Raw genomic sequence first — 56,834 nt, forward strand, 5'->3', positions numbered from 1 at the left:
TTCCGAAAGTAGTGGCGAGCGAAATCGGAGGAGCCTTCTAGTGATAGCGCGACTGTTAGCAAAGCGGCATGGAAAGGCCGGCCATAGTGGGTGATAGCCCCGTATGCGAAAACAGACGTGTGGTACTGGGCTAGAGAAAAGTAGGGCGGGGCACGAGAAACCCTGTCTGAACATGGGGGGACCATCCTCCAAGGCTAAATACTCATCATCGACCGATAGTGAACCAGTACCGTGAGGGAAAGGCGAAAAGAACCCCGGGAGGGGAGTGAAATAGATCCTGAAACCGCATGCTTACAAAAAGTCGGAGCCCTTAGGGGTGACGGCGTACCTTTTGTATAATGGGTCAGCGACTTACATTCAGTGGCGAGCTTAACCGAATAGGGGAGGCGTAGAGAAATCGAGTCCGAACAGGGCGTTCAGTCGCTGGGTGTAGACCCGAAACCAAGTGATCTATCCATGGCCAGGATGAAGGTGCCGTAACAGGTACTGGAGGTCCGAACCGACTAGTGTTGCAAAACTAGCGGATGAGCTGTGGATAGGGGTGAAAGGCTAAACAAACTTGGAAATAGCTGGTTCTCTCCGAAAACTATTTAGGTAGTGCCTCAAGTATTACCTGCGGGGGTAGAGCACTGTTTTGGCTAGGGGGTCATGGCGACTTACCAAACCAAGGCAAACTCCGAATACTGCAGAGTACAGCTTGGGAGACAGAGCACCGGGTGCTAACGTCCGGACTCAAGAGGGAAACAACCCAGACCGCCAGCTAAGGTCCCTAAAATTGGCTAAGTGGGAAACGAAGTGGGAAGGCTAAAACAGTCAGGATGTTGGCTTAGAAGCAGCCATCATTTAAAGAAAGCGTAATAGCTCACTGATCGAGTCGTCCTGCGCGGAAGATGTAACGGGGCTAAGCCAGTTACCGAAGCTGCGGATGTGCAATTTATTGCACGTGGTAGGAGAGCGTTCTGTAAGCCTGTGAAGGTGTCTGGTAACGGATGCTGGAGGTATCAGAAGTGCGAATGCTGACATGAGTAGCGTTAAAGCGGGTGAAAAGCCCGCTCGCCGTAAGCGCAAGGTTTCCTACGCAACGTTCATCGGCGTAGGGTGAGTCGGCCCCTAAGGCGAGGCAGAGATGCGTAGCTGATGGGAAACAGGTCAATATTCCTGTACCGATCAATAGTGCGATGTGGGGACGGAGAAGGTTAGCTCAGCCAACTGTTGGATATGTTGGTTCAAGCCTGTAGTCGTGCCTGGTAGGCAAATCCGCCGGGCTTAGATGAGGGGTGATAACGAGTCTGCTTGCAGACGAAGTGAGTGATACCCTGCTTCCAGGAAAAGCCACTAAGCTTCAGCTATTGACGACCGTACCGCAAACCGACACTGGTGCGCGAGATGAGTATTCTAAGGCGCTTGAGAGAACTCAGGAGAAGGAACTCGGCAAATTGATACCGTAACTTCGGGAGAAGGTATGCCGCAAGTAGGTGAACTTGTACAAAGGGAGCCCAAAGCGGTTGCAAAAAATCGGTGGCTGCGACTGTTTAATAAAAACACAGCACTCTGCAAACACGAAAGTGGACGTATAGGGTGTGACGCCTGCCCGGTGCTGGAAGATTAAATGATGGGGTGCAAGCTCTTGATTGAAGTCCCAGTAAACGGCGGCCGTAACTATAACGGTCCTAAGGTAGCGAAATTCCTTGTCGGGTAAGTTCCGACCTGCACGAATGGCGTAACGATGGCCACACTGTCTCCTCCTGAGACTCAGCGAAGTTGAAATGTTTGTGATGATGCAATCTCCCCGCGGAAAGACGGAAAGACCCCATGAACCTTTACTGTAGCTTTGTATTGGACTTTGAACGGATCTGTGTAGGATAGGTGGGAGGCTTTGAAGTGAGGTCGCTAGATCTCATGGAGCCAACGTTGAAATACCACCCTGGTGCGTTTGAGGTTCTAACCTAGGTCCATTAGCTGGATCGGGGACAGTGCATGGTAGGCAGTTTGACTGGGGCGGTCTCCTCCCAAAGCGTAACGGAGGAGTTCGAAGGTACGCTAGTTACGGTCGGACATCGTGACGATAGTGCAATGGCATAAGCGTGCTTAACTGCGAGACTGACAAGTCGAGCAGATGCGAAAGCAGGACATAGTGATCCGGTGGTTCTGTATGGAAGGGCCATCGCTCAACGGATAAAAGGTACTCTGGGGATAACAGGCTGATACCGCCCAAGAGTTCATATCGACGGCGGTGTTTGGCACCTCGATGTCGGCTCATCTCATCCTGGGGCTGTAGTCGGTCCCAAGGGTATGGCTGTTCGCCATTTAAAGAGGTACGTGAGCTGGGTTTAAAACGTCGTGAGACAGTTTGGTCCCTATCTTCCGTGGGCGCTGCAGATTTGAGGAAGCCTGCTCCTAGTACGAGAGGACCGGAGTGGACACACCTCTGGTGTATCGGTTGTCACGCCAGTGGCATTGCCGAGTAGCTAAGTGTGGAAGAGATAACCGCTGAAAGCATCTAAGCGGGAAACTCGTTTCAAGATGAGATCTGCCGGGGCCTTGAGCCCCCTGAAGGGTCGTTGTAGACCACGACGTTGATAGGCTGGGTGTGGAAGTGCAGCAATGCATTAAGTTAACCAGTACTAATTGCCCGTGCGGCTTGACCCTATAACTTTGACTGCCAATCGCAGTTCAAGACTGTTATGCCAAGTACGCAATCAAATCCACGCTGATTCACAGACTCTATGAATTCGCTGTGCAGTCCTCACTGCTCAGCAACCCTTTATGCCTGATGACCATAGCAAGTTGGTACCACTCCTTCCCATCCCGAACAGGACAGTGAAACGACTTCGCGCCGATGATAGTGCGGGTTCCCGTGTGAAAGTAGGTCATCGTCAGGCTCTTACAGCCCAAACCGCCCTCCCACTAAAACAGTGGGAGGGCGTTTTGCTTTGCAGCGATAACGCCGTATTTCATGCAGCTTCAGGACATTCTCTATTCGCAAGGATTCGGCACGCGCCGCATTTGCGCCGGCTTGATTCAGCAGGGCAGAGTTGCCATTCATGCGACAGGCACCCTAGAGCCCACGATCTGCCAAGACGCGACGCAGGATATTGATGTCGAAGGTTTGGTGTTGCGCGTTCAAGGAGTGGATTGGCCATACCAACCCAGGGCCTATGTCATGCTCCATAAGCCTGCAGGAACCGAGTGTTCGCAAAAGCCATCGGCCTATCCCAGCATCTACACGTTGTTGCCCGCTCCGCTTAGGCAGAGGCCCAGCAAGGGTTCTGTAGATGGTGTGCAGGCCGTGGGGCGCTTGGACCAGGACACCACCGGTTTGCTGTTACTCAGTGACGATGGGCAATTCATCCACCGCATGAGTTCGCCCAAAAAGCATGTGCCAAAGGTGTACCGTGTGACTGCCAAGCATCCGCTGACCAAGGAGCAGGTCGACCGCTTGCTGGCAGGTGTGGTGCTCGATGATGACCCACGCCCTGTGCGGGCGGCTGCCTGCGCGCTAGTCGACGCGCATGTGCTTGACCTGACCCTGACGGAAGGAAAGTACCACCAAGTGAAGCGCATGATCGCCGCGGTAGGCAATCGGGTGGAAGCCTTGCATCGGTCGCACATCGGCCGTTTGGCATTGCCGGCGGATATGCAGCCGGGGGAGTGGCGTTGGCTCGGCGAAGAGGAACTCGCCCTGCTGCGGTAGCGAAAGACAGACAAGTGGTCTGCGCCCGTCGCGATCCAATAGGCGATTGCGTCAACGTCGCGCACATCGCGTCCGTTGTCTGCAAGTCACTTCTGTGAGTGATGTCCGAATGTTCGCAGGCGGGTGCCCAGTAGGAAGGGGAGCAGGGTGGTCAATCAGATGATGAGGCGCGTGGCATGCGCGTGGTGGGCTGCTTGGCTGGTGTGGGGAACATCCGCTGGTGCGAGTGAGCCACCGGTGTTCGTTCTCAATTCGCTGCAGGCGGACATCAGCGTCATCGACCCCGCGACCTGGACCGAAATCGGCCGTATTGCCACTGGCAAGGAGCCGCACCACCTGTACCTCACGCCTGACGAGAAATCGCTGATTGTTGCCAACGCGCTCGGCGATAGCCTGACCTTCGTGGACCCGGCCACAGCGCAAGTGCAGCGTACGGTGCGGGGGATCGTGGATCCTTACCACTTGCGGTTTTCACCTGACATGAAATGGCTGGTCACGGCCGCCAACCGCCTCAACCATGTGGACTTCTACCGTTGGGACGGCAAGGAGCTCACGCTCGTGCAGCGCGTGTCCACTGGCAAGACGCCAAGCCACCTGTGGATCGATGCCGGCAGCCGCACGGTGTATTCGACCATGCAGGACAGCGATGAGCTGGTGGCCATCGATATATCGACGCAAAAGGTCAAGTGGCGCACGAAGACAGGTGCCATGCCGGCGGATGTGTACGGCAGCCCCGACGGCAAGCATCTTTTTGTAGGCCTTACCGGCAGCGATAGCGTGGAGGTCTTCGATATTGCCGGTGAGCAGCCGCGCAGCGTGCAACGCATCAAGACGGGAGATGGCGCCCATGCCTTTCGCGCTGCGGGCGACGGTCGCCATCTGTTCGTGAGCAACCGAGTGGCCAATACCATCAGCAAGATCGACATGCAGGCGCTGCGCGTGGTGGATGGCTATCCGGCGCCCGGCGGGCCGGACTGCATGGATGTCTCGGCGGATGGTCGCTGGCTCTACGTCAGCGCCCGCTGGGCGCGCAAGATGCTCGTGATCGACACGGTGGAGCGCAAGGTGGCACGGGCCGTTCAAGTGGGCAAGTCTCCCCACGGCGTTTGGACACTCCGACATGCCAAGCGCTGAGCCACGCGGCCGCTCCCCCGGAGCACGGCGGACGTGGCATATTTGTTGTGCTTCAATTTTGATAGCTGCTTGCGCTTATCCAGCAAGCGCTACAGGTCAAAATGACTGCAAAGGCGCGGTGTACCTGACTTTTGACACTGGCCACATGGGCGTTGCGCATCTGGTGGCCGAGGTGCTGCAGCGCCAGCAGGTCAAGGCGACCTTCTTTGCCGCAGACGAACCGACTCAGACGGGCGGCAGCAGCCTGGATGGCTACTGGGCGCCCTGGTGGCGCGCGCGCGCTGCAGAAGGGCACGAGTTCGCATCGCACACGCTGCACCATGTGTACTGGCGTGCCGACCAGGGGACGCCGCTGCAGCCGCGGTTCAAGGTCAGGCCATCGGCCGGTCCTCAGGCAGGTCAGGACCTGACGATGACGGGGGCGCAATACTGCGCACAGATCGATGGCGCTGCGAGCCGGTTGCGTGTCCTGACGGGCCGGGAGCCGCTCCCGCTATTCCGCGCGCCGGGCGGCAAGACCTCGCAGCGCCTGCTGGAGGCTGCCAAATCCTGCGGTTATACGCATGTGGGATGGAGTGCTGCAGGGTTCCTCGGGGACGAGCTGCCCAGTGACCACTACAGCAATGCGGCCCTGCTGGAGCGCGCGTTGCGCACCGTTCGTGACGGCGACATCCTGCTGGCGCATCTGGGCATCTGGTCCCGCAAGGATCCATGGGCACCCGCTGTGCTGGAACCTCTCGTCAAAGGCCTGAAGGCGCGGGGCCTGTGCTTTCGCACGCTGCGCGAGCATCCTGTGTACGGAGCACAAGCGCAGAGAAAATGACACAACGCCCGGCTATGCTGCCGCGCACCCACGCAACGCCACGGTGACTCATGTCAGGGCTGACCTATTTATTCGATACCGCGCAGCAATGGCTGTTCGAGACGCTGGTACAGCCCGCGCTCTTCATGCTGGGCCAGGCCAATGTGCTGGAGGACGGTTATGCCGCCACCGGGTGGCTGCTGGTGGGACTGCTGCAACTGGGGGTGATGGTCGCGGTGATCGGGCCTTTGGAGCGTTGGCGCCCGGTGGAGCCGTTGCGCGACCGTGGTGCCGTGCACGTGGACATGCTTTACACGCTGATCCATCGCCTGGGTCTTTTTCGCCTGGCACTGTTCTTCACCACGGAGCCTCTGTGGAATGCACTGTTTGGCGCCCTGCGCGCCCATGGCTGGAAGACCCTGCAGCTTGATGCGCTCTGGCCGGGTGTCTCCGACTTGCCCGTCGTGAGCCTGCTGCTGTACCTGCTGGTGTTCGACTTCGTGGACTATGCGATCCACCGCGGACAGCACCGCTTTGAATGGTGGTGGAGGCTGCATGCGCTCCACCATTCGCAGCGGCAGATGACGATGTGGAGCGACAACCGCAACCATCTGCTGGACGATCTGCTGCGCGATGCCATCATCGTGTTCGTCGCGCAGTGCATCGGTGTGGCGCCGGGGCAGTTTGTCGCCATCGTGGCCCTCACTCAGCTCAGCGAGAACCTGCACCACGCCAACCTGCGCCTGTGGTTCGGCCAGGGTGGCGAGCGCCTGTGGGTCAGCCCGCGTTTCCACCGCATGCACCACGCCATGGGCCTGGGCCCTGAAGCTGCACCTGGGCAGGGAACCCATCAGCACCCGCATGCGGCAGTGCCGGGGGGCAACAACTTCGGCGTGTTGTTGCCGTGGTGGGACATGTTGTTCGGTACGGCCAACTTCGAGCACCGCTACGAGCCCACGGGCGTGCGCGACCAGGTGGAGGCGGACGCGGACGGCCGCGTGCGTGATTACGGGCGGGGGTTCTGGGCGCAGCAGTGGCGCGGCCTGCTGCGGCTGGTGGGGCGGGCGTAGAGAGCCGATCGCGCTATGCTCGCGCGCATGGGGCTTTTCATCGATTCCTTCTGGCGCGCAGTGGGCTATTGCCTGATGCCGCGCGTCATTGCGCTGTCGCTGTTGCCGCTGGTGCTGATCACGGTGGTGGCGCTGGGCGGCGGCTACCTGTTCTGGACAACTGCCGTGGCCTGGACGCAGACGGCGCTGGAAAGCTCCACCTGGCTGGGCCTGCTGTGGGGGTGGCTGCACAACTTTGGCGTGGATAACCTGCCCGTGGCGCTAGCGCCGCTGCTGGTGCTCATGGGCGCCACGCCACTGATCGTCATTGTCTGCGTGCTCGCGGTGGCCGTATTGATGGCCCCTGCCATCGTGACTCTGGTGGCGCAGCGGCGTTTTGCGCAACTGCAGCGCAAGCGGGGCGGTTCATTCCTCGCCAGCGTGCTGTGGTCTCTGGGGTCGACCATCGCGGCGCTCATTGCGCTGGTGCTGTCCATGCCGCTGTGGCTGGTCCCGCCGCTGGTGTTGATCCTGCCTCCGCTTATCTGGGGATGGCTCACCTACCGGGTCATGGCCTTTGACGCACTGGCCGAACACGCGAGCAAGCCGGAGCGGCAGGAGATTTTCAAGCGCCATCAGCTCAGCCTGCTGAGCATTGGCGTGCTGAGCGGATTTCTAGGGGCCGCGCCCGGCATTGTCTGGGCGTCGGGCGTGGTGTTCGCAGCGGCGTTCCTCGTCCTGGTGCCGATCGCCATCTGGATCTACACGCTGGTGTTCGCCTTCTCATCGCTGTGGTTCACGCATTTCTGTCTGGCCGCGCTGCAACAGCTGCGCGAGCAGCGAGGCGAACGGCCGCCGGGCGATACGCCTGCAACCGCCGCGCCCGCAACGCCAGCGCCTTCTTTGCCATCCTCGTCTCACCTGCAGGACAACCCATGACACCGGCTTTCGGCCTCATCATCGTTGGCGATGAAATCCTCTCGGGCAAGCGGGCGGACAAGCACCTCGCCAAGGTCATCGAACTGCTTGCGGCACGCGGGCTTGCGCTGTCCTATGCGGACTACGTAGGCGACGACCGTCCGCGCATCACGGCGGCGCTGCAGCGGGCCTTTGCCTCGTCGGACATCGTGTTCAGCTGCGGCGGCATTGGTGCCACTCCCGACGACCACACGCGCCAGTGCGCGGCGGCCGCGCTGCAGCGCCCGTTGGTCCTGCACCCCGAGGCCAAGCGCCTGATCACCGAGCGCATGCAGGATGTGGCACGGGAGCAGGGCGAGGCGTTCGACCCCGACCGCGCCGACAATCTGCATCGGCTGAACATGGGCGTTTTTCCTGAGGGCGCGCGCATCATTCCCAACCCTTACAACAAGATCCCCGGCTTCTCGTGTGACGGCCCTGGGGGCGGCATGGTGCATTTCGTGCCGGGGTTCCCGGTCATGGCTTGGCCTATGGTGGACTGGGCACTCCAGCATTACTGTGCCCCGTGGTTCAACCAGCAGCCGCAGATGGAGCGCTCCGTCGTGCTTTATGGCGCGATGGAGGCCGCGCTGACCCCGCTCATGGAGCGGGTCGAGGCCGGACATCCGGGGATCAAGGTGTTCAGCCTGCCGAGCGTGGACCATCCGGTGCACGGGCGCCATGTGGAATTGGGCGTCAAGGGGGCCGCTGCCCTGGTGCCGGCCGCGTGGCAGGCGCTGCAGGAAGGTTTGCACCAAACAGGTGCGTCCATAGGCCCTGAAATGGTGCGCAAATGGTAAGAAGGCGGGCCACTTAAAATCCTGCACGCGATTGGTGCGCCGCCGCGGGGCTCTGCGCCCGGCTTGCCCCGTACGGGTGTCCCCATTCGCTGGCACGCAAACTGCTTTTCTGTGCGCATCATTGTTGATGAGCACTTCTATCCCTGGAGAACCCTGATGGCCAAGACCGTTGCAGACGTGATGAAGATGGTGAAGGAAAACGAAGTCAAGTTCGTGGACTTCCGCTTCACGGATACCCGCGGCAAGGAACAGCACGTCACCGTGCCGATCTCGCACTTCGACGAAGACAAGTTCGCCTCGGGCCATGCGTTCGACGGCTCGTCGGTCGCCGGCTGGAAGGGTATCGAGGCGTCGGACATGCTGCTCATGCCCGATCCGAACACCGCCAACATCGACCCGTTCTTCGAAGAAACCACCATGATCATGGCGTGTGACGTGGTGGAGCCGGCCGACGGCAAGGCCTACGACCGCGACCCGCGCTCCATCGCCAAGCGCGCCGAGGCGTACCTGAAGGCCTCCGGCATGGGCGACACGGCCTATTTCGGCCCGGAGCCCGAGTTCTTCATCTTCGACGGCGTGCGCTGGAGCACCGATCCCAACCACACCTTCTACGAGATCGAAGAGTACGAAGCCCCCTGGAATACCGGCGCCAAGCTCGAAGGCGGCAACCGTGGCCACCGTCCCACCACCAAGGGCGGCTATTTCCCCGTGCCCCCGGTCGACAGCACGCAGGACATGCGCGCAGAGATGTCCCTGATCCTTGAATCCCTGGGCATTCCGGTCGAGGTGTTCCACCACGAAGTGGCCGGTGCCGGCCAGAACGAGATCGGCACCCGGTTCAGCACGCTGGTGGAGCGTGCCGACTGGACCATGCTGCAGAAGTACGTGATCCACAACGTGGCCAACGCCTACGGCAAGACCGCCACCTTCATGCCCAAGCCCTACCACGGCGACAACGGGTCGGGCATGCACGTGCACCAGTCGGTCTGGAAGGACGGCAAGAACCTGTTCGCCGGCGACGGCTATGCGGGTCTGTCGGACTTCGCGCTGTACTACATCGGCGGCATCATCAAGCACGCCCGCGCACTGAACGCCATCACGAACCCTGGCACCAACAGCTACAAGCGTCTGGTGCCGCACTTCGAGGCGCCGGTGAAGCTGGCCTACTCGGCCAAGAACCGCTCGGCCTCCATCCGCATACCGTTCGTGGCCAACCCGAAGGGCCGCCGTGTGGAAGCGCGCTTCCCCGATCCGCTGATGAACCCCTACCTGGGCTTTGCGGCCCTGCTGATGGCGGGTCTGGACGGCGTGGAAAACAAGATCCACCCGGGCGAAGCCGCTACCAAGGACCTGTACCACCTGCCGCCCGAGGAAGACAAGCTGGTGCCCACCGTGTGCCACAGCCTGGACCAGGCGCTGGAAGCGCTGGACAAGGACCGCGCGTTCCTGACCAAGGGCGGCGTGTTCACCGACTCCATGCTCGACGCCTACATCGAGCTGAAGATGCAGGAAGTCACGCGCTTCCGCATGGCCGTGCATCCCGTCGAGTACGACATGTACTACTCGCTGTGATGGCAGGGGCTCAGGCCCCGGCTGTTGTCAACAGGGCGGCTCCGGCCGCCTTTTTCTATGGGCGGGCTGCGTGCCGGGTGGACGGAGCACGGCAGCCCGTCGCACCAAAACCGCAGCGTTGGGCCGCCGCAATTGGCGGGTTGGAATGATTGGGGGATACTCACCGGCACCGCGCATGCCCGACGCATGCCATGTGAGGAATTCGATGAAAAGCACTTTGTTCGCCCTGACCGTTATCGCCGCCGTGCTGCAGCCCGCCTGGGCGCAGGACCGCATCTACCGCTGCGGCAACGAATACACCAACAACGCCACGCAGGCCAAGGAGCGCGGCTGCAAGCTCGTGGAAGGTGGCAATGTGACGGTGCTGCAGGGTTCGCGACCGGCGGCGGCCTCCTCGGGCGGCAGCGCCGGCGCTTCCGGTGCCAGCGCCAGCAGTTCGCCCGCGAACGCTCCGCGCGTGGGCGCGGCCGACCAACGTGCGCGCGACGCCGATGCGCGCGCCATCCTGGAGTCTGAACTGAGCAAGGCGGAAACCCGCCTGGCCGAGTTGCGCAAGGAGTACAACGACGGCTCGCCTCAGCGCACGGCGCTGGAGCTGCGCAACCCGCAGGGCTACATCGAGCGCACGGCCGAGCTCAAGGCCAGCGTGGCCCGGGCCGAGGCCGATGTGGCCGGCATCAAGCGCGAACTCTCGCGCCTGAACAAGTAAGCGCCGCGGTCCCTGCGTGCGGCACGAAGGCGCGATCATCCAAGAGCCCACCCCAACGGACCGCTACCAGGCGCTGGACCTCGTCTCCACGCTGATTGCCGTGCTGCACCCCGGCGGGGCGGCCCTCTTCGTCAACGCAGCGCTGGAAAACGCCCTGGGCCTGTCGCGCCGCACGCTGGAAGGCGTGGACTTCGCCGGCCTGTTCACCGATCCGACCATCCTGCAGACGGCGCTGGCCGGCGCGCGCGGGCGCGACTTCGCGGCGCTGCGCTTCGAAGCCGTGCTGCGCCGCTCGCCGCAGGAGCCTTTGCCGGTGCACGCCAGCGTGGCGGTGGTGGAGCACAGCGGCGACGTGATCGTGGAGCTGTGGCCCCTGGAGGCGCAGGCGCGCCAGGACCGCGAGGAGCGGCTGCGCGAGCAGGCGCAGGCCAACAAGGAGCTGATCCGCAATCTGGCGCACGAGATCAAGAACCCGCTGGGCGGCATCCGAGGGGCGGCGCAGCTGCTGGAGATGGAGCTGGAAAGCCGCGACCTGACCGAGTACACCCAGGTCATCATCCACGAGGCCGACCGCCTGCAAAGCCTGGTGGATCGGCTGCTGGCGCCGCACCGCCACCCGCACCTCGTCGGCGATGTGAATATCCACGAAGTCTGCGAGCGCGTGCGCTCCCTGGTACTGGTTGAGCATCCGCAGGGCCTGGCCGTGCTGCGCGACTATGACACCTCCATCCCTGAGTTTCGCGGCGACCGCGCGCAGCTCATCCAGGCCGTGCTGAACATCGTGCAGAACGCGGCGCAGGCGTTGCACGAGCGCATTGCCGCGGGCGACGCGGTCATCACGCTGCGCACGCGCGTGGCGCGGCAGGTCACGTTCGGGCGCCAACGCTACCGGCTGGCATTGGAATTGCATGTCATCGACAACGGACCGGGCGTGCCCGAAGCCATCAAGGAGCGGATCTTCTATCCGCTGGTGACGGGGCGGGACGGGGGATCGGGACTGGGCTTGACGCTGGCGCAAACCTTTGTGCAGCGACACCATGGGCTCATTGAGTGCGAGAGCCAGCCGGGCCGCACCGACTTCCGCATCCTCATACCACTGCCTTGAGTCCCTGACACGCACGACCCCAACGGGTAAAGGTAAAGGGAGCTGGAACACATGAAGCCGATCTGGATAGTAGACGACGACCCCTCGATCCGCTTCGTCCTCGAAAAGGCGCTGGCGCGCGAAAACCTGCCCACGCGCAGCTTCACGCAGGCGCGCGATGTACTGGACGCGCTGGCCGACGTAGCCGCGGGCGACCCCACCCACCAGGGACCGCAGGTCCTGGTGAGCGATATCCGCATGCCGGGTGGCTCCGGCCTGCAATTGCTGGAGAAGGTGCGCGGCCTGCAACCTGGTCTGCCGGTCATCGTGATGACGGCGTATTCCGACCTGGACAGCGCCGTGTCCGCCTTCCAGGGCGGCGCCTTCGAATACCTGCCCAAGCCGTTCGACCTGCCCAAGGCGGTGGAGCTGATCCGCCGCGCCGTGGAGGAGAGCCAGCGCGAGGAGGTCGCCGAGCAGCAGCTCACCGCGATGCCCGAGATGCTGGGCCAGGCACCCGCCATGCAGGACGTGTTCCGCGCCATCGGCCGGCTGAGCCAGAGCGTGGTCACGGTGCTGATCACGGGCGAATCCGGCTCGGGCAAGGAACTCGTGGCACGCGCGCTGCACAAGCACTCGCCCGTGGCGGGTGGGCCCTTCGTGGCCATCAACACTGCGGCCATCCCGAAGGACCTGCTGGAGAGCGAGCTCTTCGGCCATGAGCGCGGCGCCTTCACGGGCGCGCAGACGCAGCGGCGCGGGCGCTTCGAGCAGGCCGAGGGCGGCACGCTGTTCCTCGACGAAATCGGCGACATGCCCTTCGACCTGCAGACGCGCCTGCTGCGTGTGCTGTCGGACGGGCAGTTCTACCGCGTGGGTGGCCATGCCGCCGTGAAGGCCAATGTGCGCGTGATCGCCGCTACGCACCAGAACCTGGAGCAGCGCGTGAAGGATGGGGCCTTCCGCGAGGACCTCTTTCACCGCCTCAACGTGATCCGCCTGCGCCTGCCGGCGCTGCGCGAGCGCAGCGAAGACGTGGCCATGCTGACACGCTACTTCCTGCAGCGCAGCGCAAGGCAGCTGGGCGTGGAGCCCAAGCGCATCTCCGACGCGGCGCTGGCCCTGCTCACACGCTTTGCCTTCCCCGGCAACGTGCGCCAGCTGGAGAACATCTGCCACTGGCTGACGGTGATGGCGCCCGCGCAGGTCATCTCGGCGCAGGACCTGCCGCCCGAGGTGCTGGAGGCCACGCCGCATCCCGCCGCGCCGTTGCAGGGCGTGGCGGACGAGGTCGCCGCTGGCGCGACGAGCGCGTCGGCCCCCGCGCTGCCGCCTGCGCCGGCGGGCACGCGCACCGACCAAGCTGCGGCCCTGGATGGCATGGGCTGGGAGCCCGCGCTGGTGAGCGAGGCCCAGCAGTTGCTGCGCAGCGGCCAGGCCGACGTGTGGGACGTGCTCACGCGGCGTTTCGAGTCGCGCCTGATCCGCACGGCGCTGCAGGCCACGCACGGGCGGCGCATGGAAGCGGCGCAGCGCCTGGGCATCGGCCGCAACACCATCACGCGCAAGATCCAGGAACTGGGCCTGGATGCGCACGATGATGAGTGAAATAAGGCGCTGGCGCTTTGAGGATAAGCGCTAGCAGCTATTGATTCAATAGCATAAGACCTTGTGGCGCGCATGCATAGCGTGCGCGTGAGTCCTACAGGCAGGGGCTGCCGTCACCGACCCGATGGTGCCCGGGGGGGCTTCAACAATGAATTCATTGTTCAACCAACCGGAGTCGATACATGTCGGATTTCAAGGATGCCAATCGTGACCCCCTGACCAACGAACCGGGGGCCCACCCCATCGGCACGGGCGTAGGCGCCGCGGGCGGAGCCGTTGCGGGCGCCGCCACGGGCGCCATCGGCGGCCCCATCGGTGCTGCCGTGGGCGGTGTGGCGGGAGCCATTGTCGGCGGTCTGGCCGGCAAGGCGGCGGCCGAGGCGGTCAACCCCACGGCCGAGGACGCCTACTGGCGTGAAACCTATCAGCGCGAACCGTACTACGTGACCGGCCGGGCCTACGAAGAATACCGCCCCGCCTATGAGATGGGCTGGAGCGCCGCCAGCCGCTACCCCGGTGATTTTGAAACGGTGGAGCCCGAACTGTCGCGCGACTGGGGCCGTGCCCGGGCCCAAAGCTCGCTGGAATGGGCGCAGGCCCAGCCCGCCGCGCGCGCCGCGTGGGACCGCGTGCGCCGCAACCCCACGGTAACCGCGTCGGGCACCGCGGCAGGCGCCACGCTGATGGACAACGAGGACGTGGTGGACGTGCTGGACGATCTGCTGGAATGCAGCCGCGACGGCGAGTACGGGTTTCGCACCTCGGCCGAGCGTGCGGATTCGCCCGAACTCAAGAGCCTGCTGGAGCGCCGCGCCCAGGAATGCGCAATCGCCGCCGCGGAGCTGGAGAGTGCGATCCGCAGCCACGGCGGCGAGCCCTCCAGCGGCGGCACCATGGCCGGCGCGCTGCACCGCGGCTGGGTGTCGGTGAAGGCGGCGTTGAGTACCTATGACGACAAGGCCGTGCTGGAAGAGTGCGAGCGCGGCGAGGACGTGGCCATGGCCCGCTACAACAAGGCGCTGGAAAACGCACTGCCACCCGCCGTGCGCACCCTGGTCGAGCGCCAGGCCCAGGGCGTGAAGCGCAACCACAACGAAGTGCGCGCGCTGCGCAACCGTTACCAGGCCGCGTCCTGATGGCCTTCAGCGCGGGCGCCTGTCGCCCGCGTTGGCCACCTGTCAGCCCAGCGACACCACGACCGGCGCGTGGTCGCTGGGCTGCGGATTTTTGCGCGGCGCGCGGTCGATGCGGCAGGCCGTCACGGAGGGCCGCAGCGCAGCGCTGACCAGGATGTGGTCGATGCGCAGCCCGCGGTTCTTCTGAAACCCCAGCATGCGGTAGTCCCACCACGAATAGCTCTTCTCGGGCTGATCGAACAGGCGGAAGGCGTCGGTCAGGCCGAGCCCCAGCAGGTCCTGGAAGTGCTGGCGCTCCTCTACCGTGTGGTGGATGGTGTCCTTCAAGCCCACGGGGTCGAAGGAGTCGCGGTCCTCGGGGGCCACATTGAAGTCGCCCACCAGCACCAGCCGCGGATGCGCGGCCAGCTCGGTGCGCAGCCAGTCGCGCAGCGCTTCCAGCCACAGCAGCTTGTAGCTGAACTTCTCGGTCCCTGGCGCCTGGCCATTCACGAAGTAGCAGTTCACCAGGCGCAGCGGGCCTTCAGGCGTATCCAGCGTAGCGGCGATGACGCGGGCCTGATCGTCGCCATGGCCCGGGATATTGCGCACCACGTCGCGCAGCGGCGTGCGGCTGAGGATGGCCACGCCGTTAAAGGTCTTCTGGCCGAAGCACACCGCGTGGTAGCCCGCTGCTTCGAAGGCGTCGTGCGGGAATTTCTCGTCCACCAGCTTGAGCTCTTGCAGGCCGATGGCGTCCACGGGGTTGGCCTCCAGCCAGGCCAACACCTGCGGCAGGCGCACGGAGAGGGAATTGATGTTCCAGGTGGCAATCTTCATGAGTTTGTCTAACTTATTGATTTATAAGGTAAAAATTGATTATCAAGACCTGGAAAATTGGGCTAGCTACCAGCCTAGCTACCAGCAAAAGGGGTGGTAGGAACCAACCGTTCCCTCTTGTGTGTCATGAAGAGTCATAGTATGCAACTTCATCCCAAGGCCAAAGCCGGACATCGCGGGCCTCTGTCGCGAGAGGAGGAGTTCAAGCCCGGAAAGAACACACCCTGGCTGCAGACGCCCGCTGACCTGATCGGCCCGCTGTACTTCGGCGCCGAGGACGAAACCATCCCGCCGTTTCTTCTGGCAAGCTTCGACGGCCAGCCGCCACGTCGCCGTGAATGTGGCGCGGTGCTCCTGTCTTCGAACATCGCCGACGTCTACGAAGACGGCGCCTACGAGCGCTATGGATGCGTGCTCGAGGTGTGGCTCCACAAGCGCACACGGTGGCGCTACCGCCCAGATGTCGAGCAGCCCGGTGGTCTTCAAGGCAGCGAGCCTGCAGTTTGGCGCCGCCCAGAGGATCAGAATTCCCTCGACGCGATCCGTGCCGGATCGGGTGAGCAGTGGTACGTGTGGAATCCCAGAGCCGTTTCCATCGTGCGGCGCCTTGCCTATCACGAAGCAATCCCGCTGCTGTGCGTCGCCCTGGATGAGGCGGGGCCCGCGGCCAGCTTCAATGGGCTTGTTGTTCATGATTACTCATGCATCTGGTGGGGGCGCATTCAGGGCAGTCCTCGGCTTTCGGTTCTCGCCTATCGGCAGCAGCTTGAACGCGTACTGCGACGCTATGTGGGGCGTAAGCGATCGCTTCGGCTACGAGACGCGGCTGAGCCCATGGGTGCTGCGCGCCGCGCGGTACGTGCGCGGGAACCAAGCCCTTCGGCTCGAGGGAGCTCCGGCCGAAAAGTTGAGCATTCTTGAGGGGTCCTTCGGCATCTCGAGACCGAAATGCGGTGGCGGGTGCCGTGCTCGAGCGGTGCGGCCGGTGCCTAGCTCTTCGGCGTCGAGAGCTCCTTCGCGACAAACAGAGGTGTCACTCCCAGGGTCAGCGCGCCGTGAGTATATCGTTTTGGTAGAGATGGGCTGTTTTTCTAGGAGAATTGCCGAACCTATAGCGAAATTGCATCCCATGCCTGACACCCTATTGGGCTTCCACCGGCTTGCCGAGCTCTACGGCATCCAACTGGTACAGCCGCTTTTCTCCCGCAGCCGCCTGGGGCCGGTGCGCCAGCGCGAAGCGGCGGATGGACGGGAGACGCGAACCTGGACCGCCGCGTATCAGCCCGCGGACAACTTCCGCGGGCACTTCGAGTTCGGTTTGAAGTACGAGCGGCTGAGCTTTGAGTTCTTCTCGCGGCTGTTCCAGCGGGTCGATCCTCAGGACGTGGTGGCGTGGGTGAAGGATGAGCCCACGGGGAGCTATGCACGGCGCGCCGCGTTCTTCTACGAGTGGTTCACCGGCCGGCAGCTTGCTGTGCCGGACACGGCGCCCAACGTGGGATACGTGGACGCGATCGATGCCGCACAGTATCTGGTCGCCCAGCGGCCGGATCGCGTCCGGCGCTGGCGTATCAACGACAACCTGCCGGGCTCGCGCGACTTCTGCCCCGTGGTGTACTTGGGACCGCAGGAGCAGCGCGAATGGCTCTACGACGTGGCGGCGGGCGTCCAGTTGCTCGACGACACCTACGGGCCGGAGTTACTGCTGCGCAGCGCGGCCTGGCTGACGTTTAAGGAATCGCGGGCGAGTTTCGCCATCGAACACGAGGCGGACAAGCAGGATCGGGTGAAGCGCTTCGCGGCGGCCATCGGTACGTACAGCGGCCACATGGACGATCCGATGGCGCCCGAGCAATTGCTCACGCTGCAGCAGGCCGTGCTCGGTGAGGCCGCGTTGCGCGTCGGCATTCGCCAGTCGCCGGTGTTCGTCGGCGAGCGCGGCTTCGTGAGCGAGATCGTCCACTACATTGCCCCGTCCGAGGAACTTGTGGTTGGTATGCTCGATGCGCTGCGCTGCTTCGAGAACCGCACGCGGGGCGCAAACCCGGTAGCGCGCGCGGCGGCAGTGTCATTCGCATTCGTCTACCTGCATCCGCTCGCCGATGGCAATGGGCGCATCCACCGCTTTCTTGTCAATCACCTACTCGCGGCGGACAAGGTGGTGCCCGCCAACATCATCGTGCCGGTCTCGGCGACGATCGCCGGCTCGGCCAAGGGGCGCGCCGGCTATGACCAGGCCCTGGAGGGCTTCTCCCGGCCCTTCATGCAGGTCTATGTCGATGCCTACCGCTTCGGATCGAAGCGGCTGTGCCCCGATGGCGTCGAGACCAATTTCGAGTTCCTTCGGACCGAGGACGCGCAGCATGCGTGGCGCTACCTCGACCTGACCGAGCAGGCGCGCTACCTGAGCAGCGTGCTGCGCCAGACGGTCGAGCAGGAGATGGCGCAGGAGGCACTGGTCCTGCGCCAGTACGACGAGGCGCGCACGGCGATCAAGGACTTTTTGGAGATGCCGGACCAGGACGCGGACCGCATCATCCGGTCGCTCAAGGAAGGGGACTGGCAGGTGAGCAACAAGCTGCGCAAGACGCTGCCCCAGATCTTCGCGGAGGACGGTGCCTTCTATGCGAGGCATGCGCAGATCATCGCAGCGGTGCGCTCCGTCTTCGAGGGCGAATCGCCGGAGGCAGAGAAGGCCTAGTCGTGCCTCGCGTGCTCCTGCCCATCGCGTCCGCACCGGCGTTACGATGAAGGCCGAGGTCAGAGGAGGGTTGGCGTGATGCCACTACCGGATAGAAAATCAGGCGTGGTCAACGTGCCCGACGTCCAGATGCGCGTGCTCCCGTTGGGCGAGCGTCATTTCGTGCCGCGCGTGAGCAGAAACGTGCGGTTGCTCGGAGTCGTTCGACGAGGCTTGGAAACGGGCGCTCTCGCCTGGTTGCCAGACGGGCGCTACGCGCAGGTCAACGGCGACATTGTTCAGCCCTTGGATCCGGTGGAGGTCGAGGCCGCGCTGCAGTGCGCAGGGATCGCCGTTCCCGGTGCCGCGCGGGCGGCACGGCGGCCCGATTCCGCGTCGGAACGACCGATGTCCGGCACGCCTACGGTGGTGATCAAGCGGCGCCGCACGATCCGGCTTCCCGATGAAGGGCACGGCACAGGGGCTTAGTTGCGGCATGGGCGGTGTCGGCTTGGGGAAGCGACGCCAGAGGGGGTTGGACAGAAATGCAATTCTGCAGCCATGGCGTGTCCTCGCCATTCGCGCTGGGCGGCACCGACTCGACACTGTGACCGCGCGCGGGCTTGCGCCTCGTCTGCGCAAGCCCGCGTAAAGGCGAAGATCAGCCGAGTAACTCCAGCACATGCTCTTCCGGGCTCGGCCCTACCGACAGGCGGAAGGTGCGACCCACCATCACTGGAAACCGTTCCAGGTTGAGCCGTTCCAGCATCGCGCGCAGCGTGGACACGGGGTCGCTGGCGCGCATGCGATGGATGAGTTCGGCCAGCATGGCCGTATCGGCCTCCATGTCGTCCTCGTGCCAGTGGCCATCCGAATCCACAAAGTCCGATGCCTGCTGAACCGCGCAGCCAGAGCATTCGCCGGCGGGAATGAAAAGCGTCCCTTCATGGGCGAGGCCATCCTCTTCGAGCTCCACGGTCTCGCCGCCGGCCTCGAGGCGCACGCGTTCGCACAGAACCACGTCGGCCCATAGCCAGCGTCCCTCCAGCCGCGTGCGGAGTGTCTCGCCCACGGCCCGCACGCTGACGTCGCGGGCCGACAATTCGCGCACGTGGGCATGGACCCAGTGGCCCGGACCCAGGACATGCGCGTCGAAGACGACCATCTTCAACGACCATGCAAGCATCCAATCGGCCATCGATTCATCGGATGGCGCGTCGAGGCTCACCAGGCGGAGCCGGCCCGATTCGACCTCCTCGCGCGTCGGGGCCGAGGCCAGCGGCTCCATGAAGTCGCGGGAAGGGAACGCCTCCTGGACAGGGTACGTGATCGTGTCGCAGAGTACCCGCGGCAGCACCGGCACGTCGTCCAGAAGATCGAGGTGCTTCCACATGTGCATCGCCCCGTAGAACGTCTCGACGAACTCGGCAGCGGGAAGACTGCCTTTCCTGTGCAGGAGAATCCGCCGCCACAGGTGCGTGACCGCCTCGTCGACCGCCTTGAGCTGTGTGTCCTCATCGATCAGCCTGTCGCGGTCAGGCAGGCGAGCGAGGTGTCGAGCCGGGTCCAAATGGACCACGTTCGAATCGTCGTGCTCGTCCAAGTGGCTGGGCCGGCGGTTCACGCAGAAGCCCTGCAAGTAGACGCGCGTGCGCACCGAGCATCTGCCGTCGACGGACCCCGACAGGCGCACGGCACCGACAGGCGTGTCGTGGAACCCATCGCCGTTGCTGGCGTCGGTCGCGTCCGGTCTCGGGATCAGCCGCCCATTGAACTCGACGGGCACCGGGAAGCCTCGGCACATCGGGCCGATGCGCCGGTGCAGCCCTTCCAGGTCCACGCCGTACAGTTCGACGATGGCCCCGGGATGCACGCCGACAGCGCTCGGCCTCACTGGAACGGACGCGTGCGCCAGCGCTGCCGCCGTGTCGATGTCCGCTTCGAGGCCCCCGCTCGTGACGATGCAGCGCGTGGAGGCATAGAGGCACTTCGAGAAGCCGACCCCGAACGGCTGCTCCTGCCGCTGCAGGTCTTGGTCCCAGCCGGACTCGTGGAAGGTCAGCAGCTTCTGGAAGTCGCCGAGGCCTCGGCCGTTGTCGCGCACGCGCAGCGTGCGGCTCGGCTCGTCATGGCTCACCTCGATCAGTGTCGCGCCCGCGCGGCGGGCGTTCTGCAACAGTTCCGAGACGAGGGTGAAGCGGTCTGTGAAGGCATAGCGCTGGTTGCGCAGTGCGCCTTCGCTGTTGATGCGAACTTGGATCTCCATGGGTTTCTCCATCGGAAAGAAAGGCCACGGGCGACGAGGGCAGCCGTGGCGCGAGGAAGGGCCCGCGAGGAGCGGAAACTCTGCGGGTGCGATTCGAAGGACCGCGAATGTGCGGCCTGGGAGACGAACGACGCCGCGCGAGCCGGCGCCGCGGCCGGCTGGCTGGGAGCGCCAAGGCGCCCCGGACTCGCTCGCGTCACGTTCAGAAGAAAGGAAGTGCGTCGTCCCCGAGGGAGACGACGCACCATGGCCCTCGCGGCGCGATCAATGCGGCGCCGGCGCCACCATCGACTGCAGCCGGTCGATGACCCCAGGCTCGACGAAGACGCAGGCCTGCTTGTCAGGGATCGGCACATCGAAGATCTGCGAAAACACCGGCCGCCGCAGGTGGGCCAGCCGGCCCGTTCGGTACGCCTGCTCGGGCTTCAGGCGTCCGTCCGCCGGCGGGCCGCTGCGCTCTGGATCGCACTCGACCAGCGCGACGTAGCCGTCATCGAACAGCTTCTGGTGCTCGGGGCACAGGCCCCAGCCCGTGGTCGTGTGAGGCTCCATGCTCGCGCGCAAGCGCTTGTCCAGCAGGATGGCGCCGGTGTCGAACGTCGTGCCGCACACCAGGCAGGCGTGCTGCTCGAGAGAAACGTGGGACTTCTCGCTCATGATGCGCTCCGGCCGCAGGAATGCAACTGGCTGGAAGCGGCATCCCCGCGGCGCTTTGCCGCAGTCGTCCCCTCGGAGCGCTTCAGATGGCTCCGGAAAAGATGGGAACGGGTCTTGTGCGCGGGCCGTTGGCCCGTGAATGTGGTGAACATGCTCATCTCCAAAATGAGTGAGACGAGAGATGCCCTCGCCCCGCGGGGAAGGGATCCCCCGTCGGGTTGGTCTGCAGGCCGCAAGGGCCTCGGTTTTCGTGGCGGCGCGATTCGCGCCACCACCGTTGCACCGGCGTGGGCCTGTGCACGTTCAACGCGGCACGCGGTGGAAGCGCGGCGTCGTCAAGCATGCGAGGCGCAGCGCGATGAAGCCCGCCTCTCAGGTGCTCCGTAAGAGACGTTCCGGGGCAGTGGTGCCTCGGGCGGCGACGCCGCAGAGAGGTCGCTGCGGTTCGCCAGCAAGCTGCAGGCAAACGCGCGCGGCCTGCGCGGATGCGCGATCGAAGCGCTCATGCTTGTTGTCTGCGCTGCATCTGCGGCAACCGAGAGTGCAGCGGGACGCGAGGGCGGGTTTCGACCGCGACGCCAGCCGAGCAGGCTGGACTCCATACGCCCGTCGCGGGGGATGGAGGCTGGGCGGACCACGATGTCCGCTGAACGCAGGCACAGTATGGTCCCGCAGAGGCTGCGGGTCATGGCAGTTGCCTTTGCGGCCACACCGAAACGACGGAACTCGCCGCGCATTCGGCAGGAGAGGCGGCGGCGCTGGTTCAACGTGACAGCTGCGGCGTGGGATCATCGATCGCGCAAGGATGGGCGTGGAGACGCCTGACAGCGCCAGCGCGCGGCGCTCCCATGTCGGGGGTACCGTCGCACCGCAAAGGGGAAATACGTCCTATCTATAGTTTGCAGGTTTGCCCTGCATGCTGAGGTGGAGGCCTTGCCGCGATGCGGCCGGCTCCCGTTGGGCCATCGTTGCCGAGGGCTCCAACCGCTCGGCGGGAACCGCCTGCGGTGGCCGGGGCCTGGCGGCCGCGCCCTCCACCTTGCGATCCCTCGGGCGGTCCGGGCCCGGAGGGTCGGGGCCGCCATCGCGGCGTACCTGTTCATGTGCTGCACGAACGAAGGTTCGGGGCAGCGGGGAGTGAATCGATGATCGAAAGGAAGGAATCTGCGGTGCCGCCCTCAGGTTGGGAGTACGGCCATCGGCTGCGCGAGCCTGGATGCGACCAGCGGCGCTGCAGCGAACTGCTGAGCGCGCAGGCACGGGAGATCGAGCGCCTAAGCCGCGAGGCCGTGAAGCTGCGCGCTGCGGTCATCATTCGTGAGACCGCCTTGATGTGGGAGCGCGAGGACCGGGCGGCGCTCGTCCAGGCGGCTCCGGGCCTGCCTCGCAGGGTGACGCTCGCCAGGCATGTGGAAGCGTTGCTGGCGCGCGTTCAGGAACTGATGCGCGAGCGGGCGCGCTGGCAGCGGCCTCAGGATGGCAAGGGCGAGGGAGCGCTCGCCGCCGCTGGCATGGTGTCACAGGACACGTTTGGCGATGCGGGACTGGCGGCCGAAGGCGGCGCGGCCGTGCTCGAGGCCAGTCTCAGGGCGGCGGACCTCGTGATATGCCAGACGGGCTGCCTCAGCCACGGCGCCTACTGGCGGGTCCAGGACCACTGCAAGCGGACTGGCAAGGCTTGTGTGATGGTGGAGCGTCCTCAGGAACTGCGCATCGTGCGCATCGGCAAGGATGGGGATGGCGAGAGCCGTTCAGGAGCCGTACGGGTTCTGTAGTTGCCCGGCCATCGCCTTCGGCCATGTGCTGATTGCGCGGCGCAGTCGCCGCCGGCAGATCAGTCGATCACGCTGAGCAGAGAGGGATTCTGCGCCAGCAGCCCCCGCACACGCTGCAGGGCGATGGTGACGTCTTCCCGCGACGGGACCGCGCCGGTGGCGATGCGCACGGCGTTGGGCGCCGAGGCCGGGTCGAGCGAGAAGACCTTGGCCGGCGCCACCACCACGCCCGCTCGCCGCAGCCGCATCGCGAAGTCCGACGCGTCCCAGGGGACGGGCAGCGGCAGCCAGAAGAACAGCGCCTCGTCCGGTACGTGCGCGGCGTGTTCCCCCAGCAGCTGCCGGGCCAGCCCCTGGCGCTCCTGCGCCTCCGTGCGGACCTGCTTGATCAGTTTGGCCATCTGGCCATGGCGGATCAGGTGCGTGGCCAGCGCCGCCTCCAGCGGCGGGACTGTCTGCATGGTGGCGCGCAGGATCTCCGCGAGGCGCTCGGCCTTCTCGGCATCCGGCGCCACGACGTAGGCGACGCGCAGGCTGGGCGAGATGAGCTTTGCCAGCCCGAAGACCGAATAGGTGAGTTCCGGGGCCAGCGTGCCCAGCAGCGGGGGCGGGTCGCGGTGCAGGCCGCCGTAGGCATCGTCCTCCACGAGGGTGAGGCCGCGCCGGCGCGCGACCTCGACGAGCGCGCGGCGCCTGCGCAGGCCCATCACCGCGCCGCTCGGGTTCTGCAGCGTCGGCACGCAGTACAGCACCGTGGCCTGCGACGCCTGCGCCGCGGCGTCCAGGGCGTCCGGCAGGATGCCTTCGGCGTCCAGCGCGACCGGCACGAGTTCGATGCCCAGCACCGTGGCCAGGGTGCGCATGGTCGGCCAGCACATCGCTTCCACCAGCAGCCGGCCGCCGGTTCCCACGAGGCTGGACAGCAAGCCGATCAGTGCGTTGCGCGCGCCCGAGGCCATGGCCAGGCGGCCGCCCACCTCCAGGTCGAAGCGCGGCTGCAGCCAGTCGCGGCCGGCCGCGAGGTCCAGCGCCGGCACCGTGCCGGCGCGACGTGCCAGGAAGTCAAAGCTGCGGTCGCCGGTCAGCCGCGCCACCGCGGCCGCCAGCGTCGATGCGATCTCCAGGTTCGGCGGCCACGTGGAAGTGAGGTCGATAGGCTCGCGCACCCCCTCCTCGGGCGCCGGCTCGGCGACGGTGCGCGCGAAGCCCTTTTCCGCCGCCACGAAGGTGCCCTGCCCATGGCGCGACTGCACGAGGCCGATGCGCTTGGCCTCATCGTAGGCGCGCGTGACGGTCGTGAAGTTAACGCCCAGCTGCCGGGCCATGTCGCGCTGGGAAGGCAGCGGCGCTCCGGGCGAAAGCCTTCCCTCCCGGACCTCTTGGGCCAGCAGTTCAACGATGCGCAGATACAGCGGGCCGCCCATCGCTTCGATGGCGGCCTGCCAGCGCGCGGACTTCTCCTCTCCGCCTGCTTGCGGTCTACGTACAGATGACATACACTTCTTGTGCGATATAAGTGAACTGTACGGGAAAACTCCATACAGTTTGATCTCATGGGTGTCAGCGGACAAAGGAGCCAAGTATGAGTGAAGCGGGTGCGGTGGTGGTCGGCAGCGGAATCATGGGGCGGGACATCGCCGCGATCTTCCTGAATGCGGGTTGGCAGACGCAGGTCGTGGCGCCCGCGTCCGGGGAGTGGGACGCGGTGCGGCGCCACGTGGCCCAGTCGGTGTCCCAGATGGGCGGGCAACTGTATGGCGACCTGTTGCACCTGCGGCCGGCGCTGGATGCGGTGGACTGGTCCGGCGTGGAAATCGTCATCGAGTCCGTGACCGAACGGCTCGAGGTCAAGCAGGGGGTGTTCGCGCAGCTCGACGCGATGGTGCCCCGGCACGTGCCCATCGGTTCCAACAGCAGCGGCATGCGCATCACGGACATCGCCCGCGCCTGCAGCAGCCGGGAGCGCATGGCCAACGCGCACTTCTTCCTGCCCGCCCACCTCGTGCCGCTCGTGGAAATCGCGCGGGGCGAATTCACACGGGGCGAGACGATGGACCGCCTGATGCGGATCTTCTCGGACGTCGGGCGGATCCCCGTGCGCGTCAACCGGGACGTGCCGGGCTTCCTAGCCAACCGCATCCAGCACGCGCTGATGCGAGAGGCGTTCTCGGTCATCGACGAGGGCCTCGCGACGCCCGAGGACGTTGACGCAGCGGTGCGCTTCGGCTTCGGCTTCCGGTACGTGGCGGCGGGGCCGATCCTGCAGAAGGAGTTCGCGGGACTGGACACGCAGTTTGCGGCGGCCTCGTCGATCTACCCGACCCTGTGCAACGACAGCGTGCCCAGCCGCACGCTGCGCGAGAAGGTGGCCGATGGCCGCTTCGGCACCAAGAGCGGGCACGGCTTCTGGCGCTGGACGGACGAGCAGATCGCGCGCGAGCGGTCGCGCTACGAACAGGTGCTGCTGCAGGCACAGCGGCTGCTCGCGCCCTCGGCGCTGCCGGGCACGGCGGAGCCGGGCGAGGGCGGGGCGGCCCCGGCCGCATGGGCGCCGGCGGCGGCACAAGAAGTGGTGGGGAGCGGCACGCCATGACGACCCCCGTGATCCCGGAGACGGAGCGCTCCCCGGTCGACGTGCAGGCCATCCACCGGGCCGCCCAGCGGCTGCAAGGATGGGCCGTCACCACGCCGCTGTTGCGCTGCGATGAACTGGACGCGCATGCCGGCGGGCGCGTCTACCTCAAGGCCGAGAACCTCCAGCGCAGCGGTTCGTTCAAGTTCCGCGGCGCCTGCAACCGCATCCTGGCCTTGACGCCTGGCGCGCGCGCGCGCGGCGTGGTGGCCTACTCCTCGGGCAACCATGCCCTCGCGGTCTCGCAGGCGGGCCGGATGCTGGACGTGGCCGCCACGGTCATCATGCCGGCCGACGCGCCGGCCATCAAGATCGAGGGCTGCCGCGCGAGCGGCGCGACGGTGCTGTTGTACGACCGCGAACACGAGGACCGCGAAGCCATCGGCCGGCGGCTCGTGGTGGAGCAAGGCCTGACGCTGGTGCCGCCCTTCGACGATGCGCTGGTCATGGCGGGCGCAGGCACCGGCGCGCTGGAGGCCGTCGCGCAGATGCAGGGGCAGCGCGTGGACACGGCGCTGGTGTGCTGCAGCGGCGGCGGCCTCGCGGCGGGGTGGACCCTGGCGCTGCGCGCGGCATGGCCCGATGCCCGCATCGTGGTGGTCGAGCCCGAGGGATTCGACGACACGGGGCGCTCGCTCCGGTCGGACAGTGCGCAGACCAATGCGCGCAGGTCCGGCTCCATCCAGGACGCGCTGCTCGCTCCTGCGCCGGGCCAACTGACCCTGCCGGTGCTGCGGACCCACGCGGCGCAGGGCGTCACCGTCTCGGACGCCGAGGCGCTGGAGGCCATGTTCTTCGCCTTCGCCGCGCTCAAGCTCGTGCTCGAGCCGGGCGGGGCCGCACCGCTCGCGGCCGTGCTGGCGCGCAAGGTCGCGCTCGAGGGCCGCAACACCCTGGTGGTCTGCTCGGGCGGCAACGTCGATCCGGCGGTGTTCGCGCGCTGCCTGTCCCTGGGCACGGAGCGGGGAGGACGGGCATGACGACCGCAGCGACCCGCTCGCCCGAGCAGCGCGTGCGCGAGCTTGGCCTGGCGATCCCGGAGGACGTCGCGCCGGCCGCCCACTACGAATTGGTGACCGTGCACGGCGGCCTGCTGTACCTAAGCGGACAGCTGCCGCGCGTGGACGGCCGCGTCGCGGTGACCGGCTGCGTCGGCGGCGGCGTCAGCCTGGAGCAGGCGCGCGAGGGTGCGCGCCTGTGCACGCTGCGCGCCATGGCCGTGCTGCGGCAGGCGCTCGGCTCGCTGGACCGCGTCGAGCGCGTCCTCAAGCTGCAGGTCTTCGTGCACAGCGACCCCGCCTTCACGCGGCACAGCGATGTGGCCGACGCGGCCTCCGACCTGTTGGTCGAACTCTTCGGGTCCGCCGGCCGCGCCGCGCGCACCGCCATCGGCGCCGCCCAGCTTCCTCAGGGCGCCAGCGTCGAGCTCGATCTGATCGTCGCCTCCACGGCGGCGGTCCCGTCTTCCAAGGAGCCTTCTCACCATGCCATCCACCGCTGAAGCCTTCATGGCCCCCGGACCGACAGCCGGGGCCGCCCCGGAGTCCCTGACCCCGCCGTCCGGTGCCTGGACGCCTGACGAGCGCCTGCGATGGCAGGCCCGCTTCGACGCCTTCAAGGCACGCGGCCTGCGCATCGACATGACGCGCGGCAAGCCCTGCACCGAGCAGGTGGCGCTGTCGGACGCGATGCTCGACTGGCCCGGCGTCGGTGGCCACCGGACGCAGGAGGGGGGCGATGCGCGCAACTACTACGGCAGCCCGCTGGGCCTGCTGGAAGCGCGCACGCTCTTCGCGCCCATGCTCGATGCGCCGCCCGAGCAGGTCGCGGTGGCCAACAATTCCAGCCTCGCGCTGATGCACGACACGCTCGTGTACGCCCTGCTGCACGGGGTGCCGGGCGGCGCGGCGCCCTGGCATGGCCAGGGGGCGAGGTTCCTCTGCCCGGTTCCGGGCTACGACCGGCACTTCGCGATCTGCGAGGCCTACGGCATCGAGATGGTGCCGGTGCCCCTCACGGGGCACGGGCCCGACATGGATGCCGTCGAGGCGCTGGTCCGCGACCCGCGGGTCAAGGGCATGTGGTGCGTGCCGGTCTACAGCAACCCCACGGGCGAGACCTACGCGCCCGAGGTCGTCGAGCGGCTGGCGCGCATGGCGACCGGCGCGCCGGACTTCCGGATCTTCTGGGACAACGCCTATGCCGTGCACCATCTCACCGACGTGGAGGAATCGGTGCCGGGCATCCTCGCGCTGTGCGCGCAGGCCGGCCACGCGGATCGGCCGCTGGTCTTCGGGTCGACGTCCAAGATCACCTTCGCGGGCGGCGGCCTGGGCCTGCTGGCGGCCTCGCCGGCCAACCTCGCCTGGTACGCCCGGCATGCGGGCGTCCGCTCGATCGGGCCCGACAAGCTCAACCAGCTGCGCCACGTGCGGCTGCTGCGCGACCACGCCGGGCTGCGCGCGCACATGGCCCGCCATCGCGCCATCCTCGGGCCCAAGTTCGCCTTGGTCGAAGCCTGCCTGCGGCGCGAGCTGGCGGGCCGCGGGCTCGCCAACTGGACCACGCCGCGTGGCGGCTACTTCGTGAGCCTGCAGGTACGCGACGGCAGCGCCCGGCGCGTCGTGGCGCTTGCCCAGGAACTGGGCATCGCGCTGGTGCCGGCGGGCAAGGCCTTTCCCCTCGGGCACGACCCGCGCGACAGCCATCTGCGCCTGGCGCCGAGCTTTCCGGGCCTGCAGGAGCTGGAGCAGGCGATGGAAGGCATCTGCCTGAGCGTCCTGCTCGCCACGACCGAGGAGGTGCTGCCATGAAGGGCCACCTGATCGCCTTCGCTGACTACTTGGCGCGCACCGCCCAGCCCGTGGGCCGGCCCGCCATCTGGCGCAAGCCCGATGTGGGCGCGGCCCTGGCGGCCCAGCCGAGCAGCCCGCAGCGGCTCACGCGGGCCATGGCGCTCACGCGCAGCGACGAGCCCGGGGCCTTCGCCCTGAACGGCAGCATCTCCCTGATCGTCCAGGCTCTGGGGCCCGGCGAGCGCGGACGCATGCACAGCCATTCGTTCTGGCACCTGTACTTCGTGCTCAAGGGGCAGGGCGCCTCGGAGATCGCCGGCGAGCGCATCACCTGGTCGGACGGCGACAGCTTCTACGTGCCGGCCTGGGTCGCGCACGACCTGCAGAACCTCAGCGACACCGAGGACGCCATCGTCTATTCCGCGCAGAACCTGCCCGAGCAGGCCTTCAGCGGCGCCCTCATGCGCAGGGAGCCAGGCGGCGGCTACGCGCACATCGCCTCGGATCTTCCCGCGGAGGCCGCCAGGGACTGAGCGGCGCGGCGCCCGCGCATGCCTCGCTTCCGCCCTTCCTCACGCCGTCCCTTTCCCATCCCTCAACCCGTTTCAGGAGTTCCCATGCATCTCGCCCGATTCCTGCGCGCGGCCACGGCCGCCCTCGGCCTGTTCGCCGCGCTCGCCACGCATGCCCAGTCGCTCGGCGACCGGCCGGTGCGTCTCATCGTTCCCTTCGCCCCCGGGGGCGCCACGGACATCGTGGCGCGCGCGGTTTCGGACGCGCTGGGGCGCGAGCTCGGCCAGCCCGTCATCGTCGAGAACCGCCCGGGCGCGGGCGGCTCCGTCGGCGCGAACTTCGTCTCCAAGGCGCCGCCCGACGGCACCGTGCTGGGCCTGGCCACCGTCTCCACGATGGCGACCAATCCGGCCATCAACCCGAAGAACCCGTACGACCCGGTCACGGGCTTCACGCCGGTCATCACGCTCGCCACCGTGCCCGTGGTGCTCGCCGTCAACGCCGCCAGGCTGCCGGTGAACAGCCTCGAGGAGCTGGTCGCACGGCTCAAGCGCTGCCCGGTGCCCTGTACCTTCGCGTCGGCGGGCACGGGCGGCGTCGGCCACCTGGACGGCGAGCTGTTCAAGGCGGTGTCCGGCACCGACCTGGTCCACGTGCCCTACAAGGGCGCGGGCCCCGCCATCTCGGACCTGCTGGCGGGGCAGGTGGACATGATGTTCGACAACCTGCCGTCGATGCTCCCGCACATCCAGTCGGGTGCGCTGCGCGGCATTGCCGTCATGAGCGCGCAGCGCAGTCCCAGCCTGCCGCAGGTGCCCACGTTCACCGAGGCCGGCATGCCCGCGCTCGACAACACGGCGTGGATGGGGCTGGTCGCCCCGCCCAAGCTGCCGCAGGCGCTCCACGACAAGCTCCAGGCCGCGGCGGCGCGCGCGCTGGAGGATCCGGTCGTGCGCCAGCGCTTCGAGAAGGCCGGCATCCGGCCCGTCGGCGGCACCTCGGCCGCGTTCGCGGCGCTGATCGAGCGCGAACTGGCCGTGCGCCGCAAGATCGTCGCGGAACGCCAGCTCAAACTCGAGCCGTGAGCATGCCCATGGTCCACGCTGGCCCCGTGCGGGCCTATCCGCTGCCGCGCGACTTCCGGGTGGGCATGTCCGAGCTGCGGCCGGCCTTCGCGGGGCTCAGGAGCCCGGAGTGCATCCTCGCGAACCACGAAGGCGCGTTCCTGATGTCGGACCGGCGCGGGGGATTCACCGCCATCGCGCCGGACGGCCGCGCCCGGCTCGTCCGGGGCGCCACGCTGGCGGGTGGACCGCTGCACGCCAACGGCATCGCGCTGCGCGGCAACGGCTGCGTGCTGGTCGCGCACCTGGGCGACACCGACGGCGGCGTCTACGAGCTGGGCGCGGACGGACCGGCCGTCCCTGTCGTCACGGCGTTGGAGGGACGGCCGCTGCCGCCGACCAACTTCGTGCTGGAGGACGCCGAGGGCAGGGTGTGGTTCACGGTCAGCACGCGGCGCATCCCGCGCATGGCGGCCTGGTACCCGGACGTGGCGGACGGCTACATCGCGGTGCACGACGAACGGGGAACGCGCATCGTGGCCGACGGGCTCGGCTACGCGAACGAACTGGCGTTCTCGCCGGACGGGCGATTCGTCTACGTCAACGAGACCCATGCCCGGCGCCTGTCGCGGTTCCGGCTGCGGCCCGGGCCGCGGCTTACCGATCGCGAGACGGTGTGCGAGTTCGAGCCCGGCGACCAGCCCGACGGCGTGTGCTTCGATGCCTTCGGCGGCGCCTGGCTGACCTGCATCGTGAGCAACAAGGTCTACGTGGTGCGGCCGGACGGCGAGCGCCAGCTCGTGCTGGCCGACACCGACAACGCTCACGTGCGGCGCTACGTCAGCGACCTGGAGGCGCGGTGCCTGCAGCGCGACAGCATCTGGACCTGCGGCAGCAGCGGGCTTGGGAACGTCTCGAGCCTGTGCTTCGCAGGACCGGAGCGCCGGACCGTGTACCTCGGGTCCCTGCTGGGCGAGCGCGTGCTGAGCTTCGACAGCCCGGTGCCCGGCATGGCGCCGCTGCACTGGCAGCGCCGCTACGCCGCGGGTGTCGGACCGGGCGCCTAGCGCCCTGGGCGACGCGCGGCAAGGAAATCCCTGTCCCGCAGCGGCCCGAGCCGGGCCTTGCCTTCATGTTCACCATCACCCCATTGGAGAGACACACCATGCCACGTCTTCTGCACTCCCTCGCCGCCATGCTGGCGGCCCTGGCCACGCTGCTTCCGGCGGCAGCCAGCCGCGCCGAACAGCCCTGGCCCCGGGACACCATCCGCGTCGTCGTGCCGTTCGCGCCGGGCGGGCTCACCGATGTGATCGGGCGCACACTGGCCCAGGAGCTGGCTGTCTCGCTGAAGGTCCCCGTGATCGTCGAAAACAAGTCCGGCGCGTTCGGCCTCGTTGGCACCGAGCACGTGGCGCTCGCCAAGCCGGACGGCAACACGCTGCTCGTCGGCGGCGGCATCGTGGCGCTGGCGGATGCCCTGTACCCGAAGCTGCGCTTCGATCCGCGCAAGGACCTGACACCGGTCTCGATGATCGAGCGCAACGGCCTGCTGCTGGTCGCGACGAATGCCGACGAGCGCTGGCGCACGGCCGGCCTGCCGGACGTGCTGGCCCGGGCGAAGGAACGCCCGGGGAGCGTCGCGGTGGCGAGCTTCGGCTCGGGCAGCATCAGCCACATGGCGCTGGAGGCGCTCAAGACCGCCAGCGGCGCGGACCTGCTGCACGTTCCCTACCGCGGCACTGCGCCAGCCCTGCCCGACCTCATCGGCGGCCAGGTGCCGCTGATGCTCGACAACAGCGTGACGGCGCTGCCCCAGGTCCAGGCGGGAAAGATCCGCGCAATCGCCTACACGGGCAGCCAGCGGCTGCCCCAGCTGCCGGATGTGCCGACGTTCGTGGAGATGGGCATGCCGTCGATGCAGATCTACAACTTCTTCGGGCTGTACGTGCCGGCGGGCACGCCGGCGCCCATCGCCGAGCGGCTGAACGCGGAGGTCAACCGGATCTTCCGGGAGCCGAAGGTGATCGCCCGGTTCGCGGAGATGGGCGCGGAACTGTACCCCGGGACGGCGCGCGATTTCGCGCGTTTCCTGGAAGGGGAGCGCTCGCGGTGGGGCCAGCTCATCCGCACGCGCGGGATCCGGCCGGAATGAACCTGCCGAGCGGGGAATGGGCGAATTCACGTTCGGTGTCGCCTTCCGGGGCGGGATGCTGCATGCCACGGCAAGCTGGGATGCGGCGCGCTGTTCCCCGCAGGACTACGCGCTGTTCCTGCACGGCGGCGGAGCCGCCACCAGCGCCGACGGCACCCGCTATCTGCGCGAGGCGCTGGCGCGCGAGGGCGTGGCCTGCGCGGCCTTTGATTTCTCGGGCCATGGGCGCAGCGGAGGGCGGCTCGCGGACGCGACGCTGCGCCAGCGGCAGGAGGAAGTGGCGTGCGTCGTCGAGGCGCTGAGGCCGTCGCGGGCCCGCGCGCTCATCGCCACCAGCATGGCCGGGCACACGGCCTGCCGCGTGCTCGACGCAGTTCGGCCCAAGGCCCTCGTGCTCTTCTGTCCCGCGGCGTACGAGGCGCGCGCCGAGGACGCGCGCTTCGGCACGGCGTTCCGCGAAGTCATCCGCGCCACCCGCACGTTCGCCGATTCGCCGGCCCTCGATGCCCTGGGAAGGTACGCAGGGCGCGTGCTCGTCGTCTATGGCACGGCGGACGAGGTCATCCCTGAGGCCGTGCGGGACGGCTATGCGCAAGCCGCCGCCCATGCGCGCAGCGCCGAGCTCGTGCGCCTGGAGGGTGCGAGCCACCGGCTGCACGACTGGCTGGCCGGCCGGGCATCAGCCCGGCGGGACCTGGTGTCCCGGCTGCTTCCCCTGCTCGCCTGACGCGCAGCCCGGCCCGGCGGCGTGCGCGGGTGGCTCGCGAAACGGCAGGACCGGCAGCCGTGTCGCGGCCAGCGACGCCAGGCCCAGGATTGCCGCGAAGGCGGCGAAGAGGATGCCGAGCGTCTGCGGGCCGACGACGGGACCATTGGCCTGCACCGCGAGACCGTCCGCGCAGGCCGCGCATGGTCCCGGCATCTGAGGCACCAGGGCGCTGGAGGCGGCGACGCCGATGGCCGCGCCGACCGCCCGCGCGAACATCTGCAGGGCGGTGGCGATGCCGATCTCGCTCGGCGGGACGGCGTTCTGGGAGGCCAGCGTCATGGGCGGCTGGCTGGCGCCGATGCCCAGCCCCAGCAGCAGCATCCAGGCCACCGCCGTCCAGGCGGCCGAGCGGCCGGGCGCCCAGGCCAGGGCGCCCGCCGCGATCGTCGCCAGCAGCAGTCCCGCGAGCGCAGCCGGCTTGTAGCGGCCGCTGCGGCGCATGTACTGCCCCGACAGGAAGGCGCCCAGCACCACGCCGGCCAGGGGCACCGCGAGCGCGGTTCCCGCGCTCGAGCCGCTCATGGCGTGGATGCCCTGAAGGTAGACCGGTGCCTGCATGTACAGCGCCCCGTGGACCATCGCGACAAGCAGGCCGACGGCAGATGCCACCGCGACGACGCGGTGGCGCCGCACGGAGGCGGGCACCAGCGGGTAGCGGGCCAGGGTCTGCCAGCCCAGGAAGGCACCGGCGAGCGCGGCGGCCGCCCCGAGCAGCGCCAGGGTGGGGGGCTGCATCCAGCCGATGCGACGACCCGACCAGGACAGCGCGAGCAGCAGGCAGGCGGTGGCACCGGACATCAGTGCGACGCCGAGCGGATCGAGGCCGCCCCGCCGTCCGGCCGCGGGCCGGCCGTCGAGGGTGCGCCAGCACAGCGCCGCTGCGGTCGCGATCAGCGGCACCTGCAGCCAGTAGATCCAGCGCCAAGACGCATGGGCCGACAGCAGCGCGCCGGCGAGTGGCCCCGCGAGGCCGGCCAGTGCGTGGGTACAGGAGATGTAGGCCTGGTAGCGGCCACGCTCGCGCGCCGTCAGGATGTCCGCGACGATGGCGTTGGGCAAGGCGACCAGCGCGCCGCCGCCCAGCCCCTGGACGCTGCGCCCCGCGACCAGCGTCCCGAGCGAAGCGGCCCATCCGCACACCAGGGCGCCAGCCAGGAACAGCCCGAGCGCGCCGAGCAGCACGCTGCGCCGTCCGTAGAGGTCGCTCAGCCGCCCGGCGAGCGGAGCACTTGCCGTGGCGCTCAGCAGATAGGCCGTCACGACCCAGACGACCTCGTCGCGGGCATCGAAGGTCCGGGCCATGGCGCCCAGCGCGGGCGCGACGAGCGCCTGGTCCGCCGCCCCCAGCAGCATGACCGGCACGAGCGCCCAGAACACCGCGTGGACCTGGCGCGCCGCGACGCCCCCGGGCGATCCTGTGCGTGCCGTCCTGGCGGGATGGGGAGGGCTTCGAGGCCGCTTCGGTGCCACGGCTCACGCGCCCACGGCGCGCCGGAGGCTCGCCGCGGTACGTCGGAGTTCCGACAGGAACCGCCTGCGGATCCCCGTCGCGGCCCGGCGGCAGGCGGGCGTCATGGTGCGGGCCGGTCTGCGGCTTGCAGGGTGCGGGCACTGGCGCCTGTGGTCTGCCGCGCGATGTCCGAGAGCATCTCGAGGATGCAGCGCTGCGCATCCTCGGTTTGCCGCGACGGGATGTGCGGGCGCGGCAGCGCATGGGTGTAGAAATGCGGACCCTCGGCAGGGTAGCCGAGCACCCAGATGTCGGGCCGTGCCGTGCCGTCGGCGCCGATGGGATGCATCGCTGCGTCAATGTCGATACCGCTCGGGTGGTAGTCGCCGTTGCGGAAAGGGCGAATCAGCCCGCGCGCGAGGAGGTGGGACGTCAGCGTGGAGGCGTCGGTCAGCGGCGAGTAGGCATCCAGCCGGGCGATCACAAGGACGTCGGCCTCGCTGCTGTGCGTGCCGGCGGGGTAGGGCGCCTCGATCCGGAACCGCGCCAGACCGTCGTCGGCGACCACCCGCGCGCCCGGCCCGCCCACGATGTCGATCAGCCCCGCCTGCCGCAACGCCAGGTACTCGGCGTTGCGCTGGCGCGGCGGACCGAAGGCCACGCGGTTGGTGGCCGCGTTGAAGTCCTGCACGAAGAAGCGATGCGATGCGGGCGTGAGCCCGCCGTGCTCCACGGCCGCGCGCAAGGCTTCGCGCGTGTCGCGCAGGACATCGGTGGCGGCCTTCACGGCGCTGCCCCGGTTGCCCTTGGCGGCCTCGAGGAGGTCCTGCTCGACGAGGCCGTGCACGAAGGCCTGGAACGCATCGAACGAGGCAAAGGAGTTCCGCTTCAGCGGCCAGAGAATGGACTCCAGGGCCAGCAGCTCGTCCGGCGTCGGCTCGAAGCCCTCGCCGGGGCCTGGTGCGTCCCCTTCGGCGTCTTGCCCGGCACAGCGGTACGCGTACGCCATTTCCCGAAGGACGAGCGGCAGCACGTCTGCCTGGAAGTCAAGGCGCGGGTCGCCCGTGGCGGCGAGCACGGCCTGCCTCGTGCGGGCCACGGTCTCCGCAGTGAAGAAGCGGGCCTGGTGGCGGCCGGTCAGTCCCTTCTGGTTGACGCCCCGCGCCGCGAAGGGCAGGCTGTTGCGGGAGAACAGCAGCAGGCGGGGCTCCCGGCCGGAGGGCAGGTAGCGCAGCGCACCTGGGGCCTGAAGGTAGCGACCGCCGCGTCCCAGCGTCAGGGCCGACACGACGTCGTGCGCGGTCAGGCCCAGCCCCTGGACGGCCACGGTGGCGGCCGCCGGGATGCTGTCCAGCGTCTCGATGGGGTAGGGCGAGGCGAAGTACGCAAGGCGGCCGTTGCGCGGAGCGTGGCGCGCGGCGAAGTCCGCGAACGAGCGGTCCTCTTCGGTCGGCTGGCGGCGGCCGTGGCCCGTGGTCAGGAAGAGATAGCGGGCCGGGTGCTCCCCGCCGTCGGCGCACACCACCCGGTGGCCCTCGGCCTGAGGAATCACGTCCCTCACGCGCTGGCGGTGGTGGGCCACGGTGACGTGTGCCGGCAGCATACCGGCGATGCGCCGGTAGGCCCAGGCGAGGTATTCGCCGAGCAGGCTGCGCGGCAGGTGGTCGGCCTGGGTGATCGGCACGCCCGATCCGGGCGCCTCGCGATGGAAGCGGTTGCCATGCCGCCGGTAGCCCGCGCCGTGCGCCCACTCGACCAGCGAGATGCCGCCCTGGCCTCCCGCCTTGCTCGCGGGTGCGAAGACGGTGACCTGCGAGGCCACGGTGTTGATGAGCAGGTGATCGGGCTGGGCGGAGCGGTGGCAGCCTTCCCCGGCCACGCCGTCGTCGTAGACGTCGATCCGGACAGGGGTCGCAGCGGGGAGCCTGTGTGCATGCTCCAGAACCCGCTCGAGCACGGTGAGCCCGCGCGGGCCCATGCCGATGATGGCCATCCGTATCGCTTGCATGGTCGATGTCTCCTCGTGTGGCGCCGTGGTCCGTGGGTCCGGCGGGTATGCCCGCGGGCTCAATGCACCGCGGAAGCGATCGGAATGGAGCGCGCGCCCTCGTGGCGGATGGGACCGTCCGTTGCGTCCTCTTCCTCGAAGAAGAAGCGGCGCGCGCCGAAGGCCGGGCGCAGCTGGTCGAGCCAGCCCGCCTGGTCGTCGAAGCCGGCATAGAAGGGCCTTCGCACCCAGAGCGGATTGCGCGCCTGCAGGAACTGCAGCGCGAACACCTTCTCACCGGCGAGCTCGACCACGCCGTCGATCATCACCTTGCCAGGGAATGCGCTCATCGATGGGCCGCGCACCGTGCGCGCGAGGCCGGAGACCGAGCGGTAGGCGCGCTGGAAGATGTCGTAGGCGCGCGCGAGGGGAAGCTTGAAGTAGTCGCTGGGGCCGGTGTCGCGCTCGACGAACATGTAGTACGGCGTCGCGCCCAGCCTCACGCCGGTGGTCCAGAGCTCGCTCCAGCAGGCCGGGTCCTCGTTGACGTGGCGGATGAGCGGCGCCTGCATCCGCAAGGTCGCTCCCGTGCCGATGATGCGCCGGACCGCCTGCTGCGCGACCGGGTGCTGCAGCTCGCGCGGATGGTTGTAGTGCCCCATCACGGCGAGATTGCGTCCGGCGGACACGATGCGCTCGAACAGACGCATCAGCTCGTCGGCGTCCTTGTCGCTGACGAAGCGCTGCGGCCAGTAGGCCACGGCCTTGGTCCCGATGCGGATGTTTTGCACGTGCGCCAGCTCGGGCGCCAGCAACGGCTCAAGGTACTCCGACAGCGAGCGCGCGTTCATCACGAGAGGATCGCCGCCGGTGATCAGCACGTCGGTGACTTCGGGGTGGCGGCGCAGGTAGGCGACCAGTTCCTGCGACTCCTTGGCATCAAACTTGAGTTCCTCCATGCCGACGAACTGCGGCCATCGGAAGCAGAACGTGCAGTAGGCGTGGCATGTCTGCCCCGCGCTCGGGAAGAACAGGACGGTCTCGCGGTACTTGTGCTGCAGGCCGCGCAGCGCGACACCGTCCAGCATGGGGATGTTGTGCGTCATCTGCCCGGCCGGGTGCGGATTCATCCGCATGCGGATCGACCGGACCACCGGATCGATCGCGGCGTCGGGCTCGCCGTTGGAGACCATGCGATGCAAGAGCGAGAACTCACTCTCGAACAACATGTCCCTGTGCGGGAAGGTCAGCCGGTAGATCGGATCGTCCGGAATGTTGTCCCAGTCGATCAGCTGGTCGAGGACATAGGCGTTGACGCGGAAAGGGAGCACCCGCGCCACGATGTCGATCGCCAGCCGCTGTTCGCCGGACAGGGCTTCCCATTGCGGCGCTTGCCGGATCGTGAGACGTGTGTAGGGCTTGTACCTGGCTGCGGCGGGGACTTGTTGCATGGCTGCTCCCTGGTTGAAGGTCTGCGGACGGCGTGGGCCGTGCATGGAAATCCGGAAGGGTCCATGCGTCGCGGTGCATTGGGAACAATCTATCGGCGCGGGGCGCCGAGATAAAGCCAGCAGCAGCTGTTTCAGAGATAGCGGCTCGTTGTCCAGCATGCGCCAGCACCTCGATCTCGCCGCCGTGGAGACCTTTGTTCTGGTGGCCGAGCTGCACAGCTTCACGCTGGCCTCCGAGGCCCTGGGCATGACGCAGGCCGGTGTCAGCGCCCAGGTGCGCCGGCTCGAGGCCGCGATGGGCAGGCGCCTCATCGATAGGACGCCCAGGCACGTGCGCCTGTCCACCGAGGGCGAGGCCTTCCTACCACTGGCGCAGGATCTGCTGGCCGCGCAGCAGAGCGCGTTGGAAGGGGTGAAGGTGCCGGGCCGCGAGCTCAACATCGCGATCAGCGATCACGTCGCGGGGCCGGAGCTGCCCGAGATCATCGCGCGCGTGAACGCACACGATCCTGGCTTGCTCCTGAAGGTGCGCGTCGACTTCTCGAGCGAGGTGCGCAAGGCCTTCGAGCAGGGCGATCTGGACGTGGCGGTGATCCGGCAAGGCGCGCGGCGCGATGGCGATCTGCTCTTCGAGGACTGCTACGGCTGGTACGCCAGCCGCACGGCGCGACTCGCGGGCAAGCCTCTGCCGTTGATCACCGTGGTGGAGACCTGTGGCGTGCGCGCCCTCGCCATCCGTCTGCTTGTTCGCTCCAACGTGCCGTGGGTCGATGCGTTCCGCGGGGGAGGGGTGGCGACCGCCATCTCCGCGGCGGCTGCGGGAATCGGTGTGCTCCCACTTCCCCGCCGCCTCGCGACGGCGGGGCTCGTGGAGGTTGGCGAAGCCCTCGGACTGCCGGCTCTCCCGCCGGCCAAGGTCGCCATGCTGTCGCGCAGCGTCGACGGCTCCACGAAGGGCACGGTACGCACCTTGCGTTCCGCGTTCCGTGCGTCGGTGGGGTGCCGGTGACCCCGCCCGCGATGGCCACCGGCAGTGCCATCGGTGGGGGCCTGGGCATGGCTGCATGCCAGACCGAGCACCACGCCGGCGACGCCGAACGGTGCAAACGCCTCCTGGCCGGCGTGGGGAGCTGTGCGCAGGTGCGGGCCTGCCGGCCTCGGCCGGGAAGCCGACGGCTCACGCGCCTGCGGCCCGTACGGCGCGTTCCCTGGGATGTGGCGTTTTTGGATAACAGAAGTTTGCACGATAACTTCTTAGATGTTATTGTGCGAAAAGAGAGTTATGATGCAAGGGCAATGGAGAATTTCGAGGCAGAAGTGCGGGCGTACCTGCAGCAGGTCCTGGGCCTTCGCATCCAGGACGCAACGCCGTGGGCGGGTGCCGACGAGCTGCCGTATTTCCTGCGCGACGCCTTCCGTTTCAGCGAAATGGTCCTGCTGGGACAGGGCGTCGTGCTGGCCTTCGCGCCATCCGCGCAACGGCCGCCGCTCAGCGAGATCCGCAGGTGGATGGACAAGGTCCGGGCGGTATCGGGCAAGCCGGTGATCTACGGTACGGACGCGTTGGCATCGTACGAACGCAAGCGCCTGATCGAACACCGGGTGCCGTTCGTCGTGCCCGGCAACCAACTCTACCTTCCCGACCTCGGGCTGGATCTGCGCGAGTACTTCCGGCAGCGTGCTCCGGCGGCTGAAGAGGCACTGAGCCCTTCCGCTCAGGCCGTGCTGATCAGCGTATTGTTGAGACAGCCCTGGCAGGCCGAATGGCAAGCCTCGGCCATCGGGAGCGCACTGGGCTACACGGCCATGACGATGTCGCGGGTGGTCAGGGAACTCGCCAAAACCGGGCTGGCGAAGCCGTACGCCGTCGGGCGGTCGCGCTGGCTGCGGATGGATTCGCACCCGCGGCAGATCTGGGAGCGGGCAGCGCCGCTTATGCGCACACCCGTGAAGAGAACCGTGTGGGTGCCCGGGAGCGCAAACGCCGTCGGGCAGCTTCGGCTCGCCGGCCTCAGCGCCCTGTCGCGCCATACCCTCGTGGCTGAGCCAACCACTGTCGTGTACGCGGCTGGGCCGGCAGAGTGGAAGGCCGCCAGCAAGGTCGGCATGCAGGTGCTGCCCGAGCCGACGCCAGCCGCGCACGAGTGGCAGCTGTGGGCCTACAGCCCCGCTCTGGGGCCGGAACGGGCGACCGTGGATCCGCTGTCGCTGATCCTGAGCTTGCAGGACAGCACGGACGACCGGGTCCGAATGGCGCTGGATGAACTGAAGGAGCAACTGCCATGGTGAGGGGCCTGGATCTCTTCCGGCACTGGTTCGAGGAGCATGCAGACCAATATGTCCTGATTGGCGGCACGGCCGCCACGCTGACCATGGAGGACGCCGGCCTCCCATTCCGCGCCACCAAGGACCTGGATGTCGTTCTCCACGTCGAGGCGCTGACGCCTGCCTTTGGCGCGGCGTTCTGGAGCTTCGTGGAGGCCGGGGGATACGGGATCCGGCAGGCCAGCGAGACCGGCAAGCCGGTGTTCTATCGCTTCCAGAAGCCGGCCGACGAGCGCTTTCCGGCCATGGTCGAACTCTTCGCGCGCGCACCGGAGGGACTGGAGCCGGCCGCGGGCAGCCGCCTGACGCCGATTCCGATGGAAGAGGCCGTGTCGAGCCTGTCGGCCATTCTGCTGGACGAGGACTACTACGAGTTCATCCTGTCCGGCCGCCGCGAAGTGGACGGCCTGCCATGGGTCGGTGAAGACCGGTTGATCCCGCTGAAGGCCATCGCGTGGCTGGAGTTGAGCCTGCGCAAGGAGCAGGGCGCCAATGTCGATGGCAGGGACATCCGCAAGCACCTCAATGACGTGCTGCGCCTGTCCCAACTGCTGGCACCAGCGACGCGCATCCCTTTGGCGCCCAGGATCGGGGACGACCTCCGCCGGTTTCTCGATCGCGTCGTGACCGACGATTCGATCGATCCCAAGGCCCTGCAGCTGGGCGACGTGACGGTTCACGAGCTCGCGGCGCGCATAGCGCGAGCGTATGAGCTGGATCAACGAGACGGGGTGTCTGGATGATCGAACTCCGTCAGGCCATGAGGTTTCGCTCGGCGTCCGACTAGCGCACGCATCGTGAGAGGGTAGAAGGTGGCGAGAGGTCCAGAGTCTTGCCTGGCAGCAGATGCATTGCACCAATCGATTCGAATCGCTAAGGTTGAGACCATTCAGAGAGGCTCGTATGCGGAAAATCGTCTTCGTCGTCTTCTTGCTGCTTGGCATTGGGGCGGGATTTCTGCCAGCTCGCAACGATGACTGGGGGCTGCGGATCGTGATGATGGCTGTCGGCGCTCTGTTCGGTGGAGCGATCGGTGGCGCGCTGTCGCAGTTCGGGAAGCGACGGCAGCGGCCTCGCCAGCTTCGGAACACCGAGGAGGCTGATTCAATCGCCGGCTCCGACATGATGGGCCGCGAAGCTGCCTTCAACTATTGGCGAGATGAAGGTCATTTACCCTTCACGAAGCCCCCGCGCCCTGAGCATGGGTCCCATATGTTGGATGCCGATAAGAACATCTAACCTAGCTATTTCTTCAAGACGTCCTTTATCGCTCGCGTCGCGTTATCGACGAGCGGTGCAGCGTCCTCTTTGACCTGCTTGCCCGCCTGCAACACCAGGGAGCGTTCGGATGCAAGGGTGCCGTCGGCCGTGCTCGTGATCTGTGCCTTTCGGTCGAATTCGCCTTGGTCGGCTGACGTGAGCGCCCTGATGCGCTCTCCTTCCTCGCGAACCGTGCTCCGCAGCGACGATGGCGTGTTCGCTACAGACGCTGTCGACGTCGCCGACCCTCCGAAACCTATCACCTCCCCTTGATTTGATAGGTGACGTCCGGCAAGGTCAGGGGCTAGTGCAGGATCGCTGGAGTTCTGCATATGCTGTGCTCGAACATCGCTGAAGGCCGTGGGCACCCCTGTGCCATCCGAGAAAACGCGATTCGGCCGCAGGGACTGCCGCGCCAGTTCCGCCTCCATCAGGATGCGCGCAGAGGCGCTGTTACCGCCGTACTGTTCAGCGTAGCGGGTGAACATTGCAAGGTTGTGAGGATCCTGAGCGATGTCGATGGAGATGGTCTCCCCCCTTTCATAGGCCGTCGAGACGCGCTCGGCGAAGGCACTTCGCTCCGATAGGCTGGCGTCGGCGCGCTCCGACCTGGCTGTGCTCGTCGCAAGGCGGGCCGCGAGATCCTGTCCCTCACGCGCATCGCTGGCAACCACCGTCATGAAGCTCCTGTCTCTGGAGACTCGATCGCCAAACTGCTTGAAGTCGGCCAACTGCTCCGCGGTCATTGAGCCAAGGGCCTTTTGCTCGGCCGAGGAGAGGCTCGAACTGTAGTTCTTATCCACGGCGCCCCCAACGCCGAGACGAGCAGAGGCCCCAAAGGCAATGCGCGCCGCCTGGGCCTGTGTTAGGCCTGTTGTGTCCGCCACGCTCTTGCTGACCTGGTCGAGCCGGTGGAGCGTCTCGCCGAACTGTTCGAAGCTGCTCGACGTGGAGCCGCTGCTGCTGCGCGAAGAGTTCAGCTTGGCCATGCCCTTGGTGAAGGCTTCCGCGAGGACGGCCGAGCGCTCGGAGCTGGCCGCGATGGCCTCGCCGCGCGCAGCATCCACCTGATGGCTCGCCTCCTGAACGTCCTGCTCCGACACCCGCATGGAGACTACCCTCGACGCGAAGCCCTGGTTGCGCAGCAGGCTGACCGCGGTCCTTCCGGTGAGCGCGTTCGACGAGAAGGTATTGCCGCTGAGGTCGTGCTGCCAGCTGCCCATGAAGGCCGAGGTGCGTTGCGGCGCGAGCTGCATCTGGTCCATGGAGATGTTGCCCAGCGAGGTGTTCCCGACGGTCGAAGCAGCGGTCGCGCCCGAGAGGCTGGCCTGAAGGCCCGACAGGCCGCCCACGAGCGCGGTGCCGAAGTTCTCCATGCGCTTGAGCGCGGCCCAGGCGACGAACGGGATGCTCATCGCCAGGTAGCCGACGATCGCCTCGCCGGAGAGCGCGCGCGAGTAGATGACGGAGGAGGTCTGGAGGGTCAGTGCCCGTGCGCCCGTGCCGAGGTCCGCCGCGGCGGCCAGGTCGTAGGCCGCATAAATGGAGGCCATGTAGTTCAGCACGGCGTAGAGAGGCGGCCACAACTGGATCCATATGAGGATCGTTGCGTAGCCTTTGATGGCCAGCATGGTCTCGCGCCCGCTGGTCAGCATCAGCAGCAGCACCATGAGCGGGAACAGGACGTAGGTCAGCGCTTCGATGACGTTGCGAAACACCGGCAGCGCCTGCTCGGCCACCTTGCCGTAGTTGAGCCACGAGGCGTTCATCTGCGCCACGGCCTGGGCGCGGCCCACGGCCAGCACCATCGCGGCAGGATCGTTGACCTTCTGCCCGATGATCTTACCCGTGTCCTCCAGTGCGTTGAGCATGGCGTTTTGCCGGATGATGTCGGCGGCGGTCGCCGAGGCATCGGCGATGCTGTTCTTGAGGTAAGCCTGTTGGACTTGCCCCGCGATGGCCGCCGCCGCCGCGGTCGCGGGGAGCGTGGGATTGAGCTGGAATGCCAGGCGTCCCTGGATCCGTTGGAGCTGTGCGGGCAGCCGTCCGTTGAGGCTCTGGTAGACGTTCGGGCAGGTGTCCACCCCCACATTGCCGTTCGCGCCGGTGAGCGTGCTGAAGCGCGCTGGGTTGGGTGAACCCATGAGCGCCCAGACGTCACCCGACGCAGAGAACGCGGCAGGGTCGAGCGTGCCGTCGATGAGGTCGTAGGTCGTGCAGTTGTGGATGAAGTTGATCAGGTCGGTGCGGAAGTCAGGGCTCTGGAACACCACGTTGCCGGTCTCCCGCACGAGGCGATTGCCGAACATCAGGCCGTTGCGCTGGTACGCCAGTTCCTCCGGCAGCGCCCCGGGGCCGGGGATCTGCTGGAACGCCGTCTCGAAGAGTCCCGTGATCGTGTGCCCGACGGTGCTGGTCATGCTGCCCAGCAGCGCCACGCCGAACGGCACGTTGTCCACGACACGGACCGCGGAGCCACCGGTCTTGTCCACGATCCCCACGGTCACCTTCGGCACGATCAGGATGCTGAAGACCAGCATCACGGAGGCCAGCCACTTCCACCCCTCGAGCTTTTCCGGGGCGAAGGCGTAGGCGATGAGCGCGGTGACGAAGCCGCAGAAGGCCACCAGCGCCACGGCCGATGCGTAGTCGCCGGACGAGTGGACGGCCGCGGTGGCGTTGAAGATCCCGAACAGGCTGTCCGCGTTCTGGTAGGCGTAGATCTCCCACATGGTGCTGCCGCCCCATCGCCACTACCGGGTCACGTAGGCGGCCTGCTGGCCGAGCATGTCCATCACGTGCTGGGGCATGCTGGAGCGCAACTGGCGCTCCAGCTGTTCGAGGTGGCTGGCCACGGCACGGTATGAGCCGACCTTCTGGTACAGCAGGCTCTTTTCCTGGCTGAGCAGCAGCAGGATCGCCTGTGCGCGCTGGCGGATCTGGTTGGCCTGCTCGCGCTGGGTTTGCTGGAGCGTGTAGTCCTTGGCCAGCGCTGCCATGCCCACGCGCAGGTTGCGCTCCAGGAAGACATAGGCGTAATCGGCCGCGATCACGTCGCGGTACTGGCCGATCAGGCTGTCGGCCAGGCCCGAGCCGGGAATGCTGGTGCCGACCGAGAGCATCTTGTAGACCGGCTCCGTGGTCTGGTTGACGAAGCCGACCTCGGCCGAGTTGTTGGGGATGGGCGTGCGCGTCGCGATCTTGTCGGCGATCGAGCGCATCATGGCCTCGACCTTGGCGGTGAAGGGCACATGGTTGTAGGCGGTGTTGAGCGAGACGACGTCGCACGCCGTGTAGTCGTTGCAGCGCAGCAGGTGCTGGATGACGTTGTCGCCCGTGCCGGCGGCCTGGCCGTAGAGCAGCTGGCTGATCGAGGTGAGCGTCGGCGCGACCGGCTCCGGGTCGCGGCCGGACTCTTCGGGATAGTAGATGACGGTGCCGACCATGCTCATGATCAGTTCCCGCCCCGCGTCGTCGAGCGCGGCGCCGGTGTACTGCAGGGCCTTCCAGGTGAGGTTGCCCACGAACGGCGCCTTGTTGCGCACGTTGGCATCGCCCGAGGAACGCGCGGAGGACAGGATGCTGGGCCGGTCCGTGCCGCAGCGCTTGCGCGCCGCGTCCCGGTCGCTTTCCAGGCCCATTTCCATCGCGAGGTCCGCGCAGGTCTCCTGCGAGCTGTAGCCCACGGCCTCGGCCGCGGTGCTGACAATCGCCTTGGCGGTCTCGCAGGAGTTGATCCGCGCGTTGTTGATCCATGTCTCCAGGCCCTTGGCCCACTTGGTCAAACCGCCGAGCAAGGGAGACACGGCCTCCAGCGCGAGCTGGAAGGCGATGCCGGGCAAGGCGGCCGTAATGTTTCTCAACATGGCTTTGAATTCCTGCGCGGAGATGTGGCTGAAGCTGCCCCCGAAGACGTCGATCCCGCCGCAGCCCGCCTTGGCCGACGGGAACTGGATGGCGGCGAGCTGGTAGACCTTGTTGGGGGAGCGCATCATGAGGTTGCCGCCCGTGTAGGTGTTGTAGGTCTGGCCCCGGAAAGCGCCCGGTGCGGTGTAGTTGCCGATGGCGCCGAGGTTGGCGAACATGTCGTTCACCTCGCTGTTGAGGTCGGCCCGCGCGGACTGGCCCGTGGACAGCATCGCCAGGGACACGGCCAACGCGATGGCCCTGCTGCGGTGGATGGAGCGCGAGGGGGATGGCACGGGAACCTCCTAGGGCAGGGCCAGGTGCTGCGTTGCGCCCGGCAACATGGCTTCGCCCGCGGGCGACGTGACGATGGAGATGCGCTCCAGCAACTGCGACTCGGAGAGAACGCCGGAGCCGATCTGGGTGATCTTTCCGGAGGCGGGGTGGGCCAGGAACACGGCCGGCACCTGGGCGACGCGCAGCGCGGTGGCGATGCCGTTGTCGGGACGCGCGCGCGGGAATGCCGGCATGGGACCGCCGTCGACGCTCACCGCCTCGACCCGGATGCCGTGGCGTGCCTCGAAGGCCTGGAGGGTCGGGGCGAAGGCGTGGCAGTAGGGGCAGTCGCTGCGATAAAAGAAGATGAGGACGTGGTCGGCGCCCAGGGCGGCCACGGAGCCGGAGCGCTCGGCCCGCTGCTGCTGGTCAAAGACCTCCAGCGCCTGCGCGTTGACCGGGCGGCCCTGCAAGGTCGGGTCGAGCGCCGGGGTGGCCCAGGCGATGCGCTGGGCCATGTCGGCGAAGTAGGAGGCGCGGTCCACCACCTGCATCTCCAGCTCCATGTAGCGCCGCACGTTGGTCTCGGTCGGACGCATGATCGCGATGTTGCGCAGGTCTTCCAGCGCCTTCTGCAGCCGTTCGAACTCCACGAGCTCGGGCGGCCGGGGCGGCGCCAGCGGCCGTGCGGGCATGGGCGGGGCGGGGCGGGCGGAGGGCTCGCGCTCTTCGGCGGGAGGGTCTTCGTAGAAGTGCCAGCCGCGCCAGGCGTCCGACCAGTACGGGCGCGGCTCATCCTGGAGGGATGCGGCGGCGCCGTTCGCTGCCGCCGCCGTGCCGCCGAGCAGCATCAGTGCCAGGAGCAGCAGCCGCTGACGCGGGCAAGGAGCGTGGCCGGTCCTCATGGTGCCCTCACCGCAGCGACTTCGGCGGCAAGCCGTCGAGGCAGTAGTTGATGCCGAACTCGATGGTCTGCCTGCGCGGCGCGGCCACGTCGGGCAGCTTCACGCCTTCCTGCCAGAACAGCACCTTCAGCCGGCTGCAGCCCGGTTCGCGATAGCGCTTCTCGGTCGACACATCGATGTAGATGGGCGAGGTGGCCTCGAAGCGCTGGGTGATCGCGTCGGCGATCTCGCCGACGAGGACGCCATGCGCCATGCCGTCCGCGGACTGCAGCGCCGCCAGCAGGACGGGGCGGGCGTCCGCCACGGGGGTGCGGAACGTCTCGGCGCGTGGCTGCGCCATCAGAAGCGGGAAGAGGGCGGCGCCCGCGAAGGCGGCGGCCCGGCGCGCGGCGCAGTTCATTGGCACCTCCCTTCGCCGTAGTAGCAGTTGCTGGCGCGACCGGCGGCGCCGCTCTGCATCGCGCCGACGTTGGGCATGTTCGGGACGATCGAGGCATAGAACTCAGTGAGGTCCATGCGCGCGAAGTCCAGGGCCTGCAACTGCGCGATCGTGAAGCCCGAGCAGTCAGGCGCCTCGGCCGTTCCCCACCACTTCATGACCTGCAGGCGACCCTGCTCGTTGATGATCCGGGCCAGCACGGAGTTGAAGCAGCACTTGCTCGTCGTGTGCGTGATGCAGGAGACGCACTTGCCCAGGATCCGGATGCAAGAGGAGCAGTACGTGCCGACCGTGTGGCACAGGCGGGCGCCTTCCTTCATGGCGAGCTTGCCTTCCTCTTCGTCGCAGGACATGGCGGCCATCACGACGTAGATCACGATCGCGATGACGAGGCTCCATGGGTCGAAGGCCACGACCACGCTCTCGCCCGCGTAGAGCACCGAGGAACCGGCGGGCAGCGCGGTTCCGTTCACGGCGACCGTGACGCCGTAGGTGGTGAAACTGCCGGAGAAGCCGCCGCCCAGGAGCAAGGCCTGCATGCCCTGGTACAGGAACTGGCGGTTGCCGGCGTTCATCAGGGCGTCGAAGACCAGGCGCGAGCCCACGCCGAACATGCTCTGGTTGCTCATGCCCTTGCCCGCGCCGTCCGACATGCAGCAGTTCTTCAGCAGCCGGTCCCTGCAGCGGTTGGCCTCGCCCCGGAACACCTGCAGGTTGTCGGTGTCGAGGTAGACCCCGGCCTCGCGCCCGGCTTCCAGGAAGGACATGGCGCGGGCGAAATCCGCGTCGTTGGTGTAGGTGGTGTTGAAGCAGCTGCCGGCAATGCAGAAGACGTCCTTCGGGCAGTTGCGTGCCGTGACCGCGGAGCCCGGGGCGACCGGGCAGCTGTAGGTGTTCTCGGTGATCTCGCACAGCCCCGTGGCCGGGTTCGGCTGGCGGCAGGTGGTGCCAGTGGGCGTGCAGCCCGCGGTGGCCAGGGGCGCGCATTCGTCCGTGGGCGCGCCGTACTGGCAGGAGAGCGAGGTCTCGTAGCGCCAGCAGGAGCGGGTGACCGGCGCGCCGTCGATCTCCTTGGTGGCTGGCCCATCGACGCAGCGCGCCGCGCCGGTGACGGCGCAGCGTCCTTCTGCGTCCAGCGCCGGGCACTGGTCGTCCCACTGGTCGGTCTCGATGACGGTCGTGTGCGGCCGCTCGTAGCCCAGCGTCATCTGCGGGATGTACCCGTACAGCGGGTTGAGCCGGAAGCCCACCACGGGGCGGCTGCCGGCCGGCCGCCAGTAGGACCCCTGGAGGGTGCGCGTGATGTCCTCGCCCGGCGCGTCCTCGGGGTCCTCGCTGGGGGCGTAGCAGCGTCCCTCCTCGAGGTAGGTGGTCTGAACATCCCCGGCATCGCCTGCGGCGCCGGTCGTGTGGCCGATCCGGTCGCCGCTTTGCGTGCCGGCGGGGCAGGCGCCATAGATCTCCAGGAAGGGCCGTTCGGTCGTGCATTGCATGTCCCCCGAATCGCCGCCGCCACCCGTGCAGACCTGCCGGTATTCCTGGGCCACATAGCCGGTGACCCGGCAGTCGTCGCCATTGCAGCGGTTGTTGGCGACCCAGAGGCCGTTTCTGCCGCCGCCCATCGGATCCCCGCCGGGCAGCGGCGCCACGATCTGCGGGAACACGTACGCGCTGGTCATGTCGACGTCGAAGAAGGCCACCGGCGCGCCGCCCGCGGTCACGCGCATGCGCTGCTGCGAGGCTGGCTGGTCCGGCTTGCACTGCACGCCGAGGCCGATCGCTCCCGCGGTTCCCTGGGCAAACCACTCCCCGGGCGGGCAACTGCTGGTGCGCGAGACCGCCACGGACAGCGTGCGCGCGCAGGACAGCGCGGAAGCGCCGGAATACTGCCGGCACACGCGGGTCTCCGTGGCCGGCGTGGCCACCGTGTCGACCTGGCAGCCGGCGTAGAAGCTGGCAATGTCCTCTAGCTGGGTGGACGGGTTGGACGCGATGCGGCGGGCATCCAGCACGGCGGGGTCGTACGGAGACACCGGCTCGCGCGGCGTGTGGGCCGAGGCCCGGGCACCCAGCAGCGCCTGGCACACGGGGTCGTTCGGAGTCATCGCGCAGCCCGCTAGCCGGGCGCTGGTCTGCCCCGAGAGGTTGGGCTGCCCGTAGTAGAGCCGCTCGGGCGGCGCGTTCGTGTAGCCCGGCACCACGGCGGAGGCGTCCGGGGCATTGATCGCGCCGCGGATGACGGGATTCGCGGCCTGGCCCGCAGCCGTGCCCTCGGCGTGCGCGCCGGTCTGCGCCGCGGTCTGGGTGGTTACGAAGCAGGCGAGCGTGGCCCAGACCACGGCCCGGCGCAGGAGGAGGGAGAGCGTGAGAAGCATGGTGGCGCTACTCCTTCAGCCGCCGCAGAAAGCCCGCCGCGTCGCCCTGGAACGCCGGCGCAGCGCGCACCATGTGCTCCAGCGCATAGTCCAGGCTCACGTCGCCGGCCGCGCGCAGGAAGGCCTCGGGCGGCGCGCAGGTGCCGCTGGCGCACGAGACCGGGCGCGTGCCGTCGCGCACCAGCACGAAGCTGGGCACGCGCTCGATCGAGAACCGGTCGTAGGCCTGCGGGTCGATCTGCACCGCCACCTGGCGCGTGCCGATGAGCGGCTGCACCTGCGCCACGGTCTCGCGCAGCGACCCCTGTGCGAGTCCGCGCAGGATCACGGAGGCGCGCGCGCGCGCGGCCTGGTCGATCAGCCGCTGCAGCGCAGGGCGCGGCATGGACAGGCTCACGAAGACCATCAGCCCAGGCCCCTGCGCCAGCCCTTCCGCGGCCTGCATGGCGCCCGCCTGCGCGGCATAGCCCCGCGCCAGGGCCTCGAGGTCGATCGGCATGTTCGTCGCGGGCCGGGGCAGCGCATCGATGGCGGGGGCCGGCGCCGGGGGCGCCGCCTTCAGCTCCGCTTCTGCGGGCATGCGGTGCTTGCGCCGGGCCTGATCGATGTCCTGCTCGGTGACGGTGGGCTGCTCGCGGCGCACCCGCTCGAGGTCTGCATCGGTGATGGCGGGCGCGGCCGGACCCACGACTGGCCCGGCGGCAGGGGATGCCGCCGCGTGGACGGCGAGCACGAACGCCAGGACGAGCTTCCGCCCGCGGAGAAGGTCAGTAGCCCACACAGCAGTTCCTCTTGCGAAACAGGATGAAGGCGAAGTCCTCGCCCTGAACGGGGTACTCCTTGCCGGCGCCCCAGGTGACGGTCTGGCGCCCGAACGGCTGGCAGCACTTGCCGGCCTCCTTCGACGTGGCCGGGATCGGGTAGGTGAGCTGGGTCTTGTAGGCGGCCTTGTCCATGACCGGCAGGAAGTACGGCCCGCACAGGCCGGCCTGGCCGTGCCAGCCCCAGGCGATGAGTTCCCGGTGCATCTTGGCCGTCAGCCGCTGGGCCATCAGCGCCGCCGTGCGTACCCCGCCCATGTGGTACGGCACGTGGCCGTTCATCGGGTAGAGGCCGCCCTGGCAGCCCGCGCACCAGAACATCTCGCGGATGCCAAAGCCCATCGAGGCGGCGACGCAGTCGGCGGCGCAGGCCGCGACCGCCACGGGGTTGGCGAACAGCACCGCGTCGGGATTGATGATCAGCGTGAGCTCGTCGTCGGCCCAGAGCGGGTCGACCTCGGTGAGGTATGCAAGGTCGAAGCTGCCCTTCTCCAGGCAGGGGAAGTCGGTCACCACCTCGAGGTAGTAGAGGATGGGGTTCACGTAGAAGTGGGCCTGGTAGAACGATCCGCCGTCGCCGTCGCCCTCGGGACGCGTGAAGCGCGCGGCCTCCGGCGCGGGGATGCCCGGGTCGAGGTCGATGCCGCCCAGCGAGGCCAGGCAGAAGGGCTTGCGCACCGCCTCGACGTGGCGGGCCGGTTCCCAGAAGCCGATCGACAGGCCGATCACCGGGTTGACGCCGCAGGTGCACAGCGGGCTGCCTGGGTTGTCGATGTCCTCCTGCGAACCGAAGTCGCCGATGCGCGCGCCCCCGATGCTCAGGGGCAGGATGCAGCTCCAGCAGATGTCGGTGATCGGGTTGGGAAACCTGCCGGTGCAGGTGGTCGCGCCCGCGGCCGCGCAGCCTCCCGCCAGGAGGAGCCCGGCCAGCCAACGGAGCGTGTGGGTGAGCAGGCGCGGTTTCATCGCTCCACCTCCATCTCGTCGATGCGCAGCCGCTTGCCCTCCTGGGACACCAAGGCGGGCACCTGCGTGATCCCCAGGCGCCGCGTGAGCATCCCCTGCTGGTCGTAGTAGACCGGGACGCGCCAGGCCTTCATGAGATCGAGGTAGGAGCCTGCGGTCAGGATGGGCTTGACCTTGCCCTGGTAGTGGGCGACCAGCTGGTGCGCGCGACGCACTTGACGGGCGTCGCGCGCGTCGAAGAACAGCAGGTGGCGCGACAGGGAGACGATGTCCAGGGGATTGGCCTGCGTGCCGGCGGCGAAGAGAAGCTCGCCGTGCGCGCCCAGGATGTTGCGGTCGAGCGTGTAGGTGGGGTCGAAGTAGAAGGAGCGCGGAAACGCCGTGGTCCGCACGCCGGGGACCGGCACCGGGTTCCTCACCGTGTCGGTGCCGCGTGCCCGCGCCTCCTGCTCGACGCGCGCCAGCTCGCCCGAGCGCTCCTTCTCGCGCAGCCGTTCCTCGATCATGCGCAGCAGGTGCGGCTCGGTGATCCCGTACGTCGGCCCCAGCGCGCCGAGGTCCGTGGCGCGGGCGGTCGTGCCGCCACTGGCCAGCACGACGAGCAGGGCGGCCGACAAGCAGCCGCCGGGTCTCATCGCCCGGCTCCACGAGGGCAGGGGACCTGGGCCACCAGCCGGTCGCGCGCGGCCTTGTCCTGCAGCTGGGCAGCGCGCATCAGGCCCATGAGCGCCGGGTGTCCCTCGCCTTCGGAGATGGCCTGGCGCAGTTCTGCCGTGGTCGGCGCGCGGCCGCAGCGCAGTTGCACGGCCGCGATGTAGGTGCGTGCGCCCTGTTCGGCCGACGGAGCGATCTGCCGCAGCAGGCCGAGGTAGTCGGTGATCGGCATGTCGCCCTGGGCGGTGGCCACGGTGGATGCGCCGAGCGGACCGAACGCCGGGCTGGTTTGGGCGGGCGCGGCGCTTGCGGCCAAGCCCATCACGGCCAGCAGCGCGATCAGGTTGGCGCGATGGACAGTGTGGAATGCGGGAGGCATGGTCCGGTTCCTCAGAAGATCGGCATCACGACGCCTACCACCTGCTCGTCGCGCACCAGGCCACTCTCGGCGTAGCGCGAGTCGAAACTGTGGAGGCCGATGCCCTGCACGTAGTAGTGGCCCGGAGGAATGACCACCGGCGCGATGGGCGCGAGCGGGTGCCCGTCGTAGGCGTGGGTCTTGGCCCGGCCCACGGCCTCGCCGTTGACGAAGACCGTGCGGTCGGAGACCGTCACGATGTCGCCGGGCAGGCCCCGCACGCGCTTGAAGAACGGCTGGCCGCGCAGGCCCCGGTAGTGCGCCTGAGCCTCGCCCGCGAACGCGAACACAATCAGGTCGCCGCGCCGTATGGGCTGCTGGTGGAACTGCATGAGTGCCACGTGGTACGGCAGGCTCGGCGTCCAGTTGACGAGCAGGGGCACGCGCGGCGTCGGGTCCAAGAACAGGCGCACGTAGGCGAAACCCCAGACCGCGAACACCGGCAGGTAGAGGTACCAGCGCCGGCGCATGTGGCGCAGGAAGTCGATGAAGGATCGGGTGCGCTGGCGCCACCAGCCCGGCGCCAGTGCTGCGTCATCGGAGACGGTGTCCACGGTCATGGCTGTTCCACCTTCCGGCGCAATGCCGGCGTCAGGTCGCGGCTGTTCGGCGCTCCCGCGATCGCGCTCTTGATCACCACCAGGCAGCCGCATTCGCGAGGCAGCTCGTCCAGCGCCGCGGGCAGCCGCTGCGAGAAGCGGCGCGCGAGCGCGAGCGCCCTTTCGCGCTCGGCCTCTGTGCCGCCGCTGGTGAGCAACTGCGTGAATTCGGCTTCCTTCGTGCGGTAGACCTCGGAGAGATCCACCACGCCCACCACCAGGGCGGGGCGCAGCACCCAGCGGTCGTAGGCGGCGAGACCCGCGGCGAGCAGCAGCGCAGCGACCAGTGCATGCAGCAAAACGGCCTTCATAGCGCATGCCCCCGCTGGCGCAGCAGCTCGGTGATCGCCTCGTCGATCGACAGGCCCTGGGCGCGCAGTGCGTCGATGGGGGCGTTGTCCTCCAGCTTGTTCGAGAACAGAAGGTGCGTGGCCGGGTCCAGGATGTTGCGCGCCACCCCTTCGCCGACGGGCGAGGAGATGTAGACCTCCGAGAACGCGCCGGCCTCGGTGCGCAGCGAGTTGAGCAGGCGCTTCTTGGGCTCGTCCATCGACAGGCGGGCCTTGCGGTCCAGCATCTCGATCGATTCGGGCTTCTGGCGCAGCAGGAAGACCCAGTCCGAGCAGGCGAACGCCGCCTCCATCTGGGCCGACCCGTAGTAATCGTCGGCGCTCTGCGTGGCCGTGCCGAGGGCGCCGCCATACTTGCGCGCACGCCGGGCTGCCTCCTCGACCACAGCGGCCTTGATCGGGTCGTCGGCGCCGATGTCGCCCAACTGCTGCTTCAGCTCATCGATGAAGAGCACCTTGCGCCGGTTGCGCGTGAGGTACATCTCCCCCGTGATCTGGTGCAGCAGGAGGATGTTGACGACCGCGTGCAGGTCCGGGCGGCGCTTGAGTTCCTCATTCTCGATGACGATGAAATCGTTGCTGAAATCGACGTTGGCCCGGCCCTCGAAGAAGCGCTCGTACTGCCCACCCTTGGCATAGGGATTGAGCATGATGGCGAGATCCCGGATGCGCGGATCTCCCCGGACGCCCAGCTCCTCGATGGTCCCGGTCTTGAAGGCGTCGCGCAGGCCCGTGATCGTGAGGTCCCTGCCGTGCTCGCGCCAGAGCTTGAGGATCATGGCCGAGATGGCCTTGCGCTGGACCTCGTCCAGCGAATGCTGCATCGAGCACATCTTGCTGATGCCCGGCACCAGCATGTCGATGTCCTCGTTGATGTCGTGCACGATGGTGAACGGGTTCAGGCAGATGTCCACATCGGGCCGGAATTCGATGTACGTTCCCTTGGCCTTGCGGCAGAGCTTCTCGAAGCTGCGCCCGAGGTCCAGCATCCAGACCTTGGCGCCAATCGCGCGGTAGGACCACGCGAGCTCGTTCATCAGCACGGACTTGCCGCTGCCCGGCGCGCCGATGATCGCGAAGTTGTAGTTGCCGAGATCGTTGTCGAAGAGGTCCAGCGTCATGATCTGGCCGCGCCGGCCGCCGAACACCAGGGCCGGGGTGCGGGTGCCGCGCCATTCCGCGATCAACGGCGCCATGTGGATCGCGTTGGCCATGGTCTTGCGCGTGACGCGGCGCATCTTGGACAGGTCCTTGTGCATGCGCGGCGTCAGCGTCATGGGCAGGCTCGCGAGCAGGGCCTGGCGGTGCATGTAGGCGTCGGCGTTGAGCTGGAATCCGCGCGCGCGCCAGATCGCATTGGCTGCCTCGTGCGCCGAGGCGGCCTTGTCCGGCTGGGTGAAGATCGCGAGCTGGTGGTACAGGCTCACGAGATTGCCGCCGGTGTCCAGCGCATTGGCCGCCGCGGACCAGTCGTCGAGCTTCTTCCTCACATCCGGCATCACGTCGGCCATCCTGCTCTTGGCGTTCTGCGTGGCGCGCACGTGGTTCGCCGTGACCACCGACTTAGTGACGTTCGGATCGAGGATGTGCACCCCCAGCGTGATCAGGAACGGCGCGCTGTACTGCAGGGCCGGCTGCATCAGGTCACCAATGAGCGAACCCATCTGCCACAACGCGAACCGCTCGGGGAACGACTTGATGGAGTAGAAGCGCGCTTCCAGCATTTCCTCGCTCGTGCCCTTCCAGAACGTGATGCCCGACGGATGCGGATCCTGGACGGTGTCGAAGTCCACGATCTGGTCGCGGATCTCGCGCCCGTCGTCGTAATGCAGCCAGCGGTCGTCGTCGGCGTTCAGGTCCTCGGCGTCCGAATGGGCGATCCGGTCCGGGTTGGTGAACAGGGCGCACCAGTTGATCAGGTCGGCCGCGTCGCACACGCGGTTGGGCAGCATGGCCGAGCGCAGGGTCGCGGCCATCGAGTCGCGCAGCGTCAGCAGCGCGTCGCGGCGGTTGAGGTCCGCGGCGCTGCCCGGGAAGGACACGCTCAGCATGAGCCGGAAGTCCCGCAAGGTGTAGTGGAAGCCTGCGGTGAGCGAGGCCTTCGTGCCGCGCAGCAGGTGCTGCACGCGCTGGCGCGCGAGCCTGCGGAACAGGTTCTCGTTGGGCACCGGCCGGCCAAAGGGCCGCGCCTTCTCGGCCTGGTCCTCGTCCTCGATACGCAGGTTGGTGTACTGGCGCAGCTGCTGGCGGATGTGCGGCGAGGCGAACAGGTGGAACTGCAGGCCGGTGCCGGGCGGGCAGTTGGCGTACAGCGAGACCAGCACCTCGGACATGCGCTCGTCGGCGCCCGACTGCGGCATCACCTCGAGAAGGAAGCCCATCCCTTCGCGATTGACGAAGATCTTCTCCTCGGCCAGGTAGGCGGAATAGGGCAGCCAGCTCGCGAACTGCTCGGCCGGGATGTCGGCCGGCATCCCGAAGGGAAACAGGGGGGCGGCGTGGCGTTCGCCGTGACGTGCTTCGGTGGAAGGCAGGCGCATGGCGGCCTCACTGCGGTCGTGGCCCCGTGCCGGCCGGCGGTGGGCGCAGCAGCGGGAAGGAATTGAACGGCGCGGGGCGTTGCAGCGCGCTCTCTGCGGCGCCCGCCGGCCCGGCCTCCGCGGGTATCGGCCCGGCACCCGGCTCGGTGGTGCCGGAGGGGGTTGCGGGCACGGCGGGCGGGGGGCGCAGCGGCGCGTACTGGTCGCGGATGCGCTGGCGCACGTGGTCGATCTGCCAGCGACCGGCATCGACCTGGACGTAGACGAAGCCCTGGTCCCAGAGGTCGCCGTCCGCATCCTCCCACGGCTTGGTCCACAGCCGCAGCACCCGCGCCTCGGATCGCAGCGCCATGCCGGGCACGCCGCCGGCGGCGTCGATCGCGGGCGCGGCGGCCGCGAATGGTTGGCGGGGCGGTGCGGCGGCGGCCGGGACAGCGTCAGGAGCCCTGGCCTTGGCGCGGGAGGTGGACGGCTCGCCCGGCGCGGTGGCGGAGGCCCGCTGGCTCGGCAGGTTCTCGTGCAGGGCGTTGACGTAGGTTCCCGACACCGACTCGCAGGCCACCCCATCGGGGGCCGCGCAGGCGTACTTGGATCCGCCACTAAGCCCCGACATGTTGACGCACCCGGCCAGGGGGATCAGCGCGGCGAACGCACCGAGGTGCAGCGGCCGGGTCCTCATGGCCGTGCGCCCGCCGTGCCGGACTTCGTACCGGCCACCTTCGCGGCCTCCGCGAACCTGGCCTCCAGCGCGGTGCGCCCGATGTAGCCGTCCGTGCGGATGCCGTCGGCCCAGATCAGCGTCGGCGTACCCTGCACGCCCAGGCGGCGGGCCAGCTCGAGGTTGCGCCCGATGGGGTGGTCGCAGTGCGCGTCGGACCGCAGCAGGCTGGCGTCCGCCTGCAGCATCCACTGGCGCCAGGCGCGCTCGCGGTCGGCGGCGCACCAGATCGCGATCGGACGGGCCTCGCCCTGGAAGGGCAGGAGAAAGGTGTAGACCGTGACGTCGTCGATGCTGGCGAGCTCGGGCTCGAGCTGCTTGCAATAGATGCAGTTGGGATCGCTGAAGACCGCGACCTTGCGCCCCCCGTTCCCGTGCACCGTCCGGATCGCGTCGGCCAGCGGCAGCTGCTCCAGGGAGACGGTTGCCACCGTTCGAGACACCGGCTCGGACGGCCCGCCCGGGCCGGTGCTGCGCTGCGCGATCCGCGGGCCCGTGATGTCGCGCATGTCTTGCGTGTCGAAGAGGCGGCCGAAGACGAAGAAGCGCGGGTTGGCCGCCGGCACATAGGCGACGTTGCCGTTCATCCAGACCTCGTAGAGCCCTTCGACGTCGGTACGCGACACCTCGGTGAACTGCGTGCCGGGGTGCGCCTTGCGCAGCGCAGCGAGGAGCCGGGCCTCCTCGGGCGTCGCGGCGTTGCCGGCCGGCAGGGCGGCGAGCA

General features: G+C 67.7%; 49 protein-coding genes and 2 rRNA genes (2 of these 51 running past the window's edge). 30 read left to right on the forward strand and 21 right to left on the reverse strand.

Features of this window, described 5'->3' with window-relative positions; translation table 11 throughout:
* The 13 genes from BV908_RS16785 to BV908_RS16845 all read left to right on the forward strand — a co-directional run.
* Window positions 1-2,649: ribosomal RNA gene (locus BV908_RS16785) — 23S ribosomal RNA — on the forward strand (it extends 227 nt beyond the left edge of the window).
* A gap of 120 nt (window positions 2,650-2,769) precedes the next feature.
* A 5S ribosomal RNA gene (rrf, locus tag BV908_RS16790) occupies window positions 2,770-2,882 on the forward strand.
* A gap of 74 nt (window positions 2,883-2,956) precedes the next feature.
* Window positions 2,957-3,694: a 16S rRNA pseudouridine(516) synthase gene (locus tag BV908_RS16795; protein ID WP_103738717.1), complete on the forward strand. Its 738-nt coding sequence runs from the start codon at window positions 2,957-2,959 to the stop codon at window positions 3,692-3,694.
* Between the two features lie 162 nt (window positions 3,695-3,856).
* Window positions 3,857-4,828, forward strand: a complete 972-nt coding sequence (locus BV908_RS16800) for a YncE family protein (RefSeq protein ID WP_246867536.1) — start codon at window positions 3,857-3,859, stop codon at window positions 4,826-4,828.
* Window positions 4,815-5,651 (forward strand): polysaccharide deacetylase family protein, encoded by an 837-nt coding sequence (locus BV908_RS16805; RefSeq protein ID WP_210434036.1) that lies wholly within the window; start codon window positions 4,815-4,817, stop codon window positions 5,649-5,651. The genes BV908_RS16800 and BV908_RS16805 overlap by 14 nt, the downstream gene beginning before the upstream one ends.
* 50 nt (window positions 5,652-5,701) lie before the next feature.
* Entirely contained in the window at window positions 5,702-6,700 is a 999-nt protein-coding gene (locus BV908_RS16810) for a sterol desaturase family protein (protein ID WP_103738719.1), read from the forward strand.
* Window positions 6,701-6,727: 27 nt separating this feature from the next.
* Window positions 6,728-7,618, forward strand: a complete 891-nt coding sequence (locus tag BV908_RS16815) for an EI24 domain-containing protein (protein WP_246867534.1) — start codon at window positions 6,728-6,730, stop codon at window positions 7,616-7,618.
* Window positions 7,615-8,436, forward strand: coding sequence for a molybdopterin-binding protein (locus BV908_RS16820; RefSeq protein ID WP_088887341.1), 822 nt, complete (start codon window positions 7,615-7,617; stop codon window positions 8,434-8,436). Before BV908_RS16815 ends, BV908_RS16820 begins: the two co-directional genes overlap by 4 nt.
* A 156-nt stretch (window positions 8,437-8,592) precedes the next feature.
* The gene (glnA, locus tag BV908_RS16825; RefSeq protein ID WP_047351607.1) at window positions 8,593-10,008 is read left to right on the forward strand and encodes a type I glutamate--ammonia ligase; all 1,416 of its coding nucleotides are present in this window, start codon (window positions 8,593-8,595) and stop codon (window positions 10,006-10,008) included.
* Window positions 10,009-10,213: 205 nt separating this feature from the next.
* On the forward strand, window positions 10,214-10,717 hold the full coding sequence (locus tag BV908_RS16830; RefSeq protein WP_015912808.1) for a hypothetical protein: 504 nt from the start codon (window positions 10,214-10,216) through the stop codon (window positions 10,715-10,717).
* 34 nt (window positions 10,718-10,751) lie between these two features.
* Window positions 10,752-11,822 (forward strand): nitrogen regulation protein NR(II), encoded by a 1,071-nt coding sequence (gene glnL / locus BV908_RS16835; RefSeq protein WP_047351613.1) that lies wholly within the window; start codon window positions 10,752-10,754, stop codon window positions 11,820-11,822.
* Between the two features lie 51 nt (window positions 11,823-11,873).
* A complete protein-coding gene (ntrC, locus tag BV908_RS16840; RefSeq protein WP_103738720.1) occupies window positions 11,874-13,409 on the forward strand; it encodes a nitrogen regulation protein NR(I) in 1,536 nt (511 codons plus the stop codon).
* Window positions 13,410-13,591: 182 nt separating this feature from the next.
* Window positions 13,592-14,545 (forward strand): PA2169 family four-helix-bundle protein, encoded by a 954-nt coding sequence (locus BV908_RS16845; RefSeq protein WP_103738721.1) that lies wholly within the window; start codon window positions 13,592-13,594, stop codon window positions 14,543-14,545.
* A gap of 42 nt (window positions 14,546-14,587) precedes the next feature.
* Here BV908_RS16845 and xth read toward each other — a convergent pair whose 3' ends face one another.
* A complete protein-coding gene (xth, locus tag BV908_RS16850; protein WP_103738722.1) occupies window positions 14,588-15,364 on the reverse strand; it encodes an exodeoxyribonuclease III in 777 nt (258 codons plus the stop codon).
* Window positions 15,365-15,505: 141 nt separating this feature from the next.
* Here xth and BV908_RS22235 point away from each other — a divergent pair, with 141 nt between their 5' ends.
* The 3 genes from BV908_RS22235 (at window position 15,506) to BV908_RS16865 (ending at window position 18,533) form a co-directional block, all read left to right on the forward strand.
* Entirely contained in the window at window positions 15,506-16,285 is a 780-nt protein-coding gene (locus BV908_RS22235; RefSeq protein WP_139222798.1) for a hypothetical protein, read from the forward strand.
* A 208-nt stretch (window positions 16,286-16,493) separates the two neighbouring features.
* Complete coding sequence (locus tag BV908_RS16860) at window positions 16,494-18,065, forward strand: Fic family protein (protein WP_059400239.1); 1,572 nt, start codon at window positions 16,494-16,496, stop codon at window positions 18,063-18,065.
* A gap of 105 nt (window positions 18,066-18,170) precedes the next feature.
* Window positions 18,171-18,533: a hypothetical protein gene (locus BV908_RS16865; RefSeq protein WP_059400240.1), complete on the forward strand. Its 363-nt coding sequence runs from the start codon at window positions 18,171-18,173 to the stop codon at window positions 18,531-18,533.
* A 172-nt stretch (window positions 18,534-18,705) separates the two neighbouring features.
* Here BV908_RS16865 and BV908_RS16870 read toward each other — a convergent pair whose 3' ends face one another.
* The gene (locus BV908_RS16870; RefSeq protein WP_103738723.1) at window positions 18,706-20,310 is read right to left on the reverse strand and encodes an ATP-binding protein; all 1,605 of its coding nucleotides are present in this window, start codon (window positions 20,308-20,310) and stop codon (window positions 18,706-18,708) included.
* Window positions 20,311-20,574: 264 nt separating this feature from the next.
* Entirely contained in the window at window positions 20,575-20,967 is a 393-nt protein-coding gene (locus BV908_RS16875) for a hypothetical protein (RefSeq protein WP_059400242.1), read from the reverse strand.
* Between the two features lie 1,145 nt (window positions 20,968-22,112).
* Between BV908_RS16875 and BV908_RS16880 the strand changes: the two genes are divergently transcribed.
* Entirely contained in the window at window positions 22,113-22,742 is a 630-nt protein-coding gene (locus tag BV908_RS16880) for a DUF2325 domain-containing protein (RefSeq protein WP_059400243.1), read from the forward strand.
* A 59-nt stretch (window positions 22,743-22,801) separates the two neighbouring features.
* Here the strand turns inward: BV908_RS16880 and BV908_RS16885 are convergent, their stop codons facing one another.
* Window positions 22,802-24,238, reverse strand: a complete 1,437-nt coding sequence (locus tag BV908_RS16885; RefSeq protein ID WP_082136751.1) for a PLP-dependent aminotransferase family protein — start codon at window positions 24,236-24,238, stop codon at window positions 22,802-22,804.
* Window positions 24,239-24,324: 86 nt separating this feature from the next.
* Between BV908_RS16885 and BV908_RS16890 the strand changes: the two genes are divergently transcribed.
* The 9 genes from BV908_RS16890 (at window position 24,325) to BV908_RS16930 (ending at window position 32,628) form a co-directional block, all read left to right on the forward strand.
* Window positions 24,325-25,335 carry a 3-hydroxyacyl-CoA dehydrogenase NAD-binding domain-containing protein gene (locus BV908_RS16890; RefSeq protein WP_063840187.1) on the forward strand — a complete coding sequence of 337 codons (1,011 nt, stop codon included), beginning with the start codon at window positions 24,325-24,327 and terminating at the stop codon, window positions 25,333-25,335.
* On the forward strand, window positions 25,332-26,354 hold the full coding sequence (locus tag BV908_RS16895; protein WP_092939576.1) for a threonine/serine dehydratase: 1,023 nt from the start codon (window positions 25,332-25,334) through the stop codon (window positions 26,352-26,354). Before BV908_RS16890 ends, BV908_RS16895 begins: the two co-directional genes overlap by 4 nt.
* Window positions 26,351-26,875, forward strand: a complete 525-nt coding sequence (locus tag BV908_RS16900; protein WP_059400246.1) for a RidA family protein — start codon at window positions 26,351-26,353, stop codon at window positions 26,873-26,875. Before BV908_RS16895 ends, BV908_RS16900 begins: the two co-directional genes overlap by 4 nt.
* Window positions 26,859-28,187: an aminotransferase class I/II-fold pyridoxal phosphate-dependent enzyme gene (locus BV908_RS16905; RefSeq protein ID WP_242455306.1), complete on the forward strand. Its 1,329-nt coding sequence runs from the start codon at window positions 26,859-26,861 to the stop codon at window positions 28,185-28,187. The genes BV908_RS16900 and BV908_RS16905 overlap by 17 nt, the downstream gene beginning before the upstream one ends.
* Entirely contained in the window at window positions 28,184-28,702 is a 519-nt protein-coding gene (locus tag BV908_RS16910; RefSeq protein WP_059400247.1) for a cupin domain-containing protein, read from the forward strand. Before BV908_RS16905 ends, BV908_RS16910 begins: the two co-directional genes overlap by 4 nt.
* Before the next feature lie 84 nt (window positions 28,703-28,786).
* On the forward strand, window positions 28,787-29,767 hold the full coding sequence (locus BV908_RS16915) for a tripartite tricarboxylate transporter substrate binding protein (RefSeq protein WP_059400248.1): 981 nt from the start codon (window positions 28,787-28,789) through the stop codon (window positions 29,765-29,767).
* A 2-nt stretch (window positions 29,768-29,769) separates the two neighbouring features.
* Window positions 29,770-30,813, forward strand: a complete 1,044-nt coding sequence (locus BV908_RS16920; RefSeq protein ID WP_242455307.1) for an SMP-30/gluconolactonase/LRE family protein — start codon at window positions 29,770-29,772, stop codon at window positions 30,811-30,813.
* Window positions 30,814-30,878: 65 nt separating this feature from the next.
* Window positions 30,879-31,901 carry a tripartite tricarboxylate transporter substrate binding protein gene (locus tag BV908_RS16925; protein ID WP_082136752.1) on the forward strand — a complete coding sequence of 341 codons (1,023 nt, stop codon included), beginning with the start codon at window positions 30,879-30,881 and terminating at the stop codon, window positions 31,899-31,901.
* Window positions 31,902-31,917: 16 nt separating this feature from the next.
* Window positions 31,918-32,628 (forward strand): alpha/beta fold hydrolase, encoded by a 711-nt coding sequence (locus tag BV908_RS16930; protein ID WP_082136753.1) that lies wholly within the window; start codon window positions 31,918-31,920, stop codon window positions 32,626-32,628.
* Here BV908_RS16930 and BV908_RS16935 read toward each other — a convergent pair.
* From BV908_RS16935 to BV908_RS16945, 3 genes are all read right to left on the reverse strand, one after another.
* A complete protein-coding gene (locus tag BV908_RS16935) occupies window positions 32,581-34,047 on the reverse strand; it encodes an MFS transporter (protein WP_059400250.1) in 1,467 nt (488 codons plus the stop codon). The genes BV908_RS16930 and BV908_RS16935 overlap by 48 nt on opposite strands.
* 194 nt (window positions 34,048-34,241) lie before the next feature.
* The gene (locus BV908_RS16940; protein WP_063840188.1) at window positions 34,242-36,128 is read right to left on the reverse strand and encodes an FAD/NAD(P)-binding domain-containing protein; all 1,887 of its coding nucleotides are present in this window, start codon (window positions 36,126-36,128) and stop codon (window positions 34,242-34,244) included.
* Window positions 36,129-36,187: 59 nt separating this feature from the next.
* The gene (locus BV908_RS16945; protein WP_059400441.1) at window positions 36,188-37,558 is read right to left on the reverse strand and encodes a lysine 2,3-aminomutase; all 1,371 of its coding nucleotides are present in this window, start codon (window positions 37,556-37,558) and stop codon (window positions 36,188-36,190) included.
* A gap of 157 nt (window positions 37,559-37,715) precedes the next feature.
* Here BV908_RS16945 and BV908_RS16950 point away from each other — a divergent pair, with 157 nt between their 5' ends.
* The 4 genes from BV908_RS16950 to BV908_RS16965 all read left to right on the forward strand — a co-directional run bounded on the left by BV908_RS16950 (window position 37,716) and on the right by BV908_RS16965 (window position 41,122).
* On the forward strand, window positions 37,716-38,567 hold the full coding sequence (locus tag BV908_RS16950) for a LysR family transcriptional regulator (RefSeq protein ID WP_059400252.1): 852 nt from the start codon (window positions 37,716-37,718) through the stop codon (window positions 38,565-38,567).
* 287 nt (window positions 38,568-38,854) lie between these two features.
* Complete coding sequence (locus BV908_RS16955; RefSeq protein WP_059400253.1) at window positions 38,855-39,847, forward strand: hypothetical protein; 993 nt, start codon at window positions 38,855-38,857, stop codon at window positions 39,845-39,847.
* Window positions 39,841-40,626 carry a hypothetical protein gene (locus BV908_RS16960; protein WP_059400254.1) on the forward strand — a complete coding sequence of 262 codons (786 nt, stop codon included), beginning with the start codon at window positions 39,841-39,843 and terminating at the stop codon, window positions 40,624-40,626. The genes BV908_RS16955 and BV908_RS16960 overlap by 7 nt, the downstream gene beginning before the upstream one ends.
* Window positions 40,627-40,786: 160 nt before the next feature.
* Window positions 40,787-41,122, forward strand: a complete 336-nt coding sequence (locus tag BV908_RS16965) for a hypothetical protein (protein ID WP_059400255.1) — start codon at window positions 40,787-40,789, stop codon at window positions 41,120-41,122.
* 5 nt (window positions 41,123-41,127) lie between these two features.
* Here the strand turns inward: BV908_RS16965 and BV908_RS16970 are convergent, their stop codons facing one another.
* From BV908_RS16970 to BV908_RS17035, 14 genes are all read right to left on the reverse strand, one after another.
* Window positions 41,128-43,875, reverse strand: a complete 2,748-nt coding sequence (locus tag BV908_RS16970; protein WP_059400256.1) for a conjugal transfer protein TraG N-terminal domain-containing protein — start codon at window positions 43,873-43,875, stop codon at window positions 41,128-41,130.
* Window positions 43,876-43,896: 21 nt separating this feature from the next.
* Window positions 43,897-45,345 carry a conjugal transfer protein TraH gene (locus BV908_RS16975; protein WP_059400257.1) on the reverse strand — a complete coding sequence of 483 codons (1,449 nt, stop codon included), beginning with the start codon at window positions 45,343-45,345 and terminating at the stop codon, window positions 43,897-43,899.
* A 9-nt stretch (window positions 45,346-45,354) separates the two neighbouring features.
* The gene (traF, locus tag BV908_RS16980) at window positions 45,355-46,230 is read right to left on the reverse strand and encodes a conjugal transfer protein TraF (protein ID WP_059400258.1); all 876 of its coding nucleotides are present in this window, start codon (window positions 46,228-46,230) and stop codon (window positions 45,355-45,357) included.
* A 7-nt stretch (window positions 46,231-46,237) separates the two neighbouring features.
* Window positions 46,238-46,630, reverse strand: a complete 393-nt coding sequence (locus BV908_RS16985) for a hypothetical protein (protein ID WP_059400259.1) — start codon at window positions 46,628-46,630, stop codon at window positions 46,238-46,240.
* Window positions 46,627-49,044, reverse strand: a complete 2,418-nt coding sequence (traN, locus tag BV908_RS16990) for a type-F conjugative transfer system mating-pair stabilization protein TraN (protein WP_059400260.1) — start codon at window positions 49,042-49,044, stop codon at window positions 46,627-46,629. The genes BV908_RS16985 and traN overlap by 4 nt, the downstream gene beginning before the upstream one ends.
* A gap of 7 nt (window positions 49,045-49,051) precedes the next feature.
* Window positions 49,052-49,777 carry a type-F conjugative transfer system pilin assembly protein TrbC gene (trbC, locus tag BV908_RS16995; protein ID WP_242455308.1) on the reverse strand — a complete coding sequence of 242 codons (726 nt, stop codon included), beginning with the start codon at window positions 49,775-49,777 and terminating at the stop codon, window positions 49,052-49,054.
* Between the two features lie 34 nt (window positions 49,778-49,811).
* Window positions 49,812-50,831 (reverse strand): TraU family protein, encoded by a 1,020-nt coding sequence (locus BV908_RS17000; RefSeq protein WP_059400262.1) that lies wholly within the window; start codon window positions 50,829-50,831, stop codon window positions 49,812-49,814.
* Window positions 50,828-51,448, reverse strand: a complete 621-nt coding sequence (gene traW, locus BV908_RS17005) for a type-F conjugative transfer system protein TraW (protein WP_242455309.1) — start codon at window positions 51,446-51,448, stop codon at window positions 50,828-50,830. Before traW ends, BV908_RS17000 begins: the two co-directional genes overlap by 4 nt.
* Before the next feature lie 14 nt (window positions 51,449-51,462).
* On the reverse strand, window positions 51,463-51,864 hold the full coding sequence (locus BV908_RS17010; RefSeq protein WP_059400264.1) for a hypothetical protein: 402 nt from the start codon (window positions 51,862-51,864) through the stop codon (window positions 51,463-51,465).
* 11 nt (window positions 51,865-51,875) lie between these two features.
* Entirely contained in the window at window positions 51,876-52,463 is a 588-nt protein-coding gene (gene traF / locus BV908_RS17015) for a conjugative transfer signal peptidase TraF (protein WP_059400265.1), read from the reverse strand.
* On the reverse strand, window positions 52,460-52,813 hold the full coding sequence (locus BV908_RS17020; RefSeq protein WP_059400266.1) for a hypothetical protein: 354 nt from the start codon (window positions 52,811-52,813) through the stop codon (window positions 52,460-52,462). The genes traF (BV908_RS17015) and BV908_RS17020 overlap by 4 nt, the downstream gene beginning before the upstream one ends.
* A complete protein-coding gene (gene traC / locus BV908_RS17025) occupies window positions 52,810-55,392 on the reverse strand; it encodes a type IV secretion system protein TraC (RefSeq protein WP_059400267.1) in 2,583 nt (860 codons plus the stop codon). The genes BV908_RS17020 and traC overlap by 4 nt, the downstream gene beginning before the upstream one ends.
* Window positions 55,393-55,399: 7 nt before the next feature.
* Window positions 55,400-56,005 carry a TraV family lipoprotein gene (locus BV908_RS17030; RefSeq protein WP_246867535.1) on the reverse strand — a complete coding sequence of 202 codons (606 nt, stop codon included), beginning with the start codon at window positions 56,003-56,005 and terminating at the stop codon, window positions 55,400-55,402.
* A gap of 62 nt (window positions 56,006-56,067) precedes the next feature.
* A protein-coding gene (locus tag BV908_RS17035; RefSeq protein WP_059400269.1) for a DsbC family protein crosses the window boundary here: on the reverse strand, window positions 56,068-56,834 show its 3' portion. It continues 82 nt past the right edge of the window; the window shows 767 of its 849 coding nt (coding positions 83-849); its start codon lies beyond the right edge, outside the window; its stop codon occupies window positions 56,068-56,070.

It is taken from the genome of Diaphorobacter sp. LR2014-1, from assembly GCF_002916785.1.
Lineage (GTDB): Bacteria > Pseudomonadota > Gammaproteobacteria > Burkholderiales > Burkholderiaceae_C > Diaphorobacter > Diaphorobacter nitroreducens.

Coding starts and splice junctions, on each gene's coding strand:
- BV908_RS16795 (WP_103738717.1), top strand. CDS start 2,957: ATGCAGCTTCAGGACATTCTCTATTCGCAAGGATTCGGCACGCGCCGC.
- BV908_RS16800 (WP_246867536.1), top strand. CDS start 3,857: ATGAGGCGCGTGGCATGCGCGTGGTGGGCTGCTTGGCTGGTGTGGGGA.
- BV908_RS16805 (WP_210434036.1), top strand. CDS start 4,815: ATGCCAAGCGCTGAGCCACGCGGCCGCTCCCCCGGAGCACGGCGGACG.
- BV908_RS16810 (WP_103738719.1), top strand. CDS start 5,702: ATGTCAGGGCTGACCTATTTATTCGATACCGCGCAGCAATGGCTGTTC.
- BV908_RS16815 (WP_246867534.1), top strand. CDS start 6,728: ATGGGGCTTTTCATCGATTCCTTCTGGCGCGCAGTGGGCTATTGCCTG.
- BV908_RS16820 (WP_088887341.1), top strand. CDS start 7,615: ATGACACCGGCTTTCGGCCTCATCATCGTTGGCGATGAAATCCTCTCG.
- glnA (WP_047351607.1), top strand. CDS start 8,593: ATGGCCAAGACCGTTGCAGACGTGATGAAGATGGTGAAGGAAAACGAA.
- BV908_RS16830 (WP_015912808.1), top strand. CDS start 10,214: ATGAAAAGCACTTTGTTCGCCCTGACCGTTATCGCCGCCGTGCTGCAG.
- ntrC (WP_103738720.1), top strand. CDS start 11,874: ATGAAGCCGATCTGGATAGTAGACGACGACCCCTCGATCCGCTTCGTC.
- BV908_RS16845 (WP_103738721.1), top strand. CDS start 13,592: ATGTCGGATTTCAAGGATGCCAATCGTGACCCCCTGACCAACGAACCG.
- xth (WP_103738722.1), bottom strand. CDS start 15,364: ATGAAGATTGCCACCTGGAACATCAATTCCCTCTCCGTGCGCCTGCCG.
- BV908_RS22235 (WP_139222798.1), top strand. CDS start 15,506: ATGCAACTTCATCCCAAGGCCAAAGCCGGACATCGCGGGCCTCTGTCG.
- BV908_RS16860 (WP_059400239.1), top strand. CDS start 16,494: ATGCCTGACACCCTATTGGGCTTCCACCGGCTTGCCGAGCTCTACGGC.
- BV908_RS16870 (WP_103738723.1), bottom strand. CDS start 20,310: ATGGAGATCCAAGTTCGCATCAACAGCGAAGGCGCACTGCGCAACCAG.
- BV908_RS16875 (WP_059400242.1), bottom strand. CDS start 20,967: ATGAGCGAGAAGTCCCACGTTTCTCTCGAGCAGCACGCCTGCCTGGTG.
- BV908_RS16880 (WP_059400243.1), top strand. CDS start 22,113: ATGATCGAAAGGAAGGAATCTGCGGTGCCGCCCTCAGGTTGGGAGTAC.
- BV908_RS16885 (WP_082136751.1), bottom strand. CDS start 24,238: ATGTCATCTGTACGTAGACCGCAAGCAGGCGGAGAGGAGAAGTCCGCG.
- BV908_RS16890 (WP_063840187.1), top strand. CDS start 24,325: ATGAGTGAAGCGGGTGCGGTGGTGGTCGGCAGCGGAATCATGGGGCGG.
- BV908_RS16895 (WP_092939576.1), top strand. CDS start 25,332: ATGACGACCCCCGTGATCCCGGAGACGGAGCGCTCCCCGGTCGACGTG.
- BV908_RS16900 (WP_059400246.1), top strand. CDS start 26,351: ATGACGACCGCAGCGACCCGCTCGCCCGAGCAGCGCGTGCGCGAGCTT.
- BV908_RS16905 (WP_242455306.1), top strand. CDS start 26,859: ATGCCATCCACCGCTGAAGCCTTCATGGCCCCCGGACCGACAGCCGGG.
- BV908_RS16910 (WP_059400247.1), top strand. CDS start 28,184: ATGAAGGGCCACCTGATCGCCTTCGCTGACTACTTGGCGCGCACCGCC.
- BV908_RS16915 (WP_059400248.1), top strand. CDS start 28,787: ATGCATCTCGCCCGATTCCTGCGCGCGGCCACGGCCGCCCTCGGCCTG.
- BV908_RS16920 (WP_242455307.1), top strand. CDS start 29,770: ATGCCCATGGTCCACGCTGGCCCCGTGCGGGCCTATCCGCTGCCGCGC.
- BV908_RS16925 (WP_082136752.1), top strand. CDS start 30,879: ATGTTCACCATCACCCCATTGGAGAGACACACCATGCCACGTCTTCTG.
- BV908_RS16930 (WP_082136753.1), top strand. CDS start 31,918: ATGGGCGAATTCACGTTCGGTGTCGCCTTCCGGGGCGGGATGCTGCAT.
- BV908_RS16940 (WP_063840188.1), bottom strand. CDS start 36,128: ATGCAAGCGATACGGATGGCCATCATCGGCATGGGCCCGCGCGGGCTC.
- BV908_RS16945 (WP_059400441.1), bottom strand. CDS start 37,558: ATGCAACAAGTCCCCGCCGCAGCCAGGTACAAGCCCTACACACGTCTC.
- BV908_RS16950 (WP_059400252.1), top strand. CDS start 37,716: ATGCGCCAGCACCTCGATCTCGCCGCCGTGGAGACCTTTGTTCTGGTG.
- BV908_RS16955 (WP_059400253.1), top strand. CDS start 38,855: ATGGAGAATTTCGAGGCAGAAGTGCGGGCGTACCTGCAGCAGGTCCTG.
- BV908_RS16960 (WP_059400254.1), top strand. CDS start 39,841: ATGGTGAGGGGCCTGGATCTCTTCCGGCACTGGTTCGAGGAGCATGCA.
- BV908_RS16965 (WP_059400255.1), top strand. CDS start 40,787: ATGCGGAAAATCGTCTTCGTCGTCTTCTTGCTGCTTGGCATTGGGGCG.
- BV908_RS16970 (WP_059400256.1), bottom strand. CDS start 43,875: ATGTGGGAGATCTACGCCTACCAGAACGCGGACAGCCTGTTCGGGATC.
- traF (WP_059400258.1), bottom strand. CDS start 46,230: ATGAGGACCGGCCACGCTCCTTGCCCGCGTCAGCGGCTGCTGCTCCTG.
- BV908_RS16985 (WP_059400259.1), bottom strand. CDS start 46,630: ATGAACTGCGCCGCGCGCCGGGCCGCCGCCTTCGCGGGCGCCGCCCTC.
- traN (WP_059400260.1), bottom strand. CDS start 49,044: ATGCTTCTCACGCTCTCCCTCCTCCTGCGCCGGGCCGTGGTCTGGGCC.
- BV908_RS17000 (WP_059400262.1), bottom strand. CDS start 50,831: ATGAAACCGCGCCTGCTCACCCACACGCTCCGTTGGCTGGCCGGGCTC.
- BV908_RS17010 (WP_059400264.1), bottom strand. CDS start 51,864: ATGCCTCCCGCATTCCACACTGTCCATCGCGCCAACCTGATCGCGCTG.
- traF (WP_059400265.1), bottom strand. CDS start 52,463: ATGACCGTGGACACCGTCTCCGATGACGCAGCACTGGCGCCGGGCTGG.
- BV908_RS17020 (WP_059400266.1), bottom strand. CDS start 52,813: ATGAAGGCCGTTTTGCTGCATGCACTGGTCGCTGCGCTGCTGCTCGCC.
- traC (WP_059400267.1), bottom strand. CDS start 55,392: ATGCGCCTGCCTTCCACCGAAGCACGTCACGGCGAACGCCACGCCGCC.
- BV908_RS17030 (WP_246867535.1), bottom strand. CDS start 56,005: ATGTCGGGGCTTAGTGGCGGATCCAAGTACGCCTGCGCGGCCCCCGAT.